Source organism: Brevibacterium sp. CFH 10365, assembly GCF_009299785.1.
Classification (GTDB): Bacteria; Actinomycetota; Actinomycetes; order Actinomycetales; family Brevibacteriaceae; genus Brevibacterium; species Brevibacterium limosum.
In genome coordinates, this window is sequence record NZ_VIGO01000002.1 from 228568 (window position 1) to 286238 (window position 57671).

The following is a 57671-nucleotide window of genomic DNA, read 5'->3' on the forward strand; positions in this document are numbered from 1 at the left end:
GAGCGAAGACCTCCGTGCCTTCGATCTCGATCGGCTGATTCTTCGCATCCACCCCGCGCACCCGAGCGAACTCGTAGCGCGGGGTGGGGAAGAACAGTCCGGGGACGGAGAGGCAGCCTTCTTCGATGTCGCGCAGCTGCCCTCCGAGTTCGACGATCTCGGGGTTGATGACATATCCGGTGCGACCGTCGAGGTCGTAGCCGAAGGCCCGCAGACCGACTCCGATCTGTGGGGCGGCGACCGCCGCACGGCCCTCGGGCCGTGCGGTGTCGACGAGGTCGGCGGCGAGGGCGTCGACGCTGTCGTCGAAGACGGTCACCGGTTCGCACTTGCTGCGGAGCACGGGATCTCCCCACAGCCGGATCTCGCGTTCAGGCATCGATCACCACGACGAGGTCCCCGCCTTCGAGCTGCTGGACGTCGGCGATGGCCACACGGGAGATGGTTCCCGCCGTCTGCGTGGTGATCGTCGCTTCCATCTTCATGGCTTCGATCGTGGCAACGGTGTCTCCGACGGCGACCTTGTCGCCTTCGTGGACCTGCATGGTCACGACACCGGCGAACGGGCTGCCGACATGGCCGCGGTTGTTCGGGTCGGCCTTCTCTGCCGTCTTGACCTCGCTCTCGACGGACCGGTCACGCACCTGCAGAGGCCGCAGCTGTCCGTTGAGGGTGAACATGACCGAACGCATTCCGCGCTCGTCGGTTCCGCCGATGGCCTGGACGCCGATGAGCAGGTTCTTGCCCTTGGCCAGCTCGACGGCATGTTCTTCGCCGCCGGTGAGACCGTAGAGGTACTCGGAGGTCTCGACGACGGAGAGGTCACCGTAGTTCGAGCGCATCGCCTGGAATTCCTTCGTCGGTCCGGGGAACAGCAGCTCGTTGAGCTTGTCTTTCCGGTCTCGGCCCGGCGTCTCCAGGGCTGCCGCGTCCGCGGGCTCGAGGTGCTCGACGAGCGGCTTGGCGGAGCGACCGGCCAGTGCCTTCGTGCGGAACGGCTCGGGCCATCCTCCCGGAGGGTCACCGAGGTCGCCGCTCAGGAATCCGATCACCGAATCCGGGATGTCGAACTTGTCCGGGTTCTCCGCGAACTCCTCAGGCGAGACTCCGGCGCCGACGAGATGGAGGGCCAGATCGCCGACGACCTTCGAGGACGGGGTGACCTTGACCAGGTGGCCGAGGATCGAATCGGCGGCCGCATACATGTGCTCGATGTCTTCGAACCGCTCCCCCAGGCCGAGTGCCACAGCCTGCTGACGCAGGTTCGACAGCTGGCCGCCGGGGATCTCGTGACGGTAGACGCGACCGGTCGGTCCGGCGAGTCCGGACTCGAAGGGTGCGTAGAGTTTGCGCACCGATTCCCAGTAGGGCTCGAGGTCGCTGACGGCGTCGAGGCTGATACCCGTGTCGCGGTCGGTGTTCTCGAACGCGGCGACGAGAGCGGAGAGGCTCGGCTGGCTGGTGGTCCCGGCCATGGCCGCCGAGGCGGCGTCGACGGCATCGGCACCGGCTGCGGCCGCAGCATAGAGGGTGGCCAACTGTCCGCCCGCTGTGTCGTGGGTGTGGACGTGGACGGGCAGGTCGAAGTTCTCGCGCAGAGCCGTCACGAGCTTGGCCGTGGCGGCGGGGCGCAGCAGACCGGCCATGTCCTTGATCGCGAGCACATGAGCTCCGGCGTCGACGATCTGCTCGGCCAGGCGCAGATAGTAGTCGAGGGTGTAGAGCTCTTCCGTCGGATCGAGGATGTCCGAGGTGTAGCACAGGGCCACCTCGGCCAGCGCCGTGTTCGTTCCGCGCACGGCCTCGATCGCCGGTCGCATCTGCTCGACGTCGTTGAGGGCGTCGAAGATGCGGAAGATGTCGATGCCCGTGCGAGCAGCCTCATCGACGAAGGCGTCGGTGACCTCGGTCGGGTACGGGGTGTAGCCGACGGTGTTGCGGCCGCGCAGGAGCATCTGCAGGTTGATGTTGGGCACTGCGGCGCGCAGAGCCTCGAGACGCTCCCAGGGGTCCTCTCCGAGGAAGCGCAGCGCCACATCATAGGTGGCACCGCCCCAGGCTTCGATGCTCAGCAGTTCGGGCGTCATCCGGGATACATGGCCGGCCACGGCCAGAAGATCGCGGGTGCGCACGCGGGTGGCCAGCAGCGACTGGTGAGCGTCACGGAACGTCGTGTCGGTGACGGCCAGGGCGGTCTGCTCGCGCAGGGCGCGGGCGAAGCCCTCCGGCCCGAGCTCGGCGAGGCGGTCGCGGCTGCCCGGAGCGGGACTCGCGGAGAGATCGATGTTCGGCAGCTTGTCGCCGGGGCGGATGCGCAGGCCCGGTTCGCCGTGGGGGCGGTTGACCGTGACATCGGCGAGGTAGTCGAGCAGCTTCGAGCCGCGATCGGCGCTCACGCGAGCGTCGAAGAGCTGCGGGCGTTCTTCGATGAAGGACGTGGACAGGTCGCCGGCGACGAATGCGGGATCGTCGAGGACGGCCTGCAGGAATCCGATGTTCGAGGACACACCGCGGATGCGGAACTCCGCCAGAGCGCGCTTGGCACGGCCGACGGCCTGAGCGAAATCGCGGCCACGGCAGGAGAGCTTCACGAGCATCGAGTCGAAGTGGGGGCTGACGGCGGCACCGGCGTGGACGGTTCCGCCATCGAGGCGCACGCCTGCACCGCCGGCTGAGCGGTAGGCGGTGATGGTTCCGGTATCGGGACGGAACGAGTTCGCGGGATCCTCGGTGGTGATGCGGCACTGGAGGGCTGCTCCCTTGATGCGCATCTCATCCTGGCGCAGGCCGATCTCTTCGAGGCCGGCACCGGCGGCGATGCGCATCTGCGAAGCCACGATGTCGACGTCGGTGATCTCCTCGGTCACGGTGTGCTCGACCTGGACGCGCGGGTTCATCTCGATGAAGACGTGCTTGCCGGCGCGCGGGCCGTCGGTTTCGAGGAGGAACTCCACGGTGCCGGCATTCTGGTAGCCCAGCGCCTTCGCGAACTTCAGGGCGTCTGCGTGCAGGGCGGCTGCGATCTCGGGATCCAGGTTCGGGGCCGGAGCGATCTCGACGACCTTCTGGTGACGGCGCTGCACCGAGCAGTCGCGCTCGAAGAGGTGGATGGCATTCGAGTCGTTGTCGGCGAGGACCTGCACCTCGATGTGACGGGGACGCTGCACGGCCTGCTCGATGAAGACCGTGGGATCTCCGAAGGCGCCTTCGGCTTCACGCATGGCGGCCTTGAGGGCGTCTTCGAGGTCGGAGGCCTGCGCCACGCGGCGCATACCGCGTCCGCCGCCGCCGGCGACGGCCTTGACGAAGAGGGGGTACTCCATCGATTCGGCATCGGCGAGAAGCTGCGCGATATCGGCCGATGGACGGGTGGAGTCGAGCACCGGGATTCCCGCATTGCGTGCGGCGGCCAGTGCCTGGACCTTGTTTCCTGCCAGTTCGAGCACGTCGGCCTGGGGGCCGATGAAGGTGATGCCCGCTTCGGCGCAGGCGCGTGCCAGGTCGGGGTTCTCAGAGAGGAAGCCGTAGCCGGGGTAGATGGCGTCGGCGCCGCTCTCCTTCGCCACCCGCAGCATCTCTTCGACGCTGAGGTATGCGCGGACGGGGTGGCCTTCCTCACCGATCATATAGGCTTCGTCGGCCTTCATCCGGTGTTCGGAATTGCGGTCCTCATAGGGGAAGACCGCGACTGTGGAGGCTCCGAGCTCATAGGCGGCACGGAACGCACGAACGGCGATCTCTCCGCGGTTGGCCACGAGAACTTTAGAGAACATAGGTGTCTCTCACTTCTGTAACGGCCGCACTGGGCGACTGGTCGACAAGCTGTCGGAAACATACTCTACTCAGTGACCTGGAACACCTCTGCGGCCGGGGGTCGACTTTGGACTGAGACGTGAGTCTCGGCGTGGTCGGCACGGCTCGGCAGCTGCCGATACGTTAACGTAGGAGGGTGCTTGTCCTAAGTATCAGCAGCCTCAAAGGCGGAGTCGGTAAGACATCCGTGACGCTCGGTCTGGCCTCGGCGGCCTATAATAGGGGGATTCCCACTCTGGTCGTCGATATGGATCCGCAGGCGGACTCGTCGACCGGCCTCGATGTGCCGACGTCGACGCGTGTCGACATCGCCGATGTGCTCGCTGCTCCGAAGTCCCAGAAGATCCTGTCCGAGGCGATCATCCCCTCGGGGTGGGTCGGCGACAGGCTCGGCCACCTCGATGTGATCTCCGGTTCGCCGCGTGCCGCGGAATTCGATCGGCCTTCGCTGTCCGAGCGTTATCTGCGCCGACTCGAAGATGCCCTGACCCGGATCGCCAAAGGCTACCGGTTGGTCCTCATCGACTGTCCGCCCAGCCTCAACGGTCTCACCCGCACGGCGTGGACGGCGAGCAATCGGGTCGCGGTCGTGACTGAGCCCAGCCTGTTCTCCGTCGCCGCTGCCGATCGCGCCCTGCGCGCGACGGATGAGCTGCGGCAGCGCGGCGCCTCAGACCTGCAGCCGCTCGGCCTGGTCGTCAACCGGGTGCGTGCCGGTTCGACCGAACATGACTACCGCATCAAAGAGATGCGTGAGATGTTCGGCCCCCTCGTGCTCAATCCGCCTCTGGCCGAACGCGCTGTCATGCAGCAGGCCCAGGGGTCCGCGCGACCCATCCACTCCTGGCCCGGCAAGCCCGCCGAGGAAGTCGCCGGCTCCTTCGACGCCCTTCTCGAACGCGCACTGCGCTCGGAGAGCATCCGTGGCCGTCGAGCTGGCGATGCGAAGCCGAACCAGGCCAAGCCGAACCCGGCGAAGTCGAATCAGGCCAAGCCGAACCAGGCCAACTCGAATCAGGCGAAGCTCGAGAAGAAGTAGCCTCTCCCCCAGCACAGCTATGCGACTGCCGCCCTGACACTCTGTTCGGGCGGCAGATTCGTCTGCAGCGGCCCGTATTCGGAAGGAATGTCCCCCGAACATCGGCTCGCCGCCTGAACCCGTCGTCGTTTGTGGTCACTGAGCCGAGGGAATCAGGGCGTTTCTGCCGATTCTCCTCGGGGGAGCGACCACAAACGGGAGGCCTGAGGCAGCCTGAACGGGCGCGCTGGGGAATCCATGGCGCCGACATGCCGCTGCCGTCCGCACATGTGGACCATGGACTTGACCAGTCACCGGTGAATAGCAGAGGCGGCCCGTCCCGTGGACGGACCGCCTCGACGTTTCAGCGGGACAGAAGTCGGCTGGTTGTCAGCCGGACTTGCGTGCGCGGCGTGCAGCGAGCTCGTCCATGGCTTCGATGGCCGCTTCGTCTTCGAGGACTCGTTCGCTCGGGAACTCGGAGAGCGTACCTTCGACTTCGTTCCAGACCCGGCCGACCGCGATGCCGAAGACGCCCTGTCCGCCCTGGAGCAGGTCGACGACCTCATCCGGCGAGGTGCATTCGAAGACGCTGGCGCCGTCGGACATGAGGGTGATCTGGGAGAGATCCTCGACGCCGCGGGAACGCAGGTGCTCAACCGCTGTGCGGATCGACTGCAGTCCGACGCCGGTGTCGAGAAGCCGCTTGACGATCTTGAGGACGAGGATGTCACGGAAGCTGTAGAGCCGCTGGCTTCCGGATCCGGTCGCATTGCGGATCGACGGGGTCACCAGATCGGTGCGCGCCCAGTAATCGAGGCGACGGTAGCTGATGCCGACGACCTTGCAGACGGTGGGACCGCGGTAGCCGGCCTCTTCATCGAGTACGGGCAGATCATCATCGAACAGCAGCCCTTGAGCTGCTGACGGCATCGGCGTCATGTCGACGCTTTCATGACTTGAGCGGTTCACACCGACTCCTCCTTAAAGTCCCTGGGGGAAGCGAAGGTCGCTTGGAAGGACCGAGAACATAGTCATTCTAGCCCTCTTCTCAGCGAACCTACAGTGGGATTCAACAACTCCAAGTTATTCTGCCGTCCCAGCCAGGACAAACACCTCGAGGTAACAATTTCAGCGTGTCGCCGTTACCGCAGTATTCGAACATGTCACATGGATGAGATTCAGGCGTTGCGGAGCGGGAGGAGCCAGGTTCTTCAGGCTGAAGCCGAGGTGTTCTCGTCGCCGGATTCCGGCTCATCTCTGCTCGAGCCCTGCGTCTTCGCAGCATCCTTGCGCTGGGCCGCGTCCCTGCCTGTGGAGACGTCTTTGCCCTTGGCAGAGTCCTTATCGGATTCCGGCTTCTTCGGCTTCGCGCTCGTCAGCAGTTTGGTCTTGACCGTCGACGCATAGGAGTCGACATATTCCTGACCGGACAGGCGCATGATCTCGTACATGATCTCGTCGGTGACCGAACGCAGCATGAAACGGTCGACCGGCAGACCCGAATACTTCGAGAAGTCCATGGGCGCGCCGAAGACGACCCCGACACGCCGGAGCTTGGGGATGAGGCGGCCGGCAGGCTGCAGCTTGTCCGTGCCGATGATGGCCACGGGAACCACGGGCGCGCCGGACTCGAGGACGAGACGTGCGATGCCGGTGCGCCCACGGTAGAGCTTTCCGTCGGGCGACCGGGTGCCTTCGGGATAGATGCCCAGGGAATTGCCCTCGCGCAGAACCTTCAGCCCCGATTCGAGCGAAGCCTGCGATCCCGAGCCGCCTCCTCGGTCCATGGGCAGCTGATTGTTGAGTTTGAAGAACCAGCGTGTCACCGCACCCTTGATGCCGCGACCGGTGAAGTAGTCCTTCTTCGCGAGGTAGACGACGGGCCGCGGGGCGAGCAGAGGGACGAAGATCGAGTCCATGAAGTGATTGTGGTTTCCCGCGATGATCGCTGGGCCCTCGGTCGGCAGACTGTCCAGGCCCCGCACCCAAGGGCGGAAGAGGATCCGCAGGATGGGTCCGGCGAGGACTCGCTTGAGAAACCAGTAGAACACGCGCACCCTTCCAACTACGACTCTTTGTCGTCCTCGGCAATCATATATCGACACGAACCATGAACAGCCAAGTCCGGGAGAACACATCCGTGCCATGCTGGAACCATGGAGATCGATTTCACACTCAGGCCGGATCCGGCGGCCGCCTACCGCAGCCTCGGTGCCGGCTCATCCGTCGCGGTCCTCTTCCTACACGGGCTGACCGGTTCACCTGTCGTGTGGGTGCCGATCGCCAGGGCTCTCGCGGCCGAGGGCATCGACGTCAGCGTTCCGCAGCTGCCCGGACACGGCACCTCGTGGCAGGAGATGGGTCTCACGGCGTGGTCTGATTGGCTCGGTGATGCGCACACGGAGCTCGGTCGGCTGCGGGCCGACCATGACCGGGTCATCGTCGCCGGTCTGTCGATGGGCGGTTCACTGGCGCTGGCTCTGGCCGCAGCCGAGGGAGCACCCGACGAGATCATCGTCGTCAATCCCGCCCTCTACGTCGACTCCCCCTTCGCTCCCCTCCTGCCGGTGCTCCGGCATGTCGTGCGCACGATTCCGTCGATCGGCGGCGATATCGCGCACCCGGATCGCGACGAGTACGCCTACGAACGGACCCCAGTGGCTCCCCTGTCCACGTTCCACCGGGCTCTGAGGATCCTGCGGGAGGATCTGTGGAAGATCGACTGCCCCGTCACCGCCATGATCTCCGGTGAGGACAATGTCGTCGGGCCGCGAACGCTGCGTGCCCTGCGTTCAGGTCTTCCGCGTCCGCCCCACATCGTCGCACTGCGCCGGTCCCGCCATGTGGCCACTCTCGATTTCGATGCGCACACCATCGCCGAGGCGGTCCTGGCGAAAGCCCGCACCGAGGCGGTCGAGTCTTCCCCGTCCGAGACCGGGGAATAGCTCGGCCGGAGGAATTGCTGGAACAGATATGAACGACGACGGCAGCGCTTCGACTCCCGACGATGAGGGCCGGGAGGATTGGCGACGAGACGTTCCCGACCCCGAGAGGATCGGTCACGATCGTTCGCGCATCAGCGACGAGGAATGGGACGACCTCGTCCGGCAGATCGCCGAGCCCTCAGCGACGATGGGCGATATGCCCGTCGAGGATGTTCGAGACGCTCTTGAGGACGCCGAACATTGGGAGCCCGACCCTGCCGAACCGATCGGGTGGCGCACCGCTTCGCCCACATTGGTGCTGTCCTGGGCCGCCGCCCTCGGCGCGGTTGCGCTCCTCCTCGTCGGTGCCATCTTCTTCAGGCCTCTTCCCGGGTGGTATCTGCTCATCGGTCTGGCCGTCGGCATCGGCGGAGCGGTCGGACTGTTCTTCCACCTGCCGAGCCATCGCTCCGCCGACGACGGCGACGGATCCTCGGTGTGAACGGTGCTGACCACCCCTCGTGTCACCGGCGCCTGAGAGACTGAGCTCCATGACCGCCCCGTTCGACCGCGCGCCCAGCGCCCTGCACACTCAGCTGTCCTTCGACAGCCTCGGCACTCCCCTGTCCGACGTCACCTTCGTCATCGTCGACCTCGAGACGACCGGCACCCGGGCCGGGCAGTCGGAGATCACCGAGATCGGAGCGGTCAAGACTCGCGGCGGGGAAGTCCTCGGCGAATTCCAAACCCTGGTCAAACCCGAACACTCCGTGATCAGCCCGTTCGTCGCCCGGCTCACCGGCATCACTCATGCGATGGTCGACGACGCCCCGCCGATCAGATCCGTGCTGCCGAGCTTCCTCGAATTCTCCATCGGTGCAGTGCTGGTGGCCCACAACGCGCCCTTCGACATCGGCTTCCTCCGCTCGGCCTGCGAACGTCTTGACTACCACTGGCCGGCACCCACGGTCCTCGACACCGTCACCCTGGCCCGACGTGTCGTCGGCCGCGACGAAGTGCGCAACCACAAGCTTTCGACCCTCGCCGCTCATTTCGGCACCCAGGTCGAACCCGATCACCGCGCGCTCTCCGATGCTCGTGCGACCGGAGAGCTGCTCCACCACCTCTTCGAACGCTTCGGCGGCTACGGTGTGACGACCCTGGAGGAGCTGTCCACCGTCAGACAGTCGGGATGGGCGAAACGTCAGGCGAAATCCCATTTGGCCAAGGGCGTCCCGCCGGAACCCGGCGTGTATATGTTCCTCGACGGCACTCGCCGGGTCCTCTACATCGGCAAGTCCGGGAATATGGCCAGACGCGTGCGTGGCTATTTCAATGCCTCGGAGAATCGGGGCCGCATGGCCGAGATGATCACTGCGGCACAAGAGGTCAGCTGCCTGCCCTGCGCTCATGCCCTGGAAGCCGAAGTCCGCGAGATCCGCCTCATCGGCGAGCTGGCTCCGCCCTATAATCGACGGTCGAAGAACCCGGAGCGAAATTCCTGGATCGTGCTCAGTGATGAGCTGTTCCCGCGGCTGTCGGTCGTCCGGGCGAACTCCGCGCTCGAACGCTCTCCCACCCCGCCGCTGGGGCCGTTCCGTTCCCGGAAGTCGGCGCAGGCCGTCAAGGAGCTCCTCGATACGCTCTACCCGGTGAAGAGGTGCACGGCGAACATCACGAAGCGCAGCCTCGGCGAGCATCGTCCCTGTGTAAGTGCTCAGGTCGGTCAGTGCGGCGGTCCGTGTGCGGGGATCACGGATGCCGACGACTACCGGAAATCCATCATCGAGGTCTTCGCACTCCTCGGCGGCGATCTGTCGTCGCTGCAGCGTCTGGCCGCAGAGAGGATGCAGCGCCTGGCCGGAGAGGCCAGATATGAGACGGCCGCCGAGGTCCGTGACGCGATGCGCTCGGCGGTGTCGATCGCGGCACGGGCCGAACAGGTGTCGGCGTTGCGAAGGGCCCCTGAACTGGTCGCTGCGGCGCCCGGCTTCGACGCGGGCTGGGATCTGGCCGTCATCCGCCACGGCAAGCTCGCCGGCGCCGCCCATGTGTCTGCCCGCGCGGCCATCGGCGACTCGGTGTCAGTGCTGCGTTCGACTGCCGAATGGGTTCCCGCGCCCGGGCAGCTGCCGCAGGAGACCGACTCTCTTCCGGAGGAGACCCGACTGCTGGCCGGCTGGTTGGAGACAGCCGAACTCCTCTCCGCGAGAACTGCGGACGGCAGCGGCTGGTCGCTGCCGCGGAAGGGAGCGACCAGCCACGCACACAGCTCAGGAGCGGTTCGTCTCAGCGACTCGGTGTGAGACCTCGATGAGCTGCTGGAGCTTCTCGGCGCCGCCGCCTGTATCGATGGTCTCCACCGCCGTTTCGAGTTTGAGGGCCAAGCGCTCGGTGAAGCTGCCCACAGCCGATTCGTCGGCGGCCACGAGAGCCGCTGCTGCGTTGATGGCCACGATGTCGCGCACGGCCGATCGTTCACCGTCGAGGACCGCACGGGTGATCGCGGCGTTCTCGTCCGGACCGCCGCCGCGCAGATCGTCCTTCGTCGCCCGTTCGATGCCGAGGTCGAGAGCATCGAACGTCGAGTGCTCGATCTCGCCGTGACGGACTTCCCACACATCGTTGACGGCGGTGTTGCTCAGCTCGTCGAGACCGTCTCGTGACCGGAACACGACAGCCTGGTGTCCGCGTTTGGCCAGTGTGCCGACGACGAGAGGAGCCATCTGGGCGTCGGCGACGCCGATCGCCGTATGCCGGGCTCGCGCCGGGTTCGTCAGGGGGCCGAGGATGTTGAATGCGGTGGGGACGCTGATCTGGCGTCGCACTGCCGCGACGAACTGCATCGACGGGTGGAAGACGTTCGCGAAGCAGAAGGCCAGCCCCACCTCTTGGGCGATCTCACCGGTCTGTTCGGGCGTGATGTCGAACCGTACGCCGAGAGCTTCGAGCACATCTGCTGAGCCCGACGCCGAGGATGTCGCGCGGTTGCCGTGTTTGACGACGCACTGGCCGGCCGCGGAGATGATCATGGCCGCAGTGGACGAGATGTTCGCCGTCTTCGCGCGGTCGCCCCCTGTGCCGACGATGTCGACGGAGTCTTCGAGCCCGGGCAGGGGAACCGCATGATCCATCATCGCCGCCACGAGGCCGGCGATCTCTTCGACCGTCTCGCCCTTCGTATGGTGCGCAGCGAGAAATGCGGCCATCGTCACATCCGGAGTCTTGCCCGACATGATCTGATCCATCGCCCAAGCCGCCTGGTCGCCATCGAGGTCCTGCTGGTGCATGAGAGCCATGAGCAGGTCGGGCCAGTTCACGGTGGCCGCCGGAACCGTGATGCGGGCCTCGGAAGCCTGCGCTGCCGAGGTGGTCAGGGGCGTGGAATCGGTCATCCGTTTGAACTCTCACTAGGCGTTGCCGCCGCCCCGATGCTCAGGGCGGACCTTACCTGCGGCATCCTATCGTGACTTCGACACGCGGGCGGAGGATGCTCCCGGAACGAGATTTCGGCACCAGGTCGCGGTTTTTGCTACGTCGTGTAGAAATTTCTTTCTCGAAACCTGGGTAAAAGATGAAAACTCACCCCGAGACGGGTAATAATGGGGTTGTGTCAACTGCCACTGCATCTCAAACAGCGCCAGCACATCCGGTTGTCAATCGTCCGAATGTGACCACGGTGGGCTTCATCGTGTTCCTCGCGAGCGACCTGATGTTCTTTGCCGCGCTCTTCGCCATGTACTTCACCGTCCGGTCCGTTGTTCCGGAGCTGTGGGAGGCGAGGACCCAGATCCTCGACATCCCCTATGCTCTCGGCAACACGTTGATCCTGGTGTCGTCTTCGTTCACATGCCAGATCGGCGTGTTCGCAGCCGAGAGGTTCCGCCCACGGCGGACCGGCTCGCTGTTCAACATCGCCAAATGGGGAATGGTCGAGTGGTTCTACCTCACCTTCGCCCTGGGCGCGATCTTCGTCTCCGGTCAGGTCATGGAGTATGCGACCCTCGTCAGCGAGGGCATCGCGATCGACTCCGACGGATACGGCTCCGTCTTCTATCTGACCACCGGCTTCCACGGCATCCACGTGACCATCGGACTGATCTGCTTCCTGCTCGTCATCGGACGCGCTTACGGTGCGAAGAAGTTCGGTCACCACGAAGCCACATTCGCAATCTGCGTGTCCTACTACTGGCACTTCGTCGATGTCGTCTGGATCGGTCTCTTCGGCGTCATCTACCTGCTTCAGTAGGCGGCCTGAGATGCTCGGCCCCCAGGACTCACAACACTTCAAGCAAAGGACGATCAAGTGAAGCTTCTAGCAGATCGCCGCAGACATCCCATGGCGCTGGTCGCGCTTCTTCTCGTGGGACTGCTGCTGACCGGCGGAGCCTATGCACTCTTCACGCAGACTTCGAGCGCCAAGGCGGACACAGCCAGCGCCTCTGACATCGAAGAAGGCAAGAAACTCTTCGCGGCCAACTGCGCCACCTGTCACGGCATGAACGCCGAAGGCTCGAAGGCCGGACCCGGCCTCATCGGCGTCGGCGCCGCTGCTGTTGACTTCCAGGTCGGCACCGGACGCATGCCGTTGCAGGCCAACGGCCCGCAGGCTCGCGTCAAGGAACCGCAGTTCGATGAGGAGCAGACTGCTCAGCTGGCTGCCTATGTCGCTTCGCTGGGCCCCGGACCGGCAGTTCCCGAAGACGAGTACCTCGATGCTTCGAAGGGCGACCCGGCTGCCGGCGGCGGTCTGTTCCGCACCAACTGCGCCATGTGCCACAACGTGGTCGGCTCCGGTGGTGCACTGACCCGCGGCAAGTACGCACCGAACCTTTCCGAGGTCTCCGAGAAGCACCTCTACGAAGCGATGCAGACCGGCCCGCAGAACATGCCGATCTTCAACGACGCGAACCTGACTCCCGACGACAAACGCGATGTCATCGCCTACGTCAAGGAAGTCTCGGACAACCCCTCCCCCGGCGGATTCAAGCTCGGATCGCTGGGACCAGTGGCCGAGGGCCTGTTCATCTGGTTCTTCGGACTTGCCGCTGTCATCGGTCTGACAGTGTGGCTGTCATCCAGGTCCAAGTGAGTCCGACAGTGTCGTTCACCATCAATTACGAGAATAGACGGGGAATTCAATGACCTCGAAAGAGCACTCCGGCGGCGGCAGCCAGCTCGAGGAGTTGAACGGGTTCACGAACCCGGGTCTGCCTGAGCACAAGCCGCGCCTGGCCGACACGGACCCACGCGCCGAGAAGGTCGCCGAACGACAGGTGGCCGCCTGGTTCATCCTCTCGATGATCGGCTCCATCTGGTTCATCGTGGCCTATTTCCTGTTCACCCCGGGCGAATCGATGCAGAGCATCCGCCTCCACAACATGTTCGTCGGCCTCGGTGCCGCCGTCGCGATGTTCTCCATCGGCTTCGGCGCTGTGCTCTGGGCCAAGAACCTCATGAGCGATCACGAGGGCATCGACGAACGGCATGACATCGGCGGCAGCGAAGAGGATCAGGCGATTGCCCTCGAGATCCTCCACCAGGCCAAGGAGGAGTCGGGGATCGCCCGTCGTCCCCTGCTGCGCAACACGCTCATCGCCGCGCTTGCGATCGCGCCCCTGCCTGCAGTCCTCGTCTTCCGCGACCTGGGGCCCCTGCCGGGTGACAAGATGTTCAACACGCTGTGGCAGAAGGGCACCCGCCTCATCCGCGATGTGGGCGGTATCCCCTCGGCTGACTCCGAACGTCCGATCAAGGCCGAAGAAGTCACGATCGGCTCTGCCTACCACGTCCTGCCTTCGGGCATCGGCGACGAGGAGGCGAGCGAGCACCCGCTGAACGAGAAGGCCAAAGCCGCCGTTCTGCTCATGCGCATCGATCCCAATGAACTCAAAGAAGACCCGGACCGCAAGGACTGGTCGCACGACGGGATCGTCGCCTACTCGAAGATCTGCACGCACGTCGGCTGCCCGGTGGCCCTGTACGAGCACCAGACGCACCACCTGCTGTGCCCCTGCCACCAGTCGACCTTCGATGTGACAGAGCACTGCAAGGTCATCTTCGGCCCGGCCAAACGACCGCTTCCTCAGCTGCCCATCTCCGTGGACAGCGAAGGCTATCTGGTTGCCCAGTCGGACTTCCCTGAGCCTGTCGGACCTACGTTCTGGGAGATCAACCACCCATGAGTACTACACAGCCAACCACCACCATCGGGAAGGCGGCGAACTTCGCCGAAACCCGCGTCGGGGCATCCGTCCTCGTGCGCGAGTTCGGTCGCAAGATCTTCCCTTCACACTGGTCGTTCATGCTCGGCGAGGTTGCTCTCTACAGCTTCATCATCGTCGTCCTGTCCGGAACGTTCCTCACGTTCTTCTTCCAGCCCGCCATGGGCGAGCTCCACTATGACGGACCCTGGCTGCCGCTGCGCGGGGTCGAGATCTCAGAGGCTTACGACTCCACGCTGGCGATCTCCTTGGAGATCCGCGGCGGTCTGTTCATCCGACAGCTGCACCACTGGGGTGCCCTGCTGTTCGTTGCCGCATTGAGCGTCCACATGCTGCGTGTGTTCTTCACCGGTGCCTTCCGCCGTCCGCGTGAGCTCAACTGGGTCGTCGGTGTTCTGCTGGTCATCATGGGCATGGCCGCCGGCTTCACCGGCTACTCGCTGCCGGATGACCTGCTCTCCGGCAACGGTCTGCGAATCATCGACGGCATCCTGAAGTCGCTTCCCCTTGTCGGAACCTACGTCTCGTTCTTCCTCTTCGGAGGCGAGTTCCCCGGTATCGACATCGTGGCGCGTCTGTACACCCTGCACATCATGATCGTGCCGGCACTGCTCATCGCCCTCATCGGCATCCACCTGATGTTCGTCGTCGTTCACAAGCACACCCAGTACCCGGGTGCCGGCAACACCGAGAAGAACGTCGTCGGAGAACCGGTTCTGCCGACCTTCGCGGCCAAGGGCGGAGGATTCTTCTTCCTCATCTTCGGCCTGCTCTCGCTCATCTCGGCTCTGTTCACGATCAACCCGATCTGGAACTACGGTCCTTATGATCCGTCACCGGTCTCCGCTGGTACGCAGCCTGACTGGTACATCGGCTGGGCCGACGGATTCCTCCGCATCGTTCCGGGCTGGTTCGAGTTCTACATCTTCGGATGGCCGATCTCGTTCAATATCAACAGTGCCGTGATCGTCATGGGCGGCGTGTTCGCTGTCATGTTCATCTACCCGTTCTTCGAGGCGTGGCTGCAGAAGGACCATCGGGAGCACCATATCCTCGATCGTCCGCGCAACAACCCGACTCGTACCGCGATCGGCGTTGCAGGAATCATCTTCTACTGCAACATGTGGGCGGCCGCATCGGGTGACATCATGGCCGTGTTCTTCCAGATGTCGCTCAACGACTTGATCTACATCTTCCGGTTCCTGTTCTTCTTCGGGCCGATCATCGGTTACATCATCACCAAGCGCATGTGCCTGGCACTGCAGCGCAAGGACCGTGAGATCGCTCTGCACGGACGGGAGACCGCCCATATCATCCGTCTGCCCCATGGTGAGTTCCTCGAACGCCACGAGGCTCTTCCTCCGCACAAGCTGTGGAAGATCACCGCTTTCGAGTCGCCGGCTCACATTCCGGCGCAGCCGAACGCGGAGGGCAAGATCACGGGTATGGAGAAGCTGCGTGCACGGCTGTCACGCTTCTTCTTCGAAGATCGTGTTGCTCCGGTGTCGAAGCAGGAGCTCGAGGCTTCGCACCATGACCACGACGCAGTCGAGGGGTCGGACAACAAGGAGCTCGGTCACTGACCGGTTCGATCAGCCAAGTCCGAGGGGCTCAGCAGTTCAGCTGCTGAGCCCCTCGCTCTATTCATCAGCGCGGCGCAATTGTGGCACTCCCGCTCGGTTCTGTCCTCGGTTCGGTTCTGTCTAGGGTCATCCGATCCGCTCGAGGGCTGTATCTGACGAGGTGCCGACGCCGTCAAGGAGCCTTCGAACCGACCGCGCCGCACAGATGCGAGGAGACGGGTTCGCGGTCCTCTCAGGGCCCACAGCGCACTCATGGTGAGCTCCTGCGACCCCGAGCGATTCGAAGCCGTCTCCCACTCCCCCTGTTGGGCCCAGTTCATCGATCAGCATCACCTGGTTCGTCGGACCAGTTCTGGTGGGTCTTCGTCGCGGTGGTTCACTATCGATCTGCCCGCGCCGCTCATTCGTCGCCCCTGTTCATCCTCTCCTCTGCCTGCGTAAGCTGACTGCTGCGCTCAGCACAGTGAACCCGTTGGCCATATCGGGGCAACGGGAACCCACCCACGAGCGTGAGAATTCCTGTGCCTATGCGGAATCCTCGCAGTGAGCTTGAGAACGTTCCGAGGGCCACGAGGGCAGCGAACGCGCACAGTCGACCGATGCCGGCCCATTGGCGCGTGGCTCTGCAGAGGCACATACGGCCGTACCAGCGATCGACTAAGCCGTGTCTCGACCGTGAGCTCCCCGACTCCCCGTCACACAATGTGTCGCTGCTCGGGAGGTCGCTGCGCGCTGCACGGGCCCACACACGCCAAGAAGAGTGAGCTCCTGCATTCATTCGCGGCTATTTGGCCGTGGAACCTGTCCGCTGGCCGCCCAGAGGGCCTGTGGAGGTCCATAACCAGGTTGGAATCCCGCAGCGCCCTCCGCGGCCGGTCCAGGGCTGAACGTGTCGTCTCAGCACGCTTGGTCAACAGGCCGCGTCCCTTCGACCGTCACGTTCTGAACCGGTCATCGGTTCTTGCGCCGATAATGGGTCCGAAGAGTGATCATCATCCAGATCGCGCCAGCAGTGATGAGCGGTGGCGACTCTAGGGTTTCGCAGGGGCCGCGGCTGGAGGCTCGCGGCCCGGCAGGAGGCAACGGCGCTTGAGAGAGAATGAGCGTACGTACGGGGAGCCGAACGGGCACACAGGCGCAGGGGACGGAGATGTCTGTGAATAGCTCTGCGGCCCGGACTCGAAGTGAGTCCGGGCCGCAGCAGCCAAGCGATCAGATCACCGCGTCAGCGATCAGATCACCGTGCGATCAGTGGGCGAAATCGCCACGATCGTGTTCGTAGGTGAGGCCGACCAGTGTGATGATGCCGAGCACGACGCCGAATGGGAAGATCCACCAGCCCATCGCGATTCCGTAGAAGGCGACAGCGGCAGCACCGGCACAGGCGATGGGCCACCAGCTCCACGGGCTGAACATGCCGTAGTCGGCGTCAGCGTCGGAGATCTCAGCATCGTCGTTGTCCTGGGGCTGACGACCGACTCGGCGATCCGTCATCCACAGGTAGATGCCGATCATTCCGGACATTGCGCCGAGGAGCAGCAGCGCGGGGAACCCGGCCAGCTCCGTGAAGTCGGTGAAGAAGCCGTAGACGATCCCGACGATCACGAAGAACACGGCAGAGAAGAGGAAGACGAAGATCGAAGCTCTCATTTGACTGCGCCTCCTGTCAGCTGCTGCTCATTGGAGTGACCTGCGTATTCGAGCAGCTCAGGATGGTTGAGGTCGAAGGCAGGACGCTCGGAGCGGATCCGCGGCAGCGAGGTGAAGTTGTGACGCGGGGGCGGGCACGAGGTCGCCCATTCCAGCGATCCTCCGTAGCCCCACGGATCGTCGACCGTCACCTTGGGTGCGTTGCGGTGTGTGATCCATACGTTCCAGAAGAACGGCACCATGGACAGACCCAGCAGCAGCGAACCGACTGTCGACACCTGGTTCATCCAGGTGAAGCCGTCCTGCGGCAGGTAGTCGGCGTAACGGCGCGGCATGCCGTCGACACCCAGCCAGTGCTGGACGAGGAAGGTTCCGTGGAAGCCGATGAACAGCATCCAGAAGTGGATGTGCCCGAGCTTCTCGTTGAGCATCTTGCCCGTCCACTTCGGCCACCAGAAGTAGAACCCGGCGAACATCGCGAACACGACTGTGCCGAAGACCACGTAGTGGAAGTGAGCGACGACGAAGTAGGTGTCGGACACCTGCTGGTCGAGTGCGGGGCTGGCGAGGATGACGCCGGTGAGACCACCGAAGAGGAACGTTGCGAGGAAGCCGATCGACCACACGATGGGCGTCTCGAACGTGATCGAGCCTCTCCACATCGTGCCGATCCAGTTGAAGAACTTCACGCCTGTCGGAATCGCGATGAGCATCGTCATGAACGCGAAGAACGGCAGTGCGACAACGCCCGTGACGTACATGTGGTGTGCCCACACGGTCACCGACAGAGCAGCGATGGCGACCGTCGCGAAGACGAGTTCCTTGTAGCCGAAGACGGGCTTGCGGCTGAATACCGGGAAGATCTCGGTGACGATTCCGAAGAACGGCAACGCGATGACGTAGACCTCCGGGTGTCCGAAGAACCAGAACAAGTGCTGCCAGAGTATCGGTCCGCCGTTGCCCGGACTGAACACATGGGAACCGAGGATGCGATCGGAGCCGAGCACCAGCAGCGAAGCAGCCAGAGGCTGGAAGGCCATGAGCACGAGGATGCCGGTGACGAGGACGTTCCAGGTGAAGATCGGCATACGGAACATGGTCATGCCCGGTGCACGCATCGTGATCACAGTGGTGATGAAGTTGACGGAACCGAGGATGGTTCCGAAGCCCTGCAGACCGAGGCCGAGGACCCACAAGTTGCCACCGGCACCCGGTGTGAACGTCGTATTGCTCAATGGCGCATAAGCCGTCCAGCCGAATGATGCCGCACCCTGTGGGGTGAGGAAGCCGGAGAGGGCAACGATGCTGCCGAAGAGGAACATCCAGAAGGCGAAGGCATTCAGGCGTGGGAACGCCACGTCCGGGGCACCGATCTGCAAGGGCATGATGACGTTGGCGAAGCCGGCGAACAGCGGGGTGGCGAACATCAGCAGCATCAGCGTGCCGTGCATGGTGAACAGCTGGTTGTACTGTTCCTTGGTCTCGACGATCTGCATGCCGGGCTCGAAGAGCTCGAGACGGATGATCAGCGCCATCACACCGCCGACGCAGAAGAAGAAGAACGAACCGATGAGGTACATGTACCCGATCGTCTTGTGGTCCGTCGACGTGATCCAGTCGACGATGATCTTGCCCTTGCTCCGTGGAACTACTGGAGCATCAAGAGCCGCCTGATCCATCGTGGCGGTCATTTCTCAGCACCTTCTTTCGGGTACCAGTTGCGATCGTACTCCGGTCCCAGCTGGCCTGTGTTGCCCTGATCGGCAAGCGACTGCGTGTAATCCTGGAATTCTTCCTTGGACACGACTTTGACGTTGAAAAGCATCTCCGAGTGGTACTCGCCGCAAAGCTCGGCACACTTGCCGACGTACTCGCCTTCCTTCTCGGCGCGCAGATGCAGGCTCTGATCGTGACCCGGGATCATATCGCGCTTCTCCAGGAAGGCGGGGACCCAGAAGGAGTGGAGGACGTCGCGCGAATGCAGGCGGATCTCGAGATCGGTGTCGACCGGGAGGTAGAGGACCGGAGCGGTCTTCTCGGGCTCCTCGGTGCCGTCGAGCTCGACCTGCTTGCCGGCGTAGTAGACGTCCTCGGTCTCGTAGTTGAAGTCCCAGGCCCACTGCTTGGCAGCGACCTCGATGACCTGCTCGCCGGGAGTCGTATCATCCGTCGTCTGCTCCATGACCTGGACGTTCTGGAAGAAGAAGCCGAGGACGAGAACGACCGGAGTCACGGTGAAGAGGATTTCGATCGGCATGCTGTAGCGCATCTGCACCGGCAGTCCGCGATCGTTCTTGCGGCGGCGGTAGGCGACCATCGCCCACAGGATGAGACCCCACACGATGAGGCCCACAATGAGGAGGGCGATCCAGCCGCCGTTCCACAGCGCTGTATAGGCATCCGTGTGGTTCGTCGCGCCTTGCGATTCGACGGGAAAAAATCCTGTGGCGATCTGCTCTTTAGTGCAACCCGATAGCAACGCCGGTATCAACACGGCGCTCAGAATGCCGAGCCGCTTCGCCCAGGACCGCTGCGGTCCTGACTGATTCGGAGAATCCACGTGCAGCCTTTCACAACGTTCTGCGTCTCCAGGTCAGGCCGGGAGACGTGTACTTACTCTGTCACCCATAAGACTACCGCTACAAGCGGTAGAAATTCACCTGCGGATGTTCATTTGTTGAGAATATCCTGACAGATGCGGCCCCTAAGCGCGGAATCTAGGTGAGCGGAGTACTCCAAGCCGCCGATCTCCGACACGCCGAGGGTCGCGAGGTGTGATGTCTGCCACTGCGTGTCGATGAGCCAGTCCCCGGTTCCCGCTTCCTCATTCGCCGAGGTGGCCGGACGTGTTCGGCTGACGCCGTCGACGCCGTCGAAGAGTCCGACCAGGTGGGCCAGCGCCGCTTTCGATGCGTCCCGCTGGGTGTGGAACATCGATTCGCCGGCGAAGAGCGATCCGATGGCCACTCCGTAGAGTCCGCCGACGAGTTCGTCGTCGTTCCAGACCTCGACGGAATGAGCCCACCCGTCTTCATGGAGGCCCTGGTAGAGCTCGATCATCTCCTCGGTGATCCAGCTTCCGGTCCTCCGCGGGTCGGCGCAGGAGCGGATGACGTGCCTGAAAGCTCGGTCGGTGGTGAAGGTGAAGTGCTTCATCGACTTGCGCAGGCTCTTCGTCACGCGCAGGTCGCCGGGAAACAGGACGCCGCGGCGCCGTGGAGCCCACCAGCCCATCCGCCCGGTGCCGCCGTGGCCGACTCCCATCGGAAAGAGTCCGGCCCGATACGACAGAAGGACCTGGGCCTGCGTAGCCGTGTACGACACGGCACGCAGATCTTCCAGGTCCATGAGAAGCGTTCCTCCTCAGCCGAAGCTGATCAGTGGAACGAGTCTCCGCAGGCGCAGGATCCGCCGGCGTTGGGGTTGTCGATGGTGAATCCCTGCTTCTCGATGGTGTCGGAGAAGTCGATGGTCGAACCGCTGAGGTAGGGAACGCTCATCCGATCGACGATGACCTCGACGCCGTCGAAGTCGCGCACAGCGTCTCCGTCGAGGAAGCGCTCGTCGAAATAGAGCTGGTAGATCAGTCCGGAGCATCCGCCGGGCTGGACAGCCACGCGCAGGCGCAGGTCATCACGACCTTCCTGTTCCAACAGGCTGCGGACCTTGTCGGCAGCGGTCGACGACAGCTCCACCTCGTGGGTGGCTTCGGCTTTTTCGGTCACAGTCATGGTTACTCCTTTTCGCGTTCCTGTCCCCAGGCTACACCGGGAACAACGCCGATGCCCTGCAGGCTATTCCCTGTTCGTGTCATCCATTGTCGCCGAGGCGCTGCAGCAGCAGGGCTTCGGCGACGATCGCGGCCCTGAAATCGGGCAGGTAAAGCGATTCGTTCGCACTGTGGGCCCGGGCGTCCGGATCTTCGACACCCGTGACGAGGATCGACGCGCCGGGGAAGACCTCGAGCAGATCGGCGATGAAGGGGATCGACCCGCCGATGCCCATCGTCACCGACTCCGTGCCCCAGGCATCGGTGAGCGCCCGGCGGGCGGTCTGGACCACCGGATCGGTCTCATCGGCCTGCCAGGGGCTGCCGCCCTCGGTCTCACCGATGCTCAGCTGCGCACCGAAGGGCAGATGCCCCCGCAGATGCTTCTCGACTGCTTCGACCGCCGAGGCGGGAGTGTCCCCGGGCGCGAGCCGGATGGAGAGCTTCGCCTTCAGTGACGACTGCAGGGTGTTCGACGACACCGCCACATCGGGGATGTCGAGACCGATGACGGTGATCGACGGCTGCGTCCAGAGCCGGGAGGCCAGCGTGCCGACACCGATGAGTTCGGTGTCCGGGAGAACGCCCGAATCGGTTCGCAGAGTCGCTTCGTCGTAGTCGATGGCCGTCTCCGTGTCCGAGCGCAGACCTGCGACCGCGACGGAGCCGTGCTCGTCATGGAGAGTCGCCAGCAGCTTCGTCATGGCGAGCATCGCATCCGGTGCCACTCCCCCGTACATTCCCGAATGCACGGCATGGTCGAGGGTGGAGACCTCGAATTCGACGGCGCACATTCCGCGCAGGCTCGTCGTCAGCGCCGGGGTGCCCGCGGCCCAGTTGCCCGAGTCGGCCACGACGATGACATCGGCACGCAGACGAGCCCGGTACGTTTCGAGAAAATTGCGGAAGCTCGGGCTGCCGGCTTCTTCCTCGCCTTCGAAGAAGAGAGTCACCCCCACACCGAGGCGGTCGGCCAGCAGCCGCAGAGCCGTGAGATGGACCATGATTCCCGCCTTGTCATCGGCGGCCCCGCGGCCGAAGAGGCGGTCGCCCTTGCGGGTGGCGACGAAGGGCTCGGTGGCCCAGTCCTCATCGCGGCCGGGCGGCTGGACGTCGTGATGCGCGTAGAGGAGCACGGTCGGCGCACCTTCGGGGGCCGGGACCGACGCGACGACGGCCGGGTAGCCCGGGGTCCCATCGGGCTGGTCTGCGCTGAGGACGTCGACGTCGAGGCCGAGGTCGCGTGCCAGGCCCGCGACCGCCTCGGCGCTGGCCGTGACATTCGCGGCGTCGAAGCTCGGCCACGCGACGGAGGGGATGGCTACGAGATCCGTGAGATCATGCAGGACCTCATCGAAGATGGTGTCCAATTCGGCATGCAATTGTGCACTGTCAAGTGCTGAAGTCGATTCGCTCATTCTCCAAAGGTAGTATTCATCTCGTGTTCGGAAGCAAAAAATCTCGTGCGGACGACGAAACCTCCGCCTCTCAGCCAGTCCATGACGACCTCTCCGCAGAAGCCGACGCCCGTCGCGAAGCGGAGGCGAAGAAGGGACGGCCCACGCCCAAGCGCAGCCAACAGGAGTCTGCGCGCCGTCAGCCCTTGGTGAACAAGGATCGCAAGGTCGCGAACAAGAAGGCCAAGGAGCAGCAGCGGCAGGATCGTGATCGTGCGCGCATCGGCATGATGAACGGCGAGGAGAAGTACCTCACTCGTCGTGACAAAGGGCCGCAGCGCCGGTACATCCGCGATTACATCGATGCCCGCTTCTCGGTCGGCGAGATCTTCATTCCCGCTGCGATCCTCATCCTCGTCATCGCGTTCACCCAGCCGGTGCAGATCCAGCAGTACTTCACCTACGCGGTCTGGGGCCTCATCGCACTGATCATCCTCGACGGCTTCGTTCTCAACTACATCCTGAAGAACCGACTGCGGGGCAAGTTCGGCGAGGTCGAACGCGGCATCACGTTCTACGCGGTCATGCGCAGCATCCAGCTGCGTCCGCTGCGCATGCCCAAGCCTCAGGTCAAGCGCCGCCAGTACCCCGAGTGAGCAGTCGGCTCGACTCGAGGCCGCGAACGATGCGGCCGGGGAAGAACGGACCGGAATAGATCATCTCCGAATAGACCTGAACCAGATCGGCGCCCGCGGCCACTCGTGCCCGGGCGTCTTTCGCGTCTGCGACTCCCCCGACGGAGATGACGGTCAGACTGTCTCCCACTTCAGTCCTGACCAGGCGGAGGACCTCCAAGGACCGGTCGGCCAGGGGACGGCCCGAGAGCCCGCCGGCCTGGTCCTCTGCGAAATCCGCCTCGGTGCCGGAGAGCACGCCGCGGTCGATCGTCGTATTCGTCGTGATGAGGCCGTCGACCCCTGTGCGCAGTGCGAGGGCGCAGATCTCCGCAACATCCTCGTCAGCCAGGTCCGGGGCGATCTTGACCAGCAGGGGCACGTGTCCCAGCGTCGACCGCGGGGTCTCCACCACCTCGGCGGCGGTGTCACGGACTGCGGTGATGATCGGCTCCAGGCTGCCCACGGACTGCAGATCCCGCAGACCGGGCGTGTTCGGTGAGCTGACATTGATGACGAGGTAGTCGGCCAGTGGGGCCAGGGCCCGGGTCGAGGCAGCGTAGTCGGCCACCGCGTCGGCCGCCTCGACGACCTTCGTCTTGCCGATGTTGATGCCCACGATCGGGCGCAGGCGCTGCGGGAGGGCATCGATCTTCCTGCGTTCGGCGGCGATGTTGAACGATGCCTGCCGCGCTCCGTCGTTGTTGAATCCCATGCGATTGAGCAGGGCGAGGTTCTCCCGCAGGCGGAACAGCCGCGGGCGATCATTGCCCGGCTGAGCATGGGCGGTGATCGTTCCGACCTCGATATGGCCGAAGCCCAGCGAGGACAGGGCCCGGACACCGATGCCGTTCTTGTCGAACCCTGCGGCCAGGCCGACGCGATTGGCGAAGGGCAGACCCATCACCTCAGTCGGCCGGACGGTGCCGCGGGCGCAGACGAAGCGGAGCAGCCGCCCGAGCAGCGGAAAGGAGTCGAGGAGGCGCAGAGCGGAGAAGGAGAGGTGATGGGCCCGTTCGGCATCCATCGGAACGAAGAGGAGTCTGAAGATCAATGAGTACACGCACCCAGAATATGTCAGAGTTCCTCATCGCTTCAGCGAGCGGTCCCGTCACCGCTTCAGCACGTGGACGTATTAGGCATTAGGATCGAATCAACGTTCAAAGACGACTGAAAGGGAACTCATGGCTGGTGCATCCACCCTCAGCAGCTACTCCACGACCTCACCGGTGAAGGCCACCGCCTCCGTGCTGGTGCTGGCGGCAGCGGACTCGAAGGTCCTCGGCCTCGAAGGCGCGAAGGCGGCACGGACCGCCCTCGACGACGCGGCCGCAGCCATCGGGTTCAGCGGCAAGGCCGGGTCCACCGCTCGAGTTCCCGCTCCGAAGGGTGTCACCGCCGACTCCGTCCTGCTGGTGGGCCTCGGCGACTTCGACCCCAGCGACTCCGATATCGCCGCGACGACCGAAGCACTGCGTCGAGGCGCCGGCTCGGCTCTGCGGGCCCTGGACGGAGTCGACTCGATCGCTCTGGCGCTGCCGACTGCCACTCCGGCCGAGGTCGAGGCCGTCGCCGTGGGCGCCGGACTCGGAGCCTACCGGTTCCTCGACTACCGCAGCGAAGGCACAACCCCGGGTGAGATCACTGTCATCGGTCCCAAGGGCAAGACCTTCTCCGCCGCCCATGATGCCGGTGCGGTCATCGCGGCCGCGACGAACAGGGCACGCGACCTCGTCAACACTCCCCCGCTGGATCTCTACCCCGAGTCCTACGCCGAGATCGTCAAGGACCAGGCCAAGGACCGCAAGCTCAAGGTCACCGTCCTCGGTGACAAGGAGCTCAAGGCCGGAGGCTACGGCGGAATCATCGGCGTCGGTCAGGGTTCGACTCGCGGGCCTCGTCTCGTCAAGGTCGAATACGCACCGCGCGGTGCCAAGCGCCATCTCAGCTTCGTCGGCAAGGGCATCACCTTCGACTCCGGCGGAATCTCGCTCAAGCCCGCGAAGAGCATGGAGGATATGAAGTCCGATATGGCCGGTTCCGCAGCCGTCGTGCAGGCGCTCTTCGGCATCGCCGACCTCAAGCTGCCGGTCCGCGTCACCGCTTGGCTGCCGATGGCCGAGAACATGCCCGGATCGTCGGCGCAGCGTCCCAGCGATGTGCTGAAGATGCGCAGCGGCAAGACCGTCGAGGTCACGAACACCGATGCCGAAGGGCGGCTCGTCCTCGCCGACGCGCTCACCGACGCCGGTGCGGAGAATCCCGACCTGCTCATCGATGTGGCCACTCTCACCGGTGCACAGATCGTGGCACTCGGCGAACGCACCTCCGGTGTCATGGGCGCCGAGGCAGCACGAGCAGAGGTCATCGCCTCCGCATCCGTGGCCGGTGAACAGATGTGGGCGATGCCGATCCCCGAGGAGATGCTGTCCGGGTTCGACTCCACCGCCGCCGATCTCACGAACTCCGGACCGCGCCCCGGCGGCATGCTCGCCGCAGCCGCGTTCCTGCGTGAGTTCGTCGACGAGGATGCGAACTGGGCGCATATCGATATCGCCGGACCGAGCTTCAACGGGTCCGCACCCTTCGGCTACACGCCGAAGGCCGCGACCGGAGCCGCGGTGCGCACCCTCATCGAAATCGCGAAGGCGAAGGCCTGAGCACAGTGGTTCTACACGCTGTCGAGGTGGACGTGACGATGCCCACCTGTGTCCAATCAGACAGCGTTTTTCTTCGCCGCGCGCGAGAAAAGTGGAAAGATAAGACTGAAAGCTGCGTACCGCAGGCTTATTCACAGCTACGAGGAGAAATCCGTGAGTGACGAATTGACCTACGACCTTGTCGTTCTGGGAGGCGGAACCGGTGGCTATGCCGCTGCTCTGCGAGCCGCAGAGCTCGACATGAAGGTCGCTTTGATCGAACGCGACAAGGTAGGAGGCACCTGCCTGCACCGCGGCTGCGTGCCGACGAAGGCTCTTCTGCATGCCGCAGAGGTCGCCGAGACCGCTAAGAACTCCGAGACCTTCGGCATCGAAGCCGAGTTCAAGGGGATCGACATCGCCAAGGTGCTCGAGTACAAGGACGGGGTCATCACCCGCAACTACAAGGGCCTGCAGGGTCTGGTCAAGGCTCGCGGAATCGACACCTACTTCGGCACCGGCAAGCTCGTCGGCAAGGACACCGTCGAGGTCGCCGGTGAAGACGGCAACCACACCGTCAAGGGAACGAACGTTCTGCTCTCGACCGGTTCGACGTCGAAGACCATCGGTCTCGAGGTCACCGACCGCGTGATCACGAGCACCGAAGCTCTGGAACTCGACAAGGTTCCGAGTTCGGCCATCGTGCTCGGCGGCGGCGTCATCGGCGTCGAGTTCGCCAGCGTCTGGAACTCCTTCGGCGCCGACGTCACGATTGTCGAAGGTCTCAAGCACCTCGTGGCCAACGAGGACGAGACCATCTCGAAGAACCTCGAGCGCGCGTTCAAGAAGCGCAAGATCAAGTTCAAGCTCGGTGTCATGTTCAAGGGCGTCGAAGAGACCGCGGACGGTGTCAAGGTCACCCTCGAAGACGGTTCCACGCTCGAAGCGGAGTACCTCCTCGTGGCCGTCGGCCGCGGCCCGGTCACCGAGGGCTTCGGATTCGAAGAGCAGGGCATCCCGATGGATCGCGGATTCGTCCTGGCCAACGAACGTCTCCACACCGGCGTCGGCAACATCTACGCCTGCGGCGATATCGTCCCCGGCCTCCAGCTGGCCCACCGGGCCTTCGGCCAGGGCATCTTCATCGCCGAGGAGATCGCCGGTATGGCGCCGGTGCCCGTACTCGAGTCGGGTATCCCGCGCGTGACCTACTGCGAGCCGGAGATCTTCTCGGTCGGACTCTCCTCTGCTCAGGCCGAAGAGAAGTACGGTGCGGACAAGGTCGAATCGCTCGAGTACAACCTCGGCGGCAACGGAAAGTCCGTGATCCTGAACACGACAGGTCTGATCAAGGTCGTCCGCGAAAAGGACGGTCCGGTCGTGGGCGTGCACGGAATCGGCGCGCGTCTGTCCGAGCAGGCCGGTGAAGCTCAGCTCATCGTCAATTGGGAAGCATTCCCCGAGGAAGTCGCGCAGCTCATCCACGCGCACCCGACGCAGAACGAAGCAATCGGCGAGGCCCACCTGGCCCTGGCCGGCAAACCCCTGCACTTCCACTCATAAGATCCGAGGAGACGAATACTCATGTCGAATTCCGTTCAGATGCCGGCTCTCGGAGAGTCGGTCACCGAGGGCACTGTCACTCGCTGGCTCAAGGAAGTGGGCGAAGAAGTCGAGGTAGACGAGCCGTTGCTCGAGGTGTCGACCGACAAGGTCGACACTGAGATCCCCAGCCCGTACGCGGGAACCCTCGAGAAGATCCTGGCCGAAGAAGATGACGTGGTCGAGGTCGGCGGCGACCTCGCCTACATCGGCGACGGCAGCGGAGCTTCCTCCGACGACGAAGCTCCTGCCGAAGAGGAAGCCGCCGAGGAGCCTGCGGAGGCCCCGGCCGAAGAAGCTCCGGCCGAGGAGGCGCCCAAGGAAGAGGCTGCACCTGCATCAGAAGAGGCCTCAGCGGAGGAATCCGCTCCGGCCGCGTCGGATTCCGATTCGTCCGAGGGCACCGAGATCACGATGCCCGCACTCGGCGAATCCGTCACCGAAGGCACCGTGACCCGCTGGCTCAAGGAAGTCGGTGAAGAGGTCGAGGTCGACGAACCCCTCCTCGAGGTCTCGACCGACAAGGTCGACACCGAGGTTCCCTCCCCCGTCGCCGGAGTCGTTCAGGCTCACCTGGCGGAAGAGGACGACACCGTCGAGGTGGGCGCTCCGCTGGCGCGCATCGGTTCCGGTGCTCCGGCCGAGTCCGCACCGGCTGAGGAAGCTCCTCAGGAAGAGGCTCCCGCCGAGGAGGAGCCGAAGCAGGAGGCCCCCGCCGAGGAGGCTCCCAAGCAGGAGGCGAAGCAGGAGGCCCCGAAGCAGGAGGCTCCCGCTGAGGAAGAGTCGAAGCAGGAGGCTCCCAAGCAGGAGTCGGCTCCCAAGTCGGCATCGACCGCATCGGCTCAGTCCGCTTCGGCCGCTCAGGCCGAAGAGCCTGTGGAGGCTGCGTCTCAGGCACCTGCCGCTGCCGACACCGTGGGCGAGAACGCCGCCTACGTCACTCCCCTTGTGCGCCGTCTGGCTCGCGAGAAGGGCGTCGACCTCTCGACGGTCACCGGCACCGGAGTGGGCGGTCGTATCCGCAAACAGGATGTCGAGACGGCTGCGAAGAACGGCCCGGCAGCCGCACCGACTGCTGACTCCGCCGCGCCCGCCGGAGCCTCCAAGGCTCCTTTCAAGGTCGAGATTCCCGAGGAGGTCGCGAAGCTGCGCGGCACCACGGAGAAGGCTTCGCGTATCCGGCAGACCATTGCCAAGCGCATGAGCGAGTCCCTCGATGTCTCCGCTCAGCTCACGCAGGTCATCGAAGTCGACATGTCCCGCATCGTCAGACTGCGCAAGGCCAACAAGGAAGCGTTCCAGGCCAAGCACGGTTCGAAGCTGACGTACCTGCCGTTCTTCGCGAAGGCCGTCGTCGAGGCGCTGCAGGTGCACCCGAAGGTCAACGCCCAGTACGATCTCGAAACGCAGCAGATCACCTACTTCGATCAGGAACACCTGGCCGTCGCGGTGGACACGCCGCGCGGACTGCTCGTGCCCGTGATCAAGGAGGCCGGCGACCTCAGCGTCGCAGGTCTGTCCAAGGCCATCGACGATGTCGCTGACCGGACACGCAACAACAAGATCATGCCGGACGAGCTCGCGGGCGGAACCTTCACGGTGACCAACATCGGTTCCGTCGGGGCGCTGTTCGATACGCCGATCATCAACCAGCCGCAGATGGGGATCCTCGGCACGGGCGCGATCGTCCGTCGTCCCATCGCCGTGCAGACGGCTGATGGTGATGAGGCGATCGCCATCCGTGACATGGTGTACCTGCCGTTGACCTACAACCACCAGCTGGTCGACGGTGCGGATGCGGGACGCTTCCTGCAGACCATCAAGGCACGTCTGGAAGAGGGCAACTTCGAGGCAGATCTCGACCTCTGAGCCTGACTCTTCTGCACACCTGTCGAGGGGCCGACCATTCTTGGTCGGCCCCTCGGGTCATTCACGGCGCGCCGATCTCCCGGACCTCTGCGACCAGCCATGCGTCCTCGACCTTCCGCAGTTCGAACTCGACCGTCTGCGCGGCGAACTCCTGCAGCGCGGCGCCTCTGCCCGCACTAGAACGCATGAGCGCCGAGGCGACGACACGGTCGTTATCGGCTGCGACGATCTTGACGTCCTTGACATCGATCGAATAGTCGGAGCCGCTGAACGCTGAAGGATCGATGAGCTCATCGGCTGCGGCGGCAGCTGAATCGGGCACCGACAGCGCCCGCAGAGCAGCCGCATCGCCGTCGCTGAGGGCCCGGGCCCGAGACTCACACAGATCGTCGAGAACGCTGGTGACCTCGCGCACGCCGAGGGAAGCCGTCTGTTCGACTGAGGATTCTGCTCCCCCGCCGGACGCGACGTCCTCTCCGCTCACGGCCGCAGTGTTCGACCACGCGGTCCAGACGACCACACCGCCGAGCAGCGTCAGGCATACGGCAGCACCGACCAGCAGGGTGCGGCGACCGACCCTGCTCGGCGGTGCCGCCGTGCGCAGTCGGGTCCACAGAGCCTCCACGGAATGCAGCACGGGCGTCAGCAGACTGCTTCGGGCAGCCGGGCGCCTCCGTTCCGGTCTCGACCGCCGCGAACTCTTCGCACCCGCGCGCAGCGGAGACACGCCTCCAGCACGCAGCGGCGGAGCGGGTGATCCGTGCTGTTGGGTGGCCTCCTGACCGCAGGCGCGGTCCGGGTGATGTCCAGAGGCCGCGCGCAGACGTGCGGTGAGCGCCGATTCGGGTGCTGTCTCACTCTCGGCGGGCACAAGCGGAAGCGCAGCGGGACGGTCGAGGGTACGCAGGGAATCGGCCGCCTCGGCGAGGGCGGAATCCAGTCCGAAATCGGATGAGGAGTCGTCCATGAGATCGGCGACGAGCGACCGCAGGGCCGACGATGATTCGGCCAGCGCGAGATTGATCGGCAGCAGGACCTCGGCCCACGGCCGACCGCAGACGGCGTGGTAGATCATCTCTCCCACGGCTCGCCGCGGCGTCGTCGCCGTGGTCGTGGACACACCGGGGATGATCACCGGCTTCCCATCGGCATCGAGGGCGAACGCGGACAGAGTGAGCCGTTCCTCGGGGTGCGTGCACGTGAGCAGTTCGTCGATGATGCCCAGGAACAGCGTGCACAGTTCGGCCTCGGTCACTCCCTGATAGGCGCGGACGACATCGAGGACGAGCCCGCCGGGCGGAGCGGGGACGATGAGCACGGAACGGGCGCCGTTCGGCAGAGCCACCTCGGTGAGGGCGAGGACACGGGGATCCTCGGCATCGAGTCCTCGGTGCACGACGCCCCACGCACCGCGACCATCGGAACCGAGTACACGGTGAATATCGTCGGCGATCGTTGCCTGGAACTCCCATGTCATGTTTCGTCATCTCCATTGATGATGTTCACTGCCGTTTGATGACTTTTAATATTGCTCGCTGTGGTGGTTATGTGTCAAGGGCCACAGCCTCGGCAGCGACCTGCAGAGGTGATTGGGAACAAATTGAACACTGGGGACAAGAGTCATAGTGTGGAGCCATGCCCCTGGCCACAGAAACGCTCGGGTTCGCTCCGGTCCTCTCGGACTATCGGCAGACTTGGGAATTGCAGAAGACATACCACGACGAAGTGCTCGCAGGTCACCGTGATTCGACGATCCTGCTCCTCGAGCATTCCCCGGTCTATACGGCCGGCAAGCGCACCGAGGACCACGAGCGGCCGACCGACGGCACCGAAGTCATCGACGTCGACCGCGGCGGAAAGATCACCTGGCACGGTCCCGGGCAGCTGGTCGCGTACTGCATCTACAGGCTCAACGACCCCAAAGAGGTCCGGCTCTTCGTGTCTCAGCTCGAAGACGCAATGATCAGGCTGCTCGCCGAATACGACATCGAGGCCACCACGATCGAGGGCCGAGCGGGAGTCTGGCTGCGAGGCGACGGACTCCGTCGTGACCGCAAGATCGGCGCCATCGGCATCCGCATCCACGAAGGCGTGACGATGCACGGCCTGGCCCTCAACTGCAGCAACGAACTCGCTGCGTACGAGTCGATCATCCCCTGCGGAATCACCGACGCCGACACCACCTCCATCAGTGCCGAACTCGGTCGCACGGTCACTCCCGAGGATGTGGCACGACGACTCGACGAAATCCTGCACGAGACCATCACCGCATAGGAGAACTCAGATGACGATCGCACCGGAAGGCCGCCGCATGCTCCGCGTCGAGGCCCGCAACTCCGAGACTCCCATCGAGGACAAGCCCGCCTGGATCAAGGCGAAGGCCCACATCGGTCCCGAGTACACCGCGCTGAAGTCGCTCGTGCGCAAGCAGGAGCTGCACACGGTGTGCGAAGAAGCAGGCTGCCCGAACATCTTCGAATGCTGGGAAGATCGCGAAGCGACCTTCCTCATCGGCGGCGAACAGTGCACCCGACGCTGTGACTTCTGCCAGATCGACACCGGCCGGCCGGCTGAATTCGACGCCGACGAACCGCGCCGCGTGGCCGCCTCGGTGGCGGAGATGGGTCTGCGCTACTCGACGATCACCGGCGTGGCCCGTGACGACCTCGAAGACGGCGGCGCTTGGCTCTACGCCGAGACCGTGCGCCAGATCCACGAACTCTCATATGTCGACGGGCGCGGCACCGGCGTCGAGCTGCTCATCCCCGATTTCAATGCCAAGCCGGATCAGCTCGCCGAGGTGTTCTCCTCCCGCCCCGAGGTGCTCGCCCACAATGTCGAAACGGTTCCGCGCATCTTCAAGCGGATCCGTCCCGCGTTCCGATACGAACGCTCGCTGTCGGTGATCACTCAGGCCCGCGAAGCCGGACTGGTGACCAAATCGAACCTCATCCTCGGCATGGGTGAGACGAACGACGAGATCATCTCCGCACTGCAGGACCTGCACGATGCCGGATGCGACCTCATCACGATCACGCAGTATCTGCGTCCTTCACCCAGGCACCACCCCGTCACTCGCTGGGTCAAACCGGCTGATTTCGTGATGCTGCGCGATGCCGCTGAGGAGATCGGCTTCCTCGGTGTCATGTCGGGCCCGCTCGTGCGCTCGTCCTACCGGGCCGGTCGCCTGTGGGCCACCGCCATGCGCCGCCGCGGCGAGGAGATTCCTTCGCATCTGGCGCACCTGGACAGGCACACGCCTGCCAAACAGGAGGCGCAGGCCGTTGTGGATACCTTCGGACCCGGCGAAGAGGTAGACTTGACTGCTGAGCAATGAGCGTCGGCCTCCCCCTGATTTCCGGAGGCGACGCCGCAACGCCCCTCAAGAGCAAGTGAGAGAATGAGCGAAGAACCGCGTAAGGGACTCTTCCGGCGCAAGCCCAAGGATCCGAACAAGAAGCCCGGTCGTCTGGCGCAGATGCGTCAGGTCTATGAGCTGTCGGCCAAACACAATAAGGCGACCCCATGGCTGCTGGCCGCAGCTGTGCTGGGCTGCACGATCATCGGCCTCGGTGCCGGATTCGTGTTCGGCGGGATGATCTTCACGACCATCCTCGGCTTCATGGTCGGTCTGCTGCTGGGCATGTTCATGCTCGGTCGTTTCGCCGAGACCGCCGCGTTCGCTCAGATGGACGGACAGCCCGGAGCCTTCGGCGCCGTCCTCAACACCGCTCGTCGCGGCTACCTCATGGATGAGAAGCCGATCGCCATCGACCCGAAGAGCCGCGACCTCGTGTTCCGCTCGACCGGTCGTGCCGGAGTCGTCCTCCTCAGCGAAGGACCGAAGGCTCGCAGTGCGAAGCTGTTGGCCAAAGAGAAGAAGCGTCACGAACGCATCCTCCCCAACGTTCCGATCCACACCTTCCAGGGCGGTAAGGAAGAGGGACAGCTGGCGATGAAGCAGGTCGTTCCGGCCGTGCAGAAGCTGCCTCGCAAGCTCAACCGCGCCGAGGTCCTGGCTGTGCGCAATCGGTTGGCCGCACTGGGAACGCAGGGCTCGCGTCCGCCAATCCCGAAGGGCATCGATCCGAACAAGGCCCGCCCGAACCACAAGGCCATGCGCGGACGCTGATCCTCACACATCCAGCGAAGATCCGCGAAGGCGGCGTCGACTCACTCCGAGTCGGCGCCGCTTCCGTCTCTCCTCCATCCCCTCCCCTAATTACTACCTGACGGCGGCCCAGATACCTCGCGCGAGGTATCTGGGCCGTCAGGTAGCAATCGGAGGGGGTTCAGCGGCGGAGGATGACTGTGTCGGCCGCCAGGTCGTGGAGTCCGCGGTTGTCGCGATTGAAGATGAGAGCGGGAATGACGAGCACGACGAGCACTGCGCGGATGAGCGATTTGAGCAGACCCGGGACATGGCCGTCGAGGCGACGCACCTCGATGCCGAAGATGCGATGCCCCACCGAATAGCCGAGCGTGCCCACGAGCACGAAGTTCTCTACAGCGAAGATCGCTGGCGCTAGGATCGGATTCGCCGGATCGATGAGATTGGCGATCGCCAGACACATCAGCCAGTCGACGAGCAGGGCGAGGATGCGCTTCCACGCCGGGGCCAGAGAATGCGAGCCGTTGACAGGCAGACCCAGCCGCTTTCCGGGCCAGTCGTCTTCTTCCCTGTCGAACCGGGGTCCTTCGAGCCAGGAACCAAGGTCGTCACGATTGATCACTCCCCCAGCCTACGAAATCCGGCCTGAGTGGATCCTCAGGAAACATGCCCGAAACATGGGCGACATCACGACTTCATTCTTCGGCGACTAAGATTGACCGTGGTCAGGACAAACGGCCACCGTACACGAACTAGGAGACCTAAGTGTTCTCGTCTGCTGAAGAACTCGTCAACTACATATCGGACAACGACGTGAAATTCGTCGATGTCCGGTTCTGCGACCTGCCCGGTGTGGTCCAGCACTTCAACCTCCCCGCCGCTTCCTACGGCACTGAGGAGATCACCGAAGGTCTGCTCTTCGACGGGTCCTCCATCACAGGCTTCCAGGGCATCCACGAATCGGATATGAAGCTGCTGGCCGATGTCACCTCCGCGTACATCGACCCCTTCCGCGAGGCCAAGACGCTGGTCGTCACCCACTCGATCGTCGATCCGTTCACCGATGAACCCTACTCGCGCGATCCCCGACAGGTCGCGGCCAAGGCCGAGGCCTATCTCGAATCCACCGGAATCGCCGACACCGTCTTCTTCGGTGCCGAGGCCGAGTTCTACCTCTTCGATTCCATCCGCTACGAGAACACCCCGGGCAGCAGCTTCTACAAGATCGGCTCACAGGAGGCAGCCTGGGACATGGGCACGGATGAGCCCGGCGGAAACCAGGGCTACAAGACTCCGTTCAAAGGCGGCTACTTCCCCGTCTCTCCGCAGGATCAGTACGCCGATATCCGCGACCAGATGTCCCTGACGCTCGAGCAGATCGGCTTCGAGATGGAGCGGGCGCACCACGAGGTCGGCACTGCCGGTCAGCAGGAGATCAACTACAAATTCAAGACCCTCCAGCATGCCGGTGATCAGCTGCTCGACTTCAAGTACGTGATCAAGAACACCGCCTTCGAGCTCGGGAAGTCCGCAACCTTCATGCCCAAGCCGCTCTTCGATGACAACGGCTCGGGCATGCACTGCCACCAGTCGCTGTGGAAGAACGGCGAGCCCCTCTTCTACGACGAGAACGGCTACGGCGGGCTCTCCGACCTGGCCCGCTGGTACATCGGCGGCCTGATCGAACACGCCGGTGCGGTGCTCGCGTTCACGAACCCGACGATCAACTCCTACCGTCGCCTCGTGCCCGGTTATGAAGCTCCGGTCAACCTCGTCTACTCCGCGCGCAACCGTTCGGCCGCGATCCGCATTCCTGTGACCGGAACCTCGCCGAAGGCCAAGCGCCTCGAATTCCGCGTTCCGGACCCTTCGTCGAACCCCTACCTCGCCTTCTCCGCGCAGCTCATGGCCGGGCTCGACGGCATCCGCAACCGCATCGAACCGCCGGAGCCCATCGACAAGGATCTCTACGAGCTCCCGCCGGAGGAGGCCAAGGACATCAAGCTCGTTCCCGGCACCCTCGACGAGGCGCTCAACGAGCTGGAGAAGGACCACGACTTCCTCACCGCCGGAGATGTCTTCACTCCCGACCTCATCGAAACGTGGATCCGCATCAAACGTGAGAACGAACTCGATGTCGCTCGCCTGCGTCCGACGCCGACGGAGTTCGAGCTCTACTACGCACTCTGATCTCAGGCCCGGCCGGATTCCAGTCGGACCGAGAACCGGCATCTGCAGCCGAGTGGAATAGAGTGAGGGCGTCACGGGTTGTCTCCCGTGGCGCCCTTTCGGCTCTGCGGCCGCTGACACGGCCGGTCGGATCACGCACCATCGGAGGGATGGACTTTGACGCACTATGACCTGCTGCTCATCGGCACCGGTTCGGGAAATATGTTCCTCGACAAGCGGTTCGCGGGCCTGAAGACCGCCATCGCCGAGGAATGGCACTTCGGCGGAACCTGCCTCAACGTCGGCTGCATCCCGACGAAGATGTTCGTCTACCCCGCCACCGTTGCTGAGCAGTCGCACCAGGCTGACCGTTACAACCTGACTCCGACCCACCCCGAAGTCGATTGGGCAGGGCTCCAGAAGCGCATCTTCTCCCGCGTCGACGCGATCGAGTCCGGAGGACGCGAGTACCGCAGCAGCGACCGCCAGCCCAATGTCACCGTCGTTCCCGAACACGTTCACTTCACCGGAGAGAAGACCGTACGCACCGCCTCCGGTGAGCAGATCACCGCCGATCGGATCGTCATCGCCGCCGGCGCCCACCCGATGATCCCCGACATCGCCGGGCTCGACACGACCCGCGTCGACACCGGCGACTACCCGGTATTCACTTCGGACACGGTGATGCGCCGTCCCGATCAGCCAGGGCGCCTGGTCATCATCGGCTCCGGGATCGTCGCCATGGAGTTCGCCCATGTCTTCGCCGCCCTCGGCACCGAGGTGACCGTCCTGGCTCGCGGGCCCCGCCTCCTGGGTGATATCGATGCGGAAGCCGCCGACGAATTCACCCGGATCTTCGGCTCCTCCCACACCGTCGTCCACGGGGCCCAGGCCAAGCAGATCGACATCGCCGATGGTGAGGTCACGCTGACCGTCGAACCCAGCGGGCGCCTCGCCGAGGTGGCCCTGCCGGAGACGATCACGGCAGACGGTGTGCTCGTGGCCACCGGGCGCGTCCCCAACACCGCCGAGCTCGACGTGGCGGCCGCCGGTTTCGACCTCACCGACGGCAAACGGCTGTCCGTCGATGAGCACCAACGAGTGCTCTCCGCCGGTCAGCCCGTTCCAGGCGTGTTCGCTCTCGGAGACATCTCCTCACCGCACCAGCTCAAACATGTCGCCAACCACGAAGCGACGATCGTCGGACGCAATCTGGCTGCCGACGTCGCGGCGGGAGGGCCGGGAAGTGCTCCGGTCGACGACCTCGCCGTGGTCAATCACCACGCCGTCCCCGGTGCCGTGTTCACCTCCCCTCAGGTCGCCTATGTGGGAATGACCGAGACGCAGGCCACGGATGCCGGACACGATGTCACGGTCAAGGTGCAGCAGTTCTCCGATGTCGCCTACGGCTGGGCGATGGCCGATGATCCGGGGATCGTGAAGGTCATCGCCGATCGCGGCACCCGGCTCATCCTCGGCGCGCATATCGTCGGGCATGAAGCATCGATGCTCATCCAACCGCTCATTCAGGCCATGGCCTTCGGTCAGACGGCCGACGAGGTGGCCACCGGACAGTACTGGATCCACCCGGCTCTGCCCGAGGTCGTCGAGAACGCCCTGCTCGGGCTCGAATTCGAGGACTGAGCGTTCGACCGACGTCTGATTCGGCGGATGCCCGGGTGAATTCGCCAGAAGGCGAAGTGCCGCGCTCGCCGAGTCAGAAGTCGTAGAAGCGGTGTTCCATCACGGAACGCGCGTGCCTGGTGGTCCGCAGATAGTCGTCTTCGAGGTCATGGCCCGCACCGGCAGGATAGCCGAGGAGGCAGGCCGTGGCCTCGAGCTCTGTGTGGTCGACGGGCAGCGATTCGGCAGTGCGACCGCGGAAGAGCATCACGGCTGAACGCACATCGGTCACCAGCTGCCACGCCGCGGCCAGCTGCTCGGCATCCTCGGCCGGCAGCAGATCCTCGTCCGTGGCCGCAGCGAGAGCCGACAGCGTCGAGGTCGTGCGCAGGCCTTCGACGCGATGCCCGTGTCGGAGCTGCAGCAGCTGAACGGTCCATTCGACATCGGAGAGACTGCCTCGACCGAGCTTGAGATGCCGACGCTTGTCGGCATTGCGGGGCAGACGTTCGTCCTCCATCCGCGCCTTGAGCGTGCGCACCTGTGTCAATGCCTTCTGCGGCATCTCCACCGGGTACCGCAGCGGATCGATCAGCGAGAGGAAATCGGCGATGAGACCGTCGTCGCCGGCGACCGGACGTGCCCGCAGCAGCGCCTGAGCCTCCCACGGCTGGGACCATTTCGCATAGTAGGCCTGGTAGGACGAGAGGCTGCGGACCAACGGTCCGTTCTTGCCTTCGGGACGCAGATCCGCGTCGAGATCCACTCCCTGAGCGCCTTCGCTGGCTTTGAGACGGGAGGACAGTTGGAGTGCCACCTTCGACACGTGCTTGCTCAGCTTCCCACGGGCTTCGGCGTCGAGATCATCGCTGATGGGCCGGTAGACGAACATCAAATCGGCATCGGAGAAGTAGCCGATCTCGCGGCCGCCCCACCGGCCCATGGCGATGATCCCGAACTCGTAGTCCGGTGTCTCGGGGCCGTCGAGGTCTGTTCGGACAGCCTGCAGGGCACCACGTACGGCCAGGTCCATGAGGTCGGAGAGATCGGCGGGTATTGCGGCCCGATCTCCGACGCCGAGGACGTCGCGCAGAGCGATGCGCAGCAGCTCCCGGCTGTAGGTCTCCCGGATCGGTGTCACCGCGTCGGCGCCGTGGCGTCGGAGCAGTCCGTCGACCTCGGCGTTGAGGATCTCCAGATCACGGGCCTCGAGGTTCTCAGGGCGATCCAGCCAAGCCACGGCAGCGGGCTGGCGCAGCAGAAGTTCGGTCGCATACCCGGACAGCGAGAGCACTTCGGCCACCGATTTGGCAGCCAGCCCGGAGTCGCGGAGCATCTTGAGGAACCACCCGGACGATGACAGCGATTCGCTCAGGCGGCGGAAGGCCAGCAGTGCTCGGTCGGGTTCGACCCCGTCGGAGAACCAGTCGAGCAGTGCCGGAAGCACCTGCTTGATGACCATGGCGGTGCGCGACATCCCTGTGGTCAGCGCCTTGATATGGCCCAATGCTCCCTGCGGGTCGACATAGCCGAAGGCCTGGAGACGATCGGCGGCCGCCTGCAGGCTCGTTCCCCGTTTCTGAGCATCCACTACGGCCCCGTGGATGCCGACGGCCGCCTCGAGGATGGGCCGATAGAAGATCTGTTCGTGGAGGCGGGTGACCTGTTTCGCATAGTCCCGGCGGGCCTCTTCGAGGCGGTCTCCGGTTCGCGATCCGGAACGGAAGACGGATCGGGCCAGCATCCGCAGCTTGGCTTCGTCGTCGGGGATGAGCGCATTGCGCATCATCCGCGGGATCTGCACTCGGTGTTCGACGACGCGCATGAACCGGTACGCGGTCGAGAACACGGAGGCGTCCTGCTGGCCGATGTACCCGTGCTCTCCCAGTTCGCCGAGTGCGATGAGCGTGTTCGGGGTGCGGATGTCCTCATCATTGCGCCCGTGGACGAGCTGGAGCATCTGTGCGGAGAACTCGACGTCACGCAGCCCGCCGCGCCCCAGCTTGATCTGGCGTGGGGCTTCGACGGCCGGAATGAGATCGACGACGCGCCGACGCATCGCTCGGATCCCATCGATGAAGCCGACACGGCTGGCCGCCTGCCAGACCAAGGGCAGAAGCGAGTCCGAGAACGCCTCGCCGACCTCGACGTCACCGGCGACGGGTCGGGCCTTGAGCAGGGCCTGGAACTCCCAGTTCTCGGCGATCTCGTCGTAATAGTGTTCGAACTCCGACAGAGTCCGGACGAGCGCCCCGGCTTTGCCTTCGGGACGCAGCGCCGTATCGACCTCCCAGAGTGCGGGCTCGCCCCCGGCGTCGGAGAGGATGCTGCGCATACGCTGAGCGAGATCGGTGGCCGAACTTCTGGCTCCCTCGGTCTCCGCGGAGTCGAGGACGAAGACGACATCGACGTCGGAGACGTAGTTGAGCTCTCGTGCTCCGGTCTTGCCCAGGGCGATGACCGCCAGACGGATGCCGGCCGCCTCGTCGAGTTCGGCACGCGCGATGGCCAGAGCCGTATCCAGCGCGGCCGCGGCCAGATCGGACAGGACGGCCATGACATGATCGACGATCTCTTCCGGGGACTCTGCCGACAGGTCGTCGGCGACGAGGCGCAGGACCGCGTCACGGTAGTTGCGCCGCAGAGCCCTGACGCCTTCGTCACCGGTCACCGTGGCGCGCGGGGCCGGATCGTCCGGATCCGCGCCGAGGGCCGAGAGCATCTCAGCGCGCAGGGACGACGCCGAGGCGGCCGGGGTGGAGATCAGCAGGAACGGGTCCGGGGCAAGCAGCAGAGGAAGCGAGTCGGGATGACGGACCAGGTGGTCGACCATCGCCTCCGAGGTTCCCAGGACTGCGAGCAGGCGGGCCAGGAGCGGACGGTTGAGTTCGTCCTCGGCCAGATCGCTCTTCGTTCCCGACCGCACGGCGTCCAGCAGCGCCGCGGACTCCTCCCCCGCGGCCTCGATCACCCGCAGCAGTCCCAGCGCCGCCCCGTGCGGGTCGGGCACGGCCATGAGCAGGTCGACGAACCGCGAGTCCGTGGCCAGAGGCTGGCCGAGGAGCTCATCGAGCTCATGGAGGAAGCGGGCGGTCGCATCCGGGATGCTGATGGTCCGTGAGGTGATTGCGGCCATCACATCGAGGTGAAGTGCTTGGCGAGTTCGTACGGAGTCACCTGCGCGCGGTAGTCGGTCCATTCCTGCCGCTTGTTGCGCAGGAAGAAGTCGAACACCTCTTCGCCCAGGGTCTCGGCGACGAGGTCCGAGCCTTCCATCAGCTCCAGGGCATGGGACAGGCTGCGCGGCAGCGCTTCGATGCCCATCGCTCGACGTTCGGTGGACGAGAGCAGCCAGACGTTGTCCTCGGCCTCGTCGGGCAGCTCGTAGTCCTCTTCGATCCCCTTGAGCCCTGCGGCGAGCATGAGCGCATAGGACAGGTACGGGTTCGCCGAGGAGTCCAATGCACGGTATTCGACCCGTGCGGATGAGGACTTGCCGGAGTTGTACTGCGGGACCCGCACGAGAGCGGAGCGGTTGCGGTGGCCCCAGGAGATGTAGGACGGGGCTTCGTGGCCGGTCCACAGCCGCTTATAGGAATTCACGTGCTGGTTGGTCACCGCCGAGATCTCGGCAGCGTGGGTGAGCAGTCCTGCGATGAACTGACGGCCGGTCCTCGACAGCTGATATTCGGCGCCCGGCTCGAAGAAGGCATTGTTCTCACCTTCGAACAGGGAAACATGCGTGTGCATCCCGTTGCCCGGGTGCTCGGCCATCGGTTTGGGCATGAACGAGCCGTAGACACCTTGAGAGATCGCGACTTCTTTGATGACCGACCGGAAGGTCATGACGTTGTCGGCCATGGTCAGCGCATCGGCATAGCGCAGATCGATCTCGTTCTGACCCGGTCCGGCCTCATGATGGGAGAACTCCACGGACAATCCCATCGCTTCGAGCATGGTGACCGCTTCGCGGCGGAAGTCGTTGGCCGTTCCGCCGTTGACATGATCGAAGTAGCCGGCCGTGTCGACGGGCCTCGGCGCAGTGCCGTCGCTGATTCCGGAGACGGGGTCGAGGTTGTCGGTCTTGAACAGGTAGAACTCGATCTCAGGATGCACATAGAAGGTGAAGCCGCGTTCGGCGGCCTTCGCCAGAGTGCGTTTGAGGACGTTGCGCGGATCCGCCGGCGCCGGTTCGCCCCCGGGGACGTGGATGTCGCAGAACATCCGCCCTGTCGGTTCGGTCTCTCCGCGCCAGGGCAGCAGAGAGAACGTCGAGGGATCGGGTTTGAGCACCATATCGGCTTCGTACACCCGTGACAGTCCCTCGACTGCCGATCCGTCGAACCCGATGCCTTCGGAGAAGGCACCTTCGAGTTCGGCGGGGACGATGGCCACGGACTTCAGCTGTCCGAGGACATCGGTGAACCAGAGTCGGATGAATCGCACTTCACGATCCTCGACGGTCCTGAGAACGAATTCCTCCTGACGCGACATTCAGCCGTTCCACTTCTCGTCGTCTTCGTCCCACTTCTGATTGCGCTCACGTGCCTTCTCCAGGGCGGCGCGGGCGACTTCCTCGGTCTCGTACGGCCCCATACGGTGGGTCCAATCGCTGACCAGCCCCTTTTCGACGGTGTTCGTCTCGAGGTTGAAGTAGTACTTCGAGTTCGGATCGTCGATATCTTCGTAGAGTCCCATGGCGAGCCTTCTCTCCTCAGCGGGGTTCTGCATTGACACTTTCAGCTTACCGTTTCGGGAGCCGAACTGACGGTACCTGCTCCTCGCGCTCGGTGAACTCCCCTATCTGCGCTTGCGGTGCCGTCTGTCCTCGGCTGGAATCATGTTTTCCGCGCTATCTGGTACTCAAATGCACTGATTCCGTATTCGGGATGACGAAAACAGATTTAAAGGTTTGCTCTCCAAACCTTCAAAGGAATAGAGTTGACACCATCGACGCCCGACGGAGAAGTCGGTCGCCTCCGCCCCTGCGGCACATCATCAGGAGAGAAGGACACACAATGCGCATTTCAGTGCCCACCGAGGTCAAGAACAACGAGTTTCGAGTCGCCATCACCGCTGCCGGAGTCAACGAACTCGTCACCCACGGCCATGAGGTCACCGTGCAGGCGGGAGCCGGCGAAGGCTCCTTCATCACCGATGCCGAATACGAGGCGGCCGGAGCGGCGATCGCCGCCGATGCCGCCACCACCTGGGCCGCCGGCGACCTGGTGCTCAAGGTCAAGGAGCCGATCGCCCAGGAGTACGGGTTCCTGCGCAAGGACCTCGTCCTGTTCACCTATCTCCACCTCGCCGCCGATGAGGCGCTGACGAAGGCCCTGATGGAAGCCGGCACCACGGCCATCGCCTATGAGACCGTCCAGCCCGACGGCGGCGGCCTGCCGCTGCTGGCTCCGATGAGTGAGATCGCCGGTCGCCTGTCGACTCAGGTCGGTGCCCACAGCCTGCTCAAGGCCAATGGTGGTCGTGGCATCCTGCTCTCCGGAGTCCCCGGCGTCGAGCGTGCCAATGTCGTCGTCATCGGTGCCGGTGTGGCCGGGACGAACGCCGCCCGCATGGCTCTGGGTCTCGGTGCGAGAGTCGAGGTCATCGATATCAACATTCCGCGTCTGCGTCAGATCGATGAGACCTTCGCCGGTGCCATCGGCACGAAGGTGTCGAACAAGTACGAGATCACGAAGTCACTGGCCGGTGCCGACCTCGTCATCGGTTCGGTGCTCATCCCGGGCAGGAAGGCGCCGAAGCTCGTCACCGATGAGATGGTCGCCGGGATGAAGCCAGGCTCCGTCCTCGTCGATATCGCCATCGACCAGGGCGGCTGCTTCGAGAACTCGCGACCGACGACGCATGATGATCCGACGTTCACCGTCCACAACTCGGTGTACTACTGCGTGGCGAACATGCCCGGTGCCGTGCCGAACACGGCCACGGCGGCGCTGACGAATGCGACTCTGCCGTTTGCTGTGAAGATCGCTGATCAGGGATGGCACACAGCGTTGTCGAACGATTCGGCGCTGGCCCGGGGACTCAATATCCACAACGGACACGTCACCAACGACAACGTCGCCGACGCATTCGGCCTCGAAGCCGTGTCCGTGGCACACGCGCTGGCGAACTGAGACTTTCGCACTCGTATTGCTACCTGACGGCGGCTCAGCAACCTCGCGAGGTTGCTGAGCCGCCGTCAGGTAGTTCTGGGGGTGCGGCTCAGTCCCGGGTGACGATGGTCGTGTACCTGAAGTGCTCTTCGCACAGTCTGCCTGCCTCCACCCCGTCACCGGCGGCGATCGACTCGACGATCGCGGCGTGGTCGTCTACGGCGTGGTCGAAGAGCTCAGCGGAGAACGGGTCGTGACGGAAACCGGCGTTGATCTTCGTATCGAGATCGATGGCCATGCGCACGAGTTCCGGGTTGTGCCCGGCGCGGGCGATGGCGAAATGGAACTGCGCGTCCGCGGTGCGAGCGGCGGCCGCCTCGGCGCGCTGGGAATAGACCTCGGCCAACTCACGGAGTTCGCTCAGCTCCTCCTCGGTGCGTCGGCGCGCCGCGGTCGCCGCCAGCGAATTCTGGAAGACCGCGCGAGCGTCGAGAAGATTCCGACGTTCGGCATGGAATTCGTCGATCCTGCCGGCCATGGGCGCCAGCGCCTCGGGGCGGGCGGTCTTGACGAACGTCCCTCCCCCACGACCCCGGCGGCGTTCGACGACACCGAGCCGTTCGAGCCGCAGCAGGGCTGCGCGCACGCTCGAGCGAGACACCTGGAGATCTGCGGCCAAGGTCCGTTCGCCCGGCAGCAGAGTGCCTTCCGGCAACGCTCCCACGGCGATTCCGGAGAGGATGTGGTCGGCGATCTGCTGCGGCGCGCTCGTCAGGCTCACCACGTCGCTCAGCCCGGCGAACTCGTGGCCCGCCGATGTCGTGTCCTCGCTCAATCTGCCTCCCGTTTCCTTGGCACGGCTGCTTCCGATTCTAGACTCCACAGGGCCCTCGCCGCGGCATCGACAGGCGAGCAGGCGGCGGGACAAAGCCGCGTTTCCAGCATAGGATCGACACCATCATGACTGTTCACACTCGCCTGCTCACGCCCGGCACCATATCGCCCGAACGCGGTGTGCCGAAGGACATTCCCCGCCCCGAATACGTCGGACGCGCCGACGCCGATGAGGGCCGCGGAAACAATTTCTACAGCCCCGAGGAGATCGAGGTCGTCCGAGCGGCCGGTCGGATCGCGGCCGATGCCCTGGCCGCCGTCGGCGAGATGATCGCCCCCGGCATCACCACCGATGACATCGACAAGGCAGCGCACGAGTTCATGTGCGATCACGGAGCGTACCCGTCGACGCTGGGCTATCGCGGGTTTCCGAAGTCCGTATGCACCTCCGTCAACGAGGTGGTCTGCCACGGGATCCCCGATTCGACCGTCATCGAAGACGGCGACATCGTCAATGTCGACATCACCGCCTACTACCAGGGCATGCACGGGGATACGAACTACACATTCACCGCCGGCGAGGTCGACGAGGAGTCGCGCCTGCTCGTCGAACGCACCTATGAGTCGATGATGCGCGGAATCAAGGCGGTCAGACCCGGCCGTCAGATCAACGTCATCGGACGAGTGATCGAGAAATATGCGAAGCGCTTCGACTACGGAGTCGTGCGCGACTACAGCGGCCACGGTGTCGGCCGTGAGTTCCATTCCGGCCTCATCATCCCCCACTATGACGCAGCCCCCGCCCACGCCGAGACGATTGAGCCGGGAATGATCTTCACGATCGAGCCCATGCTCAACCTCGGCACGATCGACTGGGACGTCTGGGATGACGCCTGGACCGTGGTGACGAAGGATCGCAGACGCTCTGCCCAGTTCGAACACACACTGGTCGTGACCGAGGCGGGTGCCGATATCCTGACCCTGCCCGATGTCGACACCGCGATCGCCGCGGGACCTGCACACGAGGGGAATTGAGATGAGCGCGGAGACCTCCCCACGGTTTGCGATCGGCATCGACATCGGAGGGACCGGGATCAAAGCGGCGCTCGTCGATACGGTCACGGGAAAGCTGCCGTTCAAGCGGCTGCGCGAGCTCACCCCGAAACCGAGCACCCCCGATGCGGTGGCCGCGACGATCGTCACGCTGCTGGATGCGCTGAGCGCGCGCGCCCTCGAGCTCGAGCTCGTCACCGATCGTGCGGATCTGGACTCCCTGCCCGTCGGCTGCGGGTTTCCCGGGGTCATCCGCGAGGGACGTGTCGAATACACAGCGAACCTCGATCAGAGTTGGATCGGTTCGCCCATCGCCGAGATCATCGGGCAGAGCACCGGCCGCACGGTGTATTTCCTCAATGATGCGGATGCGGCCGGCCTGGCCGAGATGATCTTCGGCGCCGGTCGCAGACACCGGAAGAAGACGGTGCTGCTGACGACGCTGGGCACGGGAATCGGAACCGCCCTGTTCACTCAGGGCCGGTTGGTTCCCTACACCGAGCTCGGTCATATCGAGATGAATGGCGCCGATGCCGAGACGCAGGCCGCGGAATCGGTCAGGACCCGACTGGGACTGACCTATCCCGAATGGGCGGCCCGGCTGCAGCAGTACTATTCGATGATCGAACTGCTCGTCGCCCCGGACGTCATCATCGTCGGCGGCGGGGTCTCGAAGTCCCAAGACCAGTTCCTGCCGCTCATCAGGACGCGAGCCAAACTCAAACCGGCGAAACTGTACAACAACGCCGGAATCGTCGGCGCAGCGATGATCGCGGTCAACGGCGGAAAGGCGAAGGTCCGCCGCAGCCGATCATGAAGGCCGCAGCCGGTCCTGAGAGGTCGACGCGCCTCTTGAGGGCGTGGAGGGCGAGGGTGAGGACAGGCCACCGATAAGCCGGGTTCTGTCGACGAGTCGGTCGCCCTTCTCGCCTGACGGTCATCTATCTGGGACCGATGTTGCCACCGGCCTCAAGCAATCCACCCGACGACTCGGCGAGCAGCCTCGAACGTCGTCTGTCTGATCTTGCTCCGGATGGGGTTTACCCAGCAGCGACGGTCACCCGCCGCTCTGGTGGTCTCTTACACCACCGTTTCACCCTTACCCAGTCGGAACTGGGCGGTCTGCTTTCTGTTGCACTGGCCCGCGGGTCGCCCCGGGTGGGTGTTACCCACCATCCCTGCTCTGTGGAGCCCGGACGTTCCTCAGCCGAAATCGGCCGCGACCGCCTGGTGACCTGTCCTCAGGCATCCCAGTGTAGTCGCTCGGCTAAGCTGCGATCCACGCAGGGCCTGTGGTGCCGCGGCGCCCACGCGCCGAACGTGATGAACCTCATCCGCACCGGGTCCGAACCGGCTCAGTCGGTGATCATACGATGGGGTGGTGAAGATCCTGCTGCCGCCCTCCGAGGGCAAGACTCCGTCGTCAACCGGCCCCACCCTCGACCTCGACAGACTCTCGGCTCCGGAACTCACAGCGAAACGCAAGCGGGTCCTGTCCGCACTGAAGAAGATCTCGAAGCGTCGGGATGCCCTCGAGAAGCTCGGTGTCGGAGCGTCACTGGCAGAGGACGTCGAACGGAACACGGTTCTCGATGAGATCCCCTGCGCTCCCGCTCTGCTCACCTACTCTGGGGTCCTCTACGAGGCAATGGGCGCCGGCGAACTGGTGGCTCGTGCGGAACGGGACGAGACTCTGCGCGAACGCCTCCACGACGTCCACGTCTTCTCGGCCCTGTTCGGTCGAGTCCACGGACTCGATGAGATCCCCGCTTATCGTCTGGCGATGAAGACCGATCTGGGGACCCTGGGAAAGCTGACGTCCTATTGGAAGCCGATTCTGGCGAAGTCGTGTTCCCTCGACTCCGCCGAGGTGGCCCTCGACTGCCGTTCGAGTGATTACCGTTCAGTGTGGCCGGGACCCAACGATCAGGTGGTCACCATGGGCGCCGTGTCCGTCAGTGACGGAAAGCGTCGTGTCGTCTCCCATTGGGCGAAGTTCTACAGGGGTGAGTTCGCCGGTCGGCTGCTCTCCGACGACCGTCCTCCGCCGGAGACTGCCGAGGGCCTCGTGGCCCGGGCCGAAGAGTTCTACGAGGTCGAGTTCACCGCACCGACGAAATCGAAACCGGCGAACCTCATGATCGTCCTCCGGGACTGACCCGTCCTGCGGAGGCGAACGGCGATCGGCTGAATCGAGTTCAGCTGCGTCGCAGGAGCACCGCTTCGCACTCCTCGCACTCATAGGTTTCGTTGACATCGGCTCCGAGCATCCCATGCCAGGCGGCCCCGCCGATCTCCTGCCCGCACGCCTGACAGTTCGGCCCGTTGAGCAGCGCGGCTCCGGGCCCGCCCTGCCGGACATTGGCATCGAATGCCGTGAGCAGCTGCTGCGGCATTTCGCTTCTCGGACCTGCCGCAGCGGATTCGTTGTCGGCGATGAGGTCACGCAGTTCGGCCTTCCGGTCCTTCACCGCGGTCTGCACCTCTCTGCCGGAGGCCGTGACGTCGGCGATCCGATCATCGACTGCCGACAGCTCGGCCTCGGCGGCCTCGAGGTGTTCCATCTCCTCCAGCTGAGACTCCTCGATCTCGGAGACCCGAGCTTCGTGACCGGCGATCTCCTCCTGCAGATTCACCATGTCTCGGCTCGTCAGGCCGGTGCCGTCGTTGAGTTCGGCGGTCTTCTTCTCGATCTTCGACCGCTGTGCTTCGATGAGTTCGGTCGCTTCGGCGATGGCCTGCTGGTGGCCCTCGACGACCGCGGCGGCTTCGGTCCGCTTCTCTCCGAGCTCCTTGTGGCGGGTGATGAGCTCCTGCAGCTCTTCGGCCCGCTTCGGATTGTCGTGTTCGAACCGCAGAGCACGTCCGTGGGCGGTGAGCTCGATGAGGGTCTGCAGTGCCGTTCTCTGGCTGTCGGTGATGAGCATCGTCGGTCTCCTCGTCAGTAGCGTTCGACCCAGGGGTCGGTGTTGACCGCCGAGTGCTGCAGCGAGACGGTGAACCCGCGTGCGGCGAATTCGGCTTCCAGCGCTTCGGCCGCCGCAGTGAGCCACACCGTCTCCGACGCCCAGTGGGAGACGTCGATGAGCGAGAGCCCGCTCTCCCGGCGATTCGCAGTGTCGAGCGCCTCTGTGGCGGGGTGGTGGCGCAGGTCGGCAGTCACATACACGTCGGCCCCGCTGGCTCGGACCTCGTCGAAGAGCGAATCACCGGCGCCGCCGCAGACGGCCACGCGGGTGACTGGCGCTGCCGGGTCGCCTGCGATGCGCACCCCGGTCGTGGTGCGCGGCAGGTGAGCGGCCAAGCGTCTGGCCAAGTCTCGGACAGGGGTGGGATGATCAAGATCGCCGACGCGACCGATCCCCGTCGGCTGGGAGTCGGTGTCCGGTCCGTCAGCAAGGCTGTGCGCAGCCAAGGGCTGCGCATCCTCGATGCCCATGAGTGAGATGAGCACGTCCGAGACTCCGCCGCGAGCCGAATCGGCGTTCGTGTGCGCGTTGAACAACGCAATATCGTTGCTGATGAGCGTGTGCACGGCCCCGCCCTTCAGCGTTGCGGCGTTGACCGACTTCACGGGTTTGAGCATGAGCGGATGATGGTTGAACACCAGATCCGCACCAAGGACGACAGCCTCGGCGATCACAGCGTCCATCGGGTCCAGTGCCAAGAGGATCGATCGGACCTCGGCGTCGGGGTCACCGACCGCCAATCCCACGGAGTCCCAGGACTCGGCCAGGGCCGGCGGCCACAGCGAGTCGAAGACCTCAACGCAGTCGCTCACCTTCGGATGTCTCATGCCCCCACACTATTACATCGGGGCCGACGCCCATGGCCTGCATCGCGGTGGCCGCGACCATGCCGAGGGCGAGGCAGAGATCGGCGGACGATTTTCGACGAACGTGATTTCGCTCATATATTAGGACCATGACAACTGCACGCACCTCCTCCGACTCACCCGCCATCGGAAATTCGTCCACGGTCTCCGATCTCATCCGCCGCAGTGCCGGTCGCTTCCCCACCGACACGGCCCTCGAGTTCGCCGACCGGATCTGGACCTATGCACAACTCGACGCTGCCGTGACTGCGGTGGCCCGCGAACTCGACCGTCTCGGCGTCGCGAAGGGTGACCGGGTCGCCGCCTATGGAAAGAACTCCGATCTCTTCGCCCTCCTCTACCTCGGCTGCGCCCGCGCCGGGTTCGTCCATGTGCCGGTGAACTATCAGCTGAAGAACGACGAGCTCGACTACATCCTCAGCAACTCCGGCGCCGAGATCGTCTTCGCCGATGCCGACCTCATGTCGGCTGTCACCTCGACTCCGACCGGAGCCGGGGCGCAGGTGATCGACTTCGCCGCTCTGGTTCCGGTCGCCACGTCCGATTCGATCGCCCCTGCCGGGACCGCAGAGTTCTCCGTCGACGACACGGATGTCGCGCAGCTGCTCTATACCTCCGGCACCACCTCGGCGCCCAAGGGAGCGGTGATGACGCATCGAGCCCTTCTGCACGAGTACCTGTCATCCCTCATGTCACTCGACTTCGCTGCGACTGACCGTGCCGTCCATGCGCTCCCCCTCTATCACTCGGCCCAGATGCACGTCTTCCTGCTGCCTCTGCTGTCGATCGGGGCGCACAACATCATCGTTCCGGCACCGGTTCCCGAGCAGCTGCTGGCCATCTTCGAAGAACGCAAGATCAATTCGTTCTTCGCCGCGCCCACCGTCTGGGTGGCCCTGGCCAACAGCCCCGATCTCGAGACCCGCAATCTCGACAGCCTCCGCAAGGCCTACTACGGTGCCTCGATCATGCCCGGGCCGATCCTCGACCGTCTGCGCACCCGGCTGCCTCAGTTGGGATTCTTCAACTGCTTCGGACAGTCCGAGCTCGGACCGCTGTGCTCGGTGCTGCGCCCCGAGGAGCATGACGATCATCCGGGCTCGGCCGGTCGTCCGGTCCTGTTCGTCGAAACCCGTGTCGTCGATTCCGCAGGCAGCGATGTCGGGCCCGGTGAAGAGGGAGAGATCCTCTATCGCTCGCCGCAGCTGTGCGAAGGCTATTGGAATCGTCCGGAGGCCACCGCAGAGGCGTTCGAGGACGGCTGGTTCCATTCCGGCGACCTGGTCAAGGTCGACGATGCCGGATTCATCGAGGTCGTCGACCGAGTCAAAGACGTGATCAACACCGGTGGTGTGCTGGTGGCCAGTCGGCAGGTGGAGGATGCGATCTTCGAGCTCCCCCAGGTCGCCGAGGTGGCCGTGGTCGGAATCGCCGACGAGAAGTGGATCGAGGCGATCTCGGCATTCGTCGTGCTCAAGGACGGCCAACCGCCGCTCTCGGCCGAGGACGTCGTCGCGCAGGTGAAGAATCGCCTGGCCGGCTTCAAGGTCCCGAAGCGGGTGGAGTTCGTGGCCGAGCTGCCGAAGAACTCGGCAGGGAAGATCCTCAAGCGCAGCCTGCGCGAGACCTGAGTCCGTCGGGTGCGCTCACCTGCTCAGGCGTTCGCGACCTGAGCGGTGCCGGCGCCTCGCCTGCGGATGATGGGATCGCGGTGGTCGGCCGCCTCGGCGCGCTGAGATTCAGAATCACGAGCCTTCGCGCATTCGCCGTCCCGGCCGAGGATCGTGAAGCCGTTGTCGCGGATCATGGCGAGGTCGTCGGCAGCGGCCTGACCTTCGGCGGTGAGGTAGTCGCCGAGGAAGATCGAATTCGCCAGGTGCAGCGCCATCGGCTGCAGGGACTTGAGATGGATCTCGCGGCCGCCGGCCAGGCGGATCTCGCGGTCGGGGCAGACGAATCGTGCCGTCGCGACGATCTTCAGGCACTGGGTGGGTGTGAGGTTCCACTGGCCTTCGAGCGGAGTGCCGTCGAACGGGACGAGGAAGTTGATCGGGATCGAGTCGGATTCGAGCTCCTTCAGGGCGAAGAGCGCCTCGACGATCTGCTCATCGCTTTCGCCGAGGCCGACGATGAGCCCGCTGCAGGGTGAGAGTCCCGCCGATTTGGCGAGTTCGACGGTGTTGGTCCGGTCGTCGTAGCTGTGGGTCCTGACGATGTTGTCGTGGAAGGATTCGGCGGTGTTGATGATGTGGTTGTAGGCATCGGCTCCTGCCGCTTTCAGCGTTTCGGCCTGACCGTTCTTGAGGATGCCCAGGCACGCGCACACCTCGACCTCCGGATTCACATCCTTGAGACGTTCGACGATGGCACCGACGCGACCGACGTCACGGCGGCTGGGTCCGCGACCGCTGGCGACGAGGCAGACGCGGGAGGCTCCCCCGTCGATCCCCCTGCCCGCCTGATCCATGGCCTCCTCGGTGCTCAGCCACGAGTATCTGAGGATCTCGGCTTTCGACCCCAGCGACTGAGAGCAGCAGGTGCAGCTCTCCGGGCACATTCCCGACTTGAGGTTGACGAGGTAGTTGAGCTTGATCGTCATCCCGAAGTGCTCCCTGCGCAGTCGTGACCCGGCGTTGACGAGGGTGAGGAGGTCCGTGTCGGGTGTGGACAGCAGCGTCAGCGCCTCGGCTTCGGTGATCGCGCCTCCGCCGAGGATGGAGTCGACAAGTCGGTCAGGGTCCACAGTCGAATGGTCCTTTGAATCTGCGGAAATGAACGTTTTAAGAGTCTGCCCAGGTCAACTATCCTGAACACTGTTCAACACAGTATCAGAGATGTGATTCTGCTCTCCTCTTCGGGCTCTGATCGCAATGTCGTCGCATGCCGAGCGGTGACCGAGTCGGCGCAGCGGTGACCTGGAGCATAGAATTCTTCCGATGGCACGGGCCCCTGCCCGGTCCCGGGTTCGGGCCCGGCACGGGGACGAACGGAACGAGGAGCACAATGGCGGATTCGGCACAGAAGGACGCTCAGGACAGAACAGGCAGCCGTCGTGGCTGGCGTCTGCACGGGGACGGGCGGACGATCGCCCCCGGTGAGAAGGTTCTGCCCGAGGAGCGCCTGAGCTGGCCGCGAACCATCAGCATCGGCGCTCAGCATGTCGTAGCGATGTTCGGAGCCACGTTCCTCGTCCCGCTGCTCACCGGATTCCCGCCGTCGACGACGCTGTTCTTCACCGCCATCGGGACGTTGCTCTTCCTACTCATCACGAAGGGCATGATGCCCTCCTATCTCGGGTCGTCGTTCGGTCTGCTCGCTCCGATCGGCGCCGTCACGGGGTTCTCGGCAACCGCCGGGGAGGAGCTCGAACCGCACGCGATGGCGCTGGCTCAGGGCGGAATCATCTCCGTGGGAGTCACCCTTGCGCTGGTCGGCCTCGTCGTCCACTTCGTCGGCGTCCGGTGGATCGAGGTGACCATGCCGCCGGTCGTCACCGGCGCCATCGTGGCACTCATCGGCCTCAACCTGGCCCCGGCCGCATGGGACTGGGTCAAGGCGGCTCCCCTGACGGCCGTGATCACGATCGTCGCCATCCTGCTGACCACGGTGCTCTTCCGCGGAATGGTCGGCAGGCTCTCGATCCTCATCGGCGTCCTCGTCGGATACGGCGCGGCATGGCTGCAGGGCGAGCTCGACTTCTCCACCGTCACAGAGGCCGACTGGGTGGGACTGCCCGCTTTCCACGCTCCGGCCTTCGATCTCGGCTACCTCGGACTCTTCCTGCCCGTCGTCCTCGTCCTCATCGTCGAGAACATCGGTCACGTGAAGTCGGTCGCCGCAATGACCGGCCGCGACCTCGACAGACTGACCGGCCGCACTCTCTTCGCCGACGGCTTCTCCACGATCCTCGCCGGGTCCGGAGGCGGTTCCGGAACGACGACCTATGCCGAGAACATCGGCGTCATGGCCGCGACCCGCATCTTCTCCACCGCCGCCTATCTGTGCGCGGCTGTCATCGCGCTCGTCCTCAGCATGCTGCCGAAATTCGGCGAGATCATCGCCACAATCCCTCCCGGCGTCCTCGGCGGCGCGGCGACCGTGCTCTACGGAATGATCGGAATGCTCGGCGTTCGGATCTGGGTGGAGAACAAGGTCGACTTCTCCAACCCGATCAATCTCAACACCGCCGCGGTCTCGCTTATCGTCGCCATCGCGAACTTCACCTGGACGCCGGGCGGACTGCAGTTCGAGGGCATCGCCCTGGGCACCGCCTCGGCGATCATCGTCTATCAGGTCATGAAGGCGATCGCCCGGTGGCGCGGTACGGATCCCGACGTCGTTGCCGAGAACTTCGCCGAGGCGGCCCGCCGCTCCGACTCCCGCGGCGGAGATGAGCCCACCGGAGTCGATGCCGTGCCCCGGGAGCCTGGCTCGCCTTCCTGAGAGCGGATCCTGGTGGCGGCATGCGCCGTCATCACCTTCTGGGCGCATCGTCATCACGTGCCGAACCAGCCATCGGGCTATGGCCCGAGTATCTGTTCGGAATGTGATGACGGTGCTGCTGTGAGGCAGAGAAGTCTGTCTGCACCGCGGCCCCGGAGACGGTCTGGACAGCCGGTTTCAGGGCCGTGACGTGCGAGGACGGAGGGCCGCAGATGCAGAAGTGCCGCAACCTCGCCTGAGCGATGCTGCGGCACTTTCCCTTGGTCGGGATAGCGGGATTCGAACCCACGACCTCCTCGTCCCGAACGAGGCGCGCTACCAAGCTGCGCTATATCCCGTGACCAGGAACTACTATAGCGATGGGAACGCGATCTGAAAAATCGGGACGGGCCGCTTTAGAAGAATGAAAGGTATGTCTCATTGGCACTGACAGCCGAAAGCATCACCACCACTGCATTGGACATCCTTTCGCGTTACGGTCTCGGCGACCTGTCCATGCGCCGACTCGCCCGTGAACTCGAGGTTCAGCCCTCGGCGCTGTACTGGCATGTCAAGGACAAGCAGTCTCTTCTCATCCTCATTTCGCGCAGCCTCAAGGCCGAAGTCGACACTCTCTGCCCCGGTGCCGCCGACCCCCTCGCAGCGGCCATGTCCCTGCGGGAGGTGCTGCTGAAATACCGGGACGGCGCCGAGATCATGCTGCTGGGCTATTCGATCGACCCGGCAGAAGTCACCCCGCAGGCGCTGACGGCCGACCGTCTGGGCGCCGAACTCTCTCAAGGCATCCTCACGCTCACGCTCGGAGCCGTCGCCGTCGAGCAGAACCGGAGACTCTTCGAGGTCGACCCCGCAGATGCGGCAGAGAATTTCGGCGCGAATGCGGCACACCTGCTCCGGTCGGCCCGGACACAGCGCTGACCGACGCTGTGATCGCCGGCATTCCCGTTTCGCGGCTCACCCTGGGGTATGACATACTGATCGAGCGCTGTCGGAGTCTTCGACGACGCAGGTGGGGCCTATAGCTCAGTTGGCTAGAGCATCTCGTTTACACCGAGAGGGTCGGGGGTTCGAGTCCCTCTGGGCCCACCGTCAGGGCATCCCTTGATCACGGGATGCCTTTTCTCTTACCTCGACTGAGGTTACGCCGATGGCGGCTGTCCGCTTCGCGTCTCCCCGCAGGACCACAGTCATCGCCCCGGTGATAGTTTCGATGAAGAGCCATCGAAACGACTGAGAGGGGCCGCTGTGGCAGTTGAACCCGTCATCGACGTCCGGACCGTTCCGAAGCCGGAGCGCCATCCGCTCATCATCAGGACATATCAGGAACTTGACGTCGGCGCCGGTCTGGTCCTCATCAACGATCACGTCCCCGAAGGTCTGCGTGTGGAGATGGTCCGAGAGTTCGCCGATGCAGTGGGATGGGAACCGCTCGAGAGCACCGAGGATGAGGTCCGAGTGCGCATCATCCGTCGTGCGTCCACCCCTGCCCCTCGCGTCGTCCTCGACGTCGCCGAGCTCAGCGACCCCGTAGAGGATTCCGGGTCCGTCTGGCAGCTGCCGAGCCGGCAGCGCGATCTCGACGCGAACGTCATCGCGCTGGCTCCCGGCGGGGAGATCCGCGAGCACACCGGTCCGCCCCTCGACGTCCTCATCCATATCCTCGCCGGCGCAGGCACCCTGGAGACCGAAACGGGAACGATCGACCTGTCCCCCGGGCAGATCGTGTGGCTGCCCCGACGCTCCCGCCGTCGCTTCCTCGCAGACGCCGAGGCGGGACTGCAGTACTTCTCCGTCCATCAACGCAAACAGGGACTGAGCATCACAGCCCGGCCCTGACCGCAGTGACGAGTCCGGCCGCCGAGGTCGCGCTCAGACCTCCTGGCCAGGGTCTGTGATCAGCTGCCGGGTTCAGGATCGTCGGGGCGGGCTGCGGCGATCGCGATGAGTCTGCGCAGCACCGCCTCGTCGATGTTCTCGAGTCGACGAACATAGACGCAGCCGGCACCCTCGGTGTACTTCCCGAGCTGCGGGAGCAGCTTCGCCCCGCGGGCAGGTCCTTGAGACCGTACAGCGAGAGCTGGGTCCTGCGTGGGGAGAATCCCGTCGCCGGCCACTCACCGTGATTGCGCGGGTTCACCGGCGACCGATAGCGGTACCGGCCGTAGCCGACGATCGAGGGACCCCACATCACGGGTTCCTCGCCGGTGACCTCGCGGAAGATCGCGTCGAGGGCGAACCCGTCCTCGCGGCGCTTCTCGGGAGCCACAGAATCGAGGTATGCGGAGACATCGGCATCGGTCGGCTGGGTCTTGTTCTCTGCCATGAGATCAGTATGTCAGCGTTGACAGTCAACCGGATAGAGCCGCGACGATCTCTTCGCCGAAGGCATCCGCGCAGCCGGTGCGCGGCTCAGTGCGCGTGAATCGAGACTGCGGGTTCAGGATTCCTCGGGAATCCAGGCAGAACCGTCCTCGACCCGATAGATGAGATTCGTGCGCGTATGCGCCACGGCAGGATACCGAGTGAGATAGTCGAGCACGAAGGACTGCACCGCCGCAGTGTCGGTGGCGACGATATGCAGCAGGTAGTCGTCGGCTCCGGCCATGTGGTACATCCGCACCACTCCCGGGAACTTCGGTGCAGCCGCGGTGAACGCATCGATCTCGGCCCGATCATGCTTGGCCAGGCGAATCGACACGAGCGCCTGCAGCCCCACACCCAGCGCGGCCGGATCGACATCGATATGGAAGCCGCGGATGACACCCAGCGTCTTCAGTCGTCTGAGACGCAGGGAGACCGTCGATTCCGAGATCCCGACGGCCGCGGCGAGGGCGGCGCCCGAGGCACGCGCGTCGACATTGAGTTCCTGAAGCAGGCGCCGATCGGTGCCATCGAGTGAGACATTCTGCGACATGAGTCACAGTCTCCCATAACTGATCGCAGACTCTCCCAGAAGTTCTCAGATCATCGCAGGTGATTTGGAAATCATTGCGCAGGTCGGGAGAAGTGTATTGAATACGGCTATGACACCTATGCACCCCGAGACCCGAATGGTCCACGGCGGGATGGACGGCCTCGCGGAGGCAGGCGTCCACGTTCCCGCGATCGACCTCTCCACCACCAACCCGGTCAATGACGTCCGCACGGGCGGAGATTCCTACGAAAGCCTCGCCGGCGGACACTCTTTGAAAGACGGAGACTCCCCTGTCTACCAGCGGCTGTGGCAGCCCGGCGTGGCGCGGTTCGAATCCGCCCTCGCCGAATTGGAGAACGCAGACGGTGCCGTCGCGTTCGCCACCGGAATGGCCGCCATGACCGCCGCACTCCTCGCCGCGGTCGAGGCCGGCACTCCCCATATCGTCGCTGTCCGGCCCCTCTACGGAGGCAGCGACCACCTTCTCGAATCCGGTCTGCTCGGCACCTCGGTGACCTGGGCGAAAGAGACCGAGATCGCCTCGACCATCAGACAAGACACAGGGCTCGTCATCATCGAGACACCGGCGAATCCCAGCCTCGACCTCGTCGACATCGAGGCCGTCGTCTCGGCAGCAGGAGACGTGCCGGTCCTCGTCGACAACACCTTCTGCACCCCCGTGCTCCAGCGCCCGATCGATCACGGGGCCGCGCTGGTCCTGCACAGCGCCACGAAGTACCTCGGCGGTCACGGCGATGCGATGGGCGGAATCATCGCGACGAACAGCGAATGGACCATGCGTCTGCGCCGCGTCCGCTCCGTCACCGGAGCCCTCCTGCACCCGATGGGCGCCTATCTCCTCCACCGCGGACTGCGGACTCTGGCTGTGCGGATGCGCGCGGCCCAGGACACCGCCGGCGGACTCGCTCGCCGGCTCCAGACGCGCCCGGAGGTCGCCCGCGTCCACTACCCCGGGCTCGCCGATTCCGACCCTCGCGGGCTGGTCGGTTCGCAGATGCACGGCGGCGGGGCGATGATCGCCCTCGAACTCGCCGGAGGGTTCGAAGCCGCCCGGACCTTCGTCGAACACTGCGACCTCATCGTCCACGCAGTCTCGCTCGGCGGTGCCGATACGCTCATCCAGCACCCGGCCTCACTCACCCACCGGCCCGTGGCGGCCACCGCGAAGCCCGGAGACGGCCTCGTCCGCCTATCGGTCGGCCTCGAACATGTCGACGACCTCGCACGTGACCTGTTCACGGCCCTGGACGCCATCCGCGAAGCAGCCTGAGATCCTTGACCTTGACGCTGCGTCAACTTCTAAGCTGTCAGGCATGGACTGGTCCATTCAGGAAATCGCACGGCTGACGGGAACGACGAGCCGAACCCTGCGTCACTATGACGCAAT

At 64.5% G+C, this 57671-nt stretch carries 50 protein-coding genes, 2 tRNA genes and 1 other RNA gene (2 of these 53 only partly in view); 28 read left to right on the top strand and 25 right to left on the bottom strand.

The window, feature by feature from the left end; translation table 11 throughout:
- Both FHG09_RS04310 and FHG09_RS04315 read right to left on the bottom strand, forming a co-directional pair.
- A protein-coding gene (locus FHG09_RS04310) for a peptide deformylase (protein ID WP_152346470.1) crosses the window boundary here: on the bottom strand, window positions 1-379 show its 5' portion. Its footprint begins 128 nt before the window's first position; 379 of the gene's 507 nt are visible here — the first part of the coding sequence; it begins with the start codon at window positions 377-379; its stop codon lies beyond the left edge, outside the window.
- Complete coding sequence (locus tag FHG09_RS04315; RefSeq protein WP_152346471.1) at window positions 372-3773, bottom strand: pyruvate carboxylase; 3402 nt, start codon at window positions 3771-3773, stop codon at window positions 372-374. The genes FHG09_RS04310 and FHG09_RS04315 overlap by 8 nt, the downstream gene beginning before the upstream one ends.
- A gap of 176 nt (window positions 3774-3949) precedes the next feature.
- On the opposite strand from FHG09_RS04315, the gene FHG09_RS04320 reads away from it, so the two are divergent.
- Window positions 3950-4852 carry a ParA family protein gene (locus FHG09_RS04320; protein ID WP_227492541.1) on the top strand — a complete coding sequence of 301 codons (903 nt, stop codon included), beginning with the start codon at window positions 3950-3952 and terminating at the stop codon, window positions 4850-4852.
- A gap of 369 nt (window positions 4853-5221) precedes the next feature.
- Here FHG09_RS04320 and FHG09_RS04325 read toward each other — a convergent pair whose 3' ends face one another.
- Both FHG09_RS04325 and FHG09_RS04330 read right to left on the bottom strand, forming a co-directional pair.
- On the bottom strand, window positions 5222-5803 hold the full coding sequence (locus tag FHG09_RS04325; RefSeq protein WP_152346472.1) for a MerR family transcriptional regulator: 582 nt from the start codon (window positions 5801-5803) through the stop codon (window positions 5222-5224).
- 242 nt (window positions 5804-6045) lie between these two features.
- Window positions 6046-6885, bottom strand: a complete 840-nt coding sequence (locus tag FHG09_RS04330; protein ID WP_152346473.1) for a lysophospholipid acyltransferase family protein — start codon at window positions 6883-6885, stop codon at window positions 6046-6048.
- 105 nt (window positions 6886-6990) lie between these two features.
- Between FHG09_RS04330 and FHG09_RS04335 the strand changes: the two genes are divergently transcribed.
- The 3 genes from FHG09_RS04335 to FHG09_RS04345 are packed head-to-tail and all read left to right on the top strand — an operon-like array spanning window position 6991 to window position 10064.
- Window positions 6991-7779, top strand: coding sequence for an alpha/beta hydrolase (locus FHG09_RS04335; RefSeq protein WP_152346474.1), 789 nt, complete (start codon window positions 6991-6993; stop codon window positions 7777-7779).
- A 28-nt stretch (window positions 7780-7807) separates the two neighbouring features.
- A complete protein-coding gene (locus tag FHG09_RS04340) occupies window positions 7808-8260 on the top strand; it encodes a hypothetical protein (protein WP_152346475.1) in 453 nt (150 codons plus the stop codon).
- Window positions 8261-8309: 49 nt separating this feature from the next.
- A complete protein-coding gene (locus FHG09_RS04345; RefSeq protein WP_152346476.1) occupies window positions 8310-10064 on the top strand; it encodes a DEDD exonuclease domain-containing protein in 1755 nt (584 codons plus the stop codon).
- On the opposite strand, the gene trpD is transcribed toward FHG09_RS04345, so the two are convergent.
- Window positions 10032-11153, bottom strand: coding sequence for an anthranilate phosphoribosyltransferase (gene trpD, locus FHG09_RS04350; protein ID WP_152346477.1), 1122 nt, complete (start codon window positions 11151-11153; stop codon window positions 10032-10034). The genes FHG09_RS04345 and trpD overlap by 33 nt on opposite strands.
- A 284-nt stretch (window positions 11154-11437) precedes the next feature.
- Between trpD and FHG09_RS04355 the strand changes: the two genes are divergently transcribed.
- The 4 genes from FHG09_RS04355 to FHG09_RS04370 are packed head-to-tail and all read left to right on the top strand — an operon-like array spanning window position 11438 to window position 15565.
- Window positions 11438-12007 carry a heme-copper oxidase subunit III gene (locus FHG09_RS04355; protein ID WP_152346786.1) on the top strand — a complete coding sequence of 190 codons (570 nt, stop codon included), beginning with the start codon at window positions 11438-11440 and terminating at the stop codon, window positions 12005-12007.
- A gap of 57 nt (window positions 12008-12064) precedes the next feature.
- On the top strand, window positions 12065-12850 hold the full coding sequence (locus tag FHG09_RS04360) for a c-type cytochrome (protein ID WP_152346478.1): 786 nt from the start codon (window positions 12065-12067) through the stop codon (window positions 12848-12850).
- 49 nt (window positions 12851-12899) lie between these two features.
- Entirely contained in the window at window positions 12900-13943 is a 1044-nt protein-coding gene (locus FHG09_RS04365; RefSeq protein WP_152346479.1) for a ubiquinol-cytochrome c reductase iron-sulfur subunit, read from the top strand.
- Window positions 13940-15565, top strand: a complete 1626-nt coding sequence (locus FHG09_RS04370; RefSeq protein ID WP_152346480.1) for a cytochrome b — start codon at window positions 13940-13942, stop codon at window positions 15563-15565. The genes FHG09_RS04365 and FHG09_RS04370 overlap by 4 nt, the downstream gene beginning before the upstream one ends.
- Before the next feature lie 1248 nt (window positions 15566-16813).
- Here FHG09_RS04370 and FHG09_RS04375 read toward each other — a convergent pair.
- The 6 genes from FHG09_RS04375 to FHG09_RS04400 all read right to left on the bottom strand — a co-directional run bounded on the left by FHG09_RS04375 (window position 16814) and on the right by FHG09_RS04400 (window position 22402).
- Window positions 16814-17215 carry a cytochrome c oxidase subunit 4 gene (locus FHG09_RS04375; protein WP_152346481.1) on the bottom strand — a complete coding sequence of 134 codons (402 nt, stop codon included), beginning with the start codon at window positions 17213-17215 and terminating at the stop codon, window positions 16814-16816.
- On the bottom strand, window positions 17212-18906 hold the full coding sequence (ctaD, locus tag FHG09_RS04380) for a cytochrome c oxidase subunit I (protein ID WP_152346482.1): 1695 nt from the start codon (window positions 18904-18906) through the stop codon (window positions 17212-17214). Before ctaD ends, FHG09_RS04375 begins: the two co-directional genes overlap by 4 nt.
- A complete protein-coding gene (gene coxB, locus FHG09_RS04385) occupies window positions 18903-19775 on the bottom strand; it encodes a cytochrome c oxidase subunit II (RefSeq protein WP_152346483.1) in 873 nt (290 codons plus the stop codon). The genes ctaD and coxB overlap by 4 nt, the downstream gene beginning before the upstream one ends.
- A gap of 110 nt (window positions 19776-19885) precedes the next feature.
- Window positions 19886-20563, bottom strand: a complete 678-nt coding sequence (aat, locus tag FHG09_RS04390) for a leucyl/phenylalanyl-tRNA--protein transferase (protein ID WP_152346484.1) — start codon at window positions 20561-20563, stop codon at window positions 19886-19888.
- Between the two features lie 29 nt (window positions 20564-20592).
- Window positions 20593-20946, bottom strand: a complete 354-nt coding sequence (locus tag FHG09_RS04395) for a HesB/IscA family protein (protein ID WP_025778316.1) — start codon at window positions 20944-20946, stop codon at window positions 20593-20595.
- 79 nt (window positions 20947-21025) lie between these two features.
- Complete coding sequence (locus FHG09_RS04400; protein ID WP_152346485.1) at window positions 21026-22402, bottom strand: dipeptidase; 1377 nt, start codon at window positions 22400-22402, stop codon at window positions 21026-21028.
- 23 nt (window positions 22403-22425) lie between these two features.
- On the opposite strand from FHG09_RS04400, the gene FHG09_RS04405 reads away from it, so the two are divergent.
- The gene (locus FHG09_RS04405; protein ID WP_152346486.1) at window positions 22426-23037 is read left to right on the top strand and encodes a DUF3043 domain-containing protein; all 612 of its coding nucleotides are present in this window, start codon (window positions 22426-22428) and stop codon (window positions 23035-23037) included.
- On the opposite strand, the gene FHG09_RS04410 is transcribed toward FHG09_RS04405, so the two are convergent.
- Window positions 23012-24118, bottom strand: a complete 1107-nt coding sequence (locus FHG09_RS04410; protein ID WP_152346487.1) for a quinone-dependent dihydroorotate dehydrogenase — start codon at window positions 24116-24118, stop codon at window positions 23012-23014. The genes FHG09_RS04405 and FHG09_RS04410 overlap by 26 nt on opposite strands.
- Window positions 24119-24239: 121 nt before the next feature.
- Between FHG09_RS04410 and FHG09_RS04415 the strand changes: the two genes are divergently transcribed.
- From FHG09_RS04415 to sucB, 3 genes are all read left to right on the top strand, one after another.
- Complete coding sequence (locus tag FHG09_RS04415) at window positions 24240-25715, top strand: leucyl aminopeptidase (protein ID WP_152346488.1); 1476 nt, start codon at window positions 24240-24242, stop codon at window positions 25713-25715.
- Between the two features lie 153 nt (window positions 25716-25868).
- Entirely contained in the window at window positions 25869-27257 is a 1389-nt protein-coding gene (gene lpdA, locus FHG09_RS04420) for a dihydrolipoyl dehydrogenase (RefSeq protein WP_152346489.1), read from the top strand.
- 21 nt (window positions 27258-27278) lie between these two features.
- Window positions 27279-29165: a 2-oxoglutarate dehydrogenase, E2 component, dihydrolipoamide succinyltransferase gene (gene sucB, locus FHG09_RS04425; protein ID WP_152346490.1), complete on the top strand. Its 1887-nt coding sequence runs from the start codon at window positions 27279-27281 to the stop codon at window positions 29163-29165.
- Window positions 29166-29226: 61 nt separating this feature from the next.
- Here sucB and FHG09_RS04430 read toward each other — a convergent pair whose 3' ends face one another.
- Window positions 29227-30642, bottom strand: coding sequence for a hypothetical protein (locus FHG09_RS04430; protein ID WP_152346491.1), 1416 nt, complete (start codon window positions 30640-30642; stop codon window positions 29227-29229).
- Window positions 30643-30800: 158 nt separating this feature from the next.
- On the opposite strand from FHG09_RS04430, the gene lipB reads away from it, so the two are divergent.
- The 3 genes from lipB to FHG09_RS04445 all read left to right on the top strand — a co-directional run bounded on the left by lipB (window position 30801) and on the right by FHG09_RS04445 (window position 33297).
- Complete coding sequence (gene lipB, locus FHG09_RS04435; RefSeq protein ID WP_152346492.1) at window positions 30801-31439, top strand: lipoyl(octanoyl) transferase LipB; 639 nt, start codon at window positions 30801-30803, stop codon at window positions 31437-31439.
- Between the two features lie 10 nt (window positions 31440-31449).
- On the top strand, window positions 31450-32502 hold the full coding sequence (gene lipA / locus FHG09_RS04440; protein ID WP_152346493.1) for a lipoyl synthase: 1053 nt from the start codon (window positions 31450-31452) through the stop codon (window positions 32500-32502).
- Between the two features lie 63 nt (window positions 32503-32565).
- Complete coding sequence (locus FHG09_RS04445; RefSeq protein WP_152346494.1) at window positions 32566-33297, top strand: DUF4191 domain-containing protein; 732 nt, start codon at window positions 32566-32568, stop codon at window positions 33295-33297.
- Between the two features lie 160 nt (window positions 33298-33457).
- Here FHG09_RS04445 and FHG09_RS04450 read toward each other — a convergent pair whose 3' ends face one another.
- Complete coding sequence (locus tag FHG09_RS04450; RefSeq protein ID WP_152346495.1) at window positions 33458-33898, bottom strand: RDD family protein; 441 nt, start codon at window positions 33896-33898, stop codon at window positions 33458-33460.
- 143 nt (window positions 33899-34041) lie between these two features.
- Between FHG09_RS04450 and glnA (FHG09_RS04455) the strand changes: the two genes are divergently transcribed.
- Window positions 34042-35466: a type I glutamate--ammonia ligase gene (gene glnA / locus FHG09_RS04455; protein WP_152346496.1), complete on the top strand. Its 1425-nt coding sequence runs from the start codon at window positions 34042-34044 to the stop codon at window positions 35464-35466.
- A gap of 156 nt (window positions 35467-35622) precedes the next feature.
- Window positions 35623-37089 (top strand): mycothione reductase, encoded by a 1467-nt coding sequence (locus tag FHG09_RS04460; RefSeq protein WP_152346497.1) that lies wholly within the window; start codon window positions 35623-35625, stop codon window positions 37087-37089.
- 73 nt (window positions 37090-37162) lie between these two features.
- On the opposite strand, the gene FHG09_RS04465 is transcribed toward FHG09_RS04460, so the two are convergent.
- Genes FHG09_RS04465 through FHG09_RS04475 form a run of 3 tightly spaced genes read right to left on the bottom strand, consistent with a single transcriptional unit; the run spans window position 37163 to window position 41766 of the window.
- The gene (locus FHG09_RS04465; protein WP_152346498.1) at window positions 37163-40204 is read right to left on the bottom strand and encodes a bifunctional [glutamine synthetase] adenylyltransferase/[glutamine synthetase]-adenylyl-L-tyrosine phosphorylase; all 3042 of its coding nucleotides are present in this window, start codon (window positions 40202-40204) and stop codon (window positions 37163-37165) included.
- Complete coding sequence (gene glnA / locus FHG09_RS04470; RefSeq protein ID WP_152346499.1) at window positions 40204-41562, bottom strand: type I glutamate--ammonia ligase; 1359 nt, start codon at window positions 41560-41562, stop codon at window positions 40204-40206. Before glnA (FHG09_RS04470) ends, FHG09_RS04465 begins: the two co-directional genes overlap by 1 nt.
- Window positions 41563-41766 carry a hypothetical protein gene (locus tag FHG09_RS04475; RefSeq protein WP_035320335.1) on the bottom strand — a complete coding sequence of 68 codons (204 nt, stop codon included), beginning with the start codon at window positions 41764-41766 and terminating at the stop codon, window positions 41563-41565.
- Between the two features lie 320 nt (window positions 41767-42086).
- On the opposite strand from FHG09_RS04475, the gene ald reads away from it, so the two are divergent.
- On the top strand, window positions 42087-43205 hold the full coding sequence (gene ald, locus FHG09_RS04480; protein ID WP_152346500.1) for an alanine dehydrogenase: 1119 nt from the start codon (window positions 42087-42089) through the stop codon (window positions 43203-43205).
- Between the two features lie 88 nt (window positions 43206-43293).
- Here ald and FHG09_RS04485 read toward each other — a convergent pair whose 3' ends face one another.
- On the bottom strand, window positions 43294-44019 hold the full coding sequence (locus tag FHG09_RS04485) for a FadR/GntR family transcriptional regulator (protein WP_152346501.1): 726 nt from the start codon (window positions 44017-44019) through the stop codon (window positions 43294-43296).
- 125 nt (window positions 44020-44144) lie between these two features.
- Here FHG09_RS04485 and map point away from each other — a divergent pair, with 125 nt between their 5' ends.
- Together map and ppgK are read left to right on the top strand one after the other, a co-directional pair.
- Window positions 44145-45053 carry a type I methionyl aminopeptidase gene (gene map, locus FHG09_RS04490; protein WP_152346502.1) on the top strand — a complete coding sequence of 303 codons (909 nt, stop codon included), beginning with the start codon at window positions 44145-44147 and terminating at the stop codon, window positions 45051-45053.
- A gap of 1 nt (window position 45054) precedes the next feature.
- A complete protein-coding gene (gene ppgK / locus FHG09_RS04495) occupies window positions 45055-45888 on the top strand; it encodes a polyphosphate--glucose phosphotransferase (RefSeq protein ID WP_152346503.1) in 834 nt (277 codons plus the stop codon).
- A gap of 58 nt (window positions 45889-45946) precedes the next feature.
- Here ppgK and rnpB read toward each other — a convergent pair.
- An RNA gene (gene rnpB, locus FHG09_RS04500) (RNase P RNA component class A) lies at window positions 45947-46310 on the bottom strand.
- 142 nt (window positions 46311-46452) lie between these two features.
- Here rnpB and FHG09_RS04505 point away from each other — a divergent pair.
- Window positions 46453-47229, top strand: a complete 777-nt coding sequence (locus tag FHG09_RS04505) for a YaaA family protein (protein WP_152346504.1) — start codon at window positions 46453-46455, stop codon at window positions 47227-47229.
- A gap of 40 nt (window positions 47230-47269) precedes the next feature.
- On the opposite strand, the gene FHG09_RS04510 is transcribed toward FHG09_RS04505, so the two are convergent.
- A complete protein-coding gene (locus FHG09_RS04510; protein ID WP_152346505.1) occupies window positions 47270-47998 on the bottom strand; it encodes a zinc ribbon domain-containing protein in 729 nt (242 codons plus the stop codon).
- Between the two features lie 14 nt (window positions 47999-48012).
- Window positions 48013-48867: a Nif3-like dinuclear metal center hexameric protein gene (locus FHG09_RS04515; RefSeq protein WP_152346506.1), complete on the bottom strand. Its 855-nt coding sequence runs from the start codon at window positions 48865-48867 to the stop codon at window positions 48013-48015.
- A 128-nt stretch (window positions 48868-48995) separates the two neighbouring features.
- Here FHG09_RS04515 and FHG09_RS04520 point away from each other — a divergent pair, with 128 nt between their 5' ends.
- Window positions 48996-50537, top strand: coding sequence for a fatty acyl-CoA synthetase (locus tag FHG09_RS04520; RefSeq protein ID WP_152346507.1), 1542 nt, complete (start codon window positions 48996-48998; stop codon window positions 50535-50537).
- Between the two features lie 23 nt (window positions 50538-50560).
- On the opposite strand, the gene bioB is transcribed toward FHG09_RS04520, so the two are convergent.
- Window positions 50561-51649, bottom strand: coding sequence for a biotin synthase BioB (gene bioB, locus FHG09_RS04525; RefSeq protein WP_152346508.1), 1089 nt, complete (start codon window positions 51647-51649; stop codon window positions 50561-50563).
- Between the two features lie 260 nt (window positions 51650-51909).
- On the opposite strand from bioB, the gene FHG09_RS04530 reads away from it, so the two are divergent.
- Window positions 51910-53349, top strand: a complete 1440-nt coding sequence (locus FHG09_RS04530; protein WP_152346509.1) for a uracil-xanthine permease family protein — start codon at window positions 51910-51912, stop codon at window positions 53347-53349.
- A gap of 261 nt (window positions 53350-53610) precedes the next feature.
- On the opposite strand, the gene FHG09_RS04535 is transcribed toward FHG09_RS04530, so the two are convergent.
- A tRNA-Pro gene (locus FHG09_RS04535) sits at window positions 53611-53687 on the bottom strand.
- Between the two features lie 82 nt (window positions 53688-53769).
- On the opposite strand from FHG09_RS04535, the gene FHG09_RS04540 reads away from it, so the two are divergent.
- The 3 genes from FHG09_RS04540 to FHG09_RS04550 all read left to right on the top strand — a co-directional run bounded on the left by FHG09_RS04540 (window position 53770) and on the right by FHG09_RS04550 (window position 55185).
- Window positions 53770-54267: a TetR family transcriptional regulator gene (locus FHG09_RS04540; protein WP_152346510.1), complete on the top strand. Its 498-nt coding sequence runs from the start codon at window positions 53770-53772 to the stop codon at window positions 54265-54267.
- 94 nt (window positions 54268-54361) lie between these two features.
- Window positions 54362-54435: transfer RNA gene (locus tag FHG09_RS04545), tRNA-Val, on the top strand.
- A gap of 159 nt (window positions 54436-54594) precedes the next feature.
- Window positions 54595-55185 carry a DUF2249 domain-containing protein gene (locus FHG09_RS04550; RefSeq protein WP_152346511.1) on the top strand — a complete coding sequence of 197 codons (591 nt, stop codon included), beginning with the start codon at window positions 54595-54597 and terminating at the stop codon, window positions 55183-55185.
- Here FHG09_RS04550 and FHG09_RS04555 read toward each other — a convergent pair.
- On the bottom strand, window positions 55169-55672 hold the full coding sequence (locus tag FHG09_RS04555; RefSeq protein ID WP_319803243.1) for a hypothetical protein: 504 nt from the start codon (window positions 55670-55672) through the stop codon (window positions 55169-55171). The two genes, FHG09_RS04550 and FHG09_RS04555, sit on opposite strands and share 17 nt — an antisense overlap.
- 114 nt (window positions 55673-55786) lie before the next feature.
- Complete coding sequence (locus FHG09_RS04560) at window positions 55787-56263, bottom strand: Lrp/AsnC family transcriptional regulator (protein ID WP_152346512.1); 477 nt, start codon at window positions 56261-56263, stop codon at window positions 55787-55789.
- A 109-nt stretch (window positions 56264-56372) separates the two neighbouring features.
- On the opposite strand from FHG09_RS04560, the gene FHG09_RS04565 reads away from it, so the two are divergent.
- Together FHG09_RS04565 and FHG09_RS04570 are read left to right on the top strand one after the other, a co-directional pair.
- Complete coding sequence (locus tag FHG09_RS04565; protein ID WP_152346513.1) at window positions 56373-57554, top strand: trans-sulfuration enzyme family protein; 1182 nt, start codon at window positions 56373-56375, stop codon at window positions 57552-57554.
- Window positions 57555-57597: 43 nt separating this feature from the next.
- Window positions 57598-57671, top strand: partial view of a MerR family transcriptional regulator gene (locus tag FHG09_RS04570; RefSeq protein WP_152346514.1) — the start only. The gene runs 688 nt beyond the window's last position; only the first 74 of its 762 coding nucleotides appear in the window; the start codon lies at window positions 57598-57600; its stop codon lies off the right edge, out of view.

What these genes read in the sequence shown, in the direction of transcription:
- FHG09_RS04315 (WP_152346471.1), bottom strand. Translation starts at nt 3,773, where the DNA reads ATGTTCTCTAAAGTTCTCGTGGCCAACCGCGGAGAGATCGCCGTTCGT.
- FHG09_RS04335 (WP_152346474.1), top strand. Translation starts at nt 6,991, where the DNA reads ATGGAGATCGATTTCACACTCAGGCCGGATCCGGCGGCCGCCTACCGC.
- FHG09_RS04340 (WP_152346475.1), top strand. Translation starts at nt 7,808, where the DNA reads ATGAACGACGACGGCAGCGCTTCGACTCCCGACGATGAGGGCCGGGAG.
- FHG09_RS04345 (WP_152346476.1), top strand. Translation starts at nt 8,310, where the DNA reads ATGACCGCCCCGTTCGACCGCGCGCCCAGCGCCCTGCACACTCAGCTG.
- trpD (WP_152346477.1), bottom strand. Translation starts at nt 11,153, where the DNA reads ATGACCGATTCCACGCCCCTGACCACCTCGGCAGCGCAGGCTTCCGAG.
- FHG09_RS04365 (WP_152346479.1), top strand. Translation starts at nt 12,900, where the DNA reads ATGACCTCGAAAGAGCACTCCGGCGGCGGCAGCCAGCTCGAGGAGTTG.
- FHG09_RS04370 (WP_152346480.1), top strand. Translation starts at nt 13,940, where the DNA reads ATGAGTACTACACAGCCAACCACCACCATCGGGAAGGCGGCGAACTTC.
- FHG09_RS04375 (WP_152346481.1), bottom strand. Translation starts at nt 17,215, where the DNA reads ATGAGAGCTTCGATCTTCGTCTTCCTCTTCTCTGCCGTGTTCTTCGTG.
- ctaD (WP_152346482.1), bottom strand. Translation starts at nt 18,906, where the DNA reads ATGACCGCCACGATGGATCAGGCGGCTCTTGATGCTCCAGTAGTTCCA.
- aat (WP_152346484.1), bottom strand. Translation starts at nt 20,563, where the DNA reads ATGGACCTGGAAGATCTGCGTGCCGTGTCGTACACGGCTACGCAGGCC.
- FHG09_RS04395 (WP_025778316.1), bottom strand. Translation starts at nt 20,946, where the DNA reads ATGACTGTGACCGAAAAAGCCGAAGCCACCCACGAGGTGGAGCTGTCG.
- FHG09_RS04400 (WP_152346485.1), bottom strand. Translation starts at nt 22,402, where the DNA reads ATGAGCGAATCGACTTCAGCACTTGACAGTGCACAATTGCATGCCGAA.
- FHG09_RS04415 (WP_152346488.1), top strand. Translation starts at nt 24,240, where the DNA reads ATGGCTGGTGCATCCACCCTCAGCAGCTACTCCACGACCTCACCGGTG.
- sucB (WP_152346490.1), top strand. Translation starts at nt 27,279, where the DNA reads ATGTCGAATTCCGTTCAGATGCCGGCTCTCGGAGAGTCGGTCACCGAG.
- FHG09_RS04430 (WP_152346491.1), bottom strand. Translation starts at nt 30,642, where the DNA reads ATGACATGGGAGTTCCAGGCAACGATCGCCGACGATATTCACCGTGTA.
- lipB (WP_152346492.1), top strand. Translation starts at nt 30,801, where the DNA reads ATGCCCCTGGCCACAGAAACGCTCGGGTTCGCTCCGGTCCTCTCGGAC.
- lipA (WP_152346493.1), top strand. Translation starts at nt 31,450, where the DNA reads ATGACGATCGCACCGGAAGGCCGCCGCATGCTCCGCGTCGAGGCCCGC.
- FHG09_RS04445 (WP_152346494.1), top strand. Translation starts at nt 32,566, where the DNA reads ATGAGCGAAGAACCGCGTAAGGGACTCTTCCGGCGCAAGCCCAAGGAT.
- FHG09_RS04465 (WP_152346498.1), bottom strand. Translation starts at nt 40,204, where the DNA reads ATGGCCGCAATCACCTCACGGACCATCAGCATCCCGGATGCGACCGCC.
- glnA (WP_152346499.1), bottom strand. Translation starts at nt 41,562, where the DNA reads ATGTCGCGTCAGGAGGAATTCGTTCTCAGGACCGTCGAGGATCGTGAA.
- FHG09_RS04475 (WP_035320335.1), bottom strand. Translation starts at nt 41,766, where the DNA reads ATGGGACTCTACGAAGATATCGACGATCCGAACTCGAAGTACTACTTC.
- ald (WP_152346500.1), top strand. Translation starts at nt 42,087, where the DNA reads ATGCGCATTTCAGTGCCCACCGAGGTCAAGAACAACGAGTTTCGAGTC.
- map (WP_152346502.1), top strand. Translation starts at nt 44,145, where the DNA reads ATGACTGTTCACACTCGCCTGCTCACGCCCGGCACCATATCGCCCGAA.
- ppgK (WP_152346503.1), top strand. Translation starts at nt 45,055, where the DNA reads ATGAGCGCGGAGACCTCCCCACGGTTTGCGATCGGCATCGACATCGGA.
- FHG09_RS04510 (WP_152346505.1), bottom strand. Translation starts at nt 47,998, where the DNA reads ATGCTCATCACCGACAGCCAGAGAACGGCACTGCAGACCCTCATCGAG.
- FHG09_RS04515 (WP_152346506.1), bottom strand. Translation starts at nt 48,867, where the DNA reads ATGAGACATCCGAAGGTGAGCGACTGCGTTGAGGTCTTCGACTCGCTG.
- FHG09_RS04520 (WP_152346507.1), top strand. Translation starts at nt 48,996, where the DNA reads ATGACAACTGCACGCACCTCCTCCGACTCACCCGCCATCGGAAATTCG.
- FHG09_RS04530 (WP_152346509.1), top strand. Translation starts at nt 51,910, where the DNA reads ATGGCGGATTCGGCACAGAAGGACGCTCAGGACAGAACAGGCAGCCGT.
- FHG09_RS04555 (WP_319803243.1), bottom strand. Translation starts at nt 55,672, where the DNA reads ATGGCAGAGAACAAGACCCAGCCGACCGATGCCGATGTCTCCGCATAC.
- FHG09_RS04560 (WP_152346512.1), bottom strand. Translation starts at nt 56,263, where the DNA reads ATGTCGCAGAATGTCTCACTCGATGGCACCGATCGGCGCCTGCTTCAG.
- FHG09_RS04565 (WP_152346513.1), top strand. Translation starts at nt 56,373, where the DNA reads ATGACACCTATGCACCCCGAGACCCGAATGGTCCACGGCGGGATGGAC.